Consider the following 56,381-nt stretch of genomic DNA (forward strand, 5'->3'; position numbering starts at 1 on the left):
CTCCTGGCCATGAAACACTCCTCCGGATCCTCCAGCAGTCTACTTGGAAGACGTGTCCGGAAGCCTCGGAGCACTTCAAAAGCGTGCCTTGACAAGATGCCGCCGGCCGTGTTCTGGCTTCGGATCGGGGTTGCGGGGGCCTGGGTTCCGTTGTGGCTCGGTCGTGCGTCGCGGCCACGGCTACGAGCGGTGGCGGCGGCCGCGGCCGCGGCCGCGGGCGGGATGGCGGCCGTGGCGCGTGGTCAGTCCAGGCGTTCGATGATCGTTGCGTTGGCCAGGCCGCCTGCCTCGCACATTGTCTGGAGGCCGTAGCGGCCGCCGGTCTGCTCCAGGACCGACAGCAGCGTTGTTGCCAGCCTTGCTCCGCTGCCCCCCAGGGGGTGGCCCAGGGCTATTGCGCCGCCGTTGATGTTCACCTTGGCCGGGTCTGCTCCGAGCTCGCGTTGCCAGGCCAGTACCACGCTGGCGAATGCCTCGTTGACCTCGAACGCGTCGATGTCCGCCACGTCGAGACCCGCGCGCGCCAGGACCTTGCGGGTGGCCGGGATGATGCCCGTCAACATCAACAGGGGGTCGTCGCCGGCCACCGCGAAGCTGTGGATCCGGGCTCGGGGCTTCAAGCCCAGCGCTGCCGCCGTCTCGCCGCTCGTGATGAGGAGTGCTGCCGCGCCGTCGTTGATCGGTGAGGAATTGCCCGCCGTGATGTGCCAGCCGAGGTTCGGGAAGCGCTGCTCCCAGACGTCCGCGCGGAACGCCGGCTTCAGGCCGGCGAGGATCTCCGGGGTGGTGCCGGGCCGGACGGTCTCGTCGGTCGTGACCTCTCGCAGCGTGCCGTCGGGGCCGGGGGCCTTGAGCGGGACGACTTCGCCCGCGAACTTTCCGTCCGCCCATGCCTTGGCCGCGCGCTGGTGGCTTTCCGCGGAGAACTCGTCCAGCTGGGCCCGGGTGAAGCCCCACTTCGCGGCGATCAGCTCCGCGCTGATGCCCTGGGGTACCAGGCCGTCCGGGTAGCGCGTGGCGATCTGCGGGCCGAACGGGTCGCGTCCGGCCATCTGGCTGCCCATCGGTACCCGGCTCATCGACTCCACGCCGGAAGCGATCACGACGTCGTACGCGCCGGCGATCACGCCCTGGGCCGCGAAGTGGAGGGCCTGCTGGCTGCTGCCGCACTGGCGGTCCACGGTCACCGCCGGCACCGATTCCGGCAGCCCGGCCGCCAGCGCCGCCCAGCGGGCCGTGTTCATGCTCTGCTCGCCGATCTGGCCGACCGCTCCGCTGATCACGTCGTCGATCCGGGCCGGGTCGACGCCGGTTCGCTCGACCAGTGAGCGCAGGGCGTGGGCGTGCAGGTCGACCGGGTGCACGCCGGCCAGGGTGCCGTTCGGCTTGCCCTTGCCGATCGGGGTCCGTACCGCGTCGACGATCACCGCGTCCGTCATGGCGTCTGCCTCCTCGCAGATGGGGATGGTCCCGGTATACGCCCGGTGAGTTGGATTCCACAACTCACCTGTTCGGCAGGTCACAGGGGGATTGACGTGCTAGGTTGGATTTTCAACCCCGTGGAGGTGGCATGGTGCGGCGTGGTCGCGAGTGCTCGGTCGCCGAGGCTCTCGAGGTCGTCGGCGAGCGGTGGAGCCTACTGGCCCTGCGGGAGATCATGCTGGGGGAGCGGCGGTTCAACCAGATCGCCGAGAACACCGGGGCCAGCCGGGACATCCTGGCCGCGCGGCTGCGCAAGCTCGTCGACGCCGGTGTCCTCGAGAAGGTCCAGTACGAGGACCACCCGCCGCGCCACGAGTACCACCCGACCGAGGCCGGCCGCGCGCTGCAGCCGATCCTGCTCGGCCTGATGGCCTGGGGCGACCGGTACGTCCACCAGGGCGAACCGCCGACGCTCTGGCGCCACGCCTGCGGCGAGGTCCTCGTCCCGGCCACCGTCTGCGCGCACTGCGGCGACCCGGTGAACGCGCCCGGCACCCACGCGATCCGGCTCGGCGCCGTCCGCTCCTGACCCTCCTTCCGAAAAGGCCTCCTCGGCTCTGGCGAGGAGGCCTTTTCCGCGTCCGGACGTTGACTTGAGACCCACGTCACTGTAACTCTTGGACGAATCAACGCAAGAACCTGACAGCGACGCGAGAAATCGGGGCAGCTGTCAGGAGCACCCGGTCTTCGCTCCTGCCCTCTCCCTCCTCCCCCCGGACCAGAGGAACCCCATGAGAACGAAGCGGCTTCTGTCGCGCGCGGCCACCTACGCCGCCCTGTCCCTGCTCCTCGCGGCGCCCGCCGTGGCCGCGAGCGCTGCTCCGGCCCCCTCCGCAGCCGCCCCGGTCGCCGTCCAGGCCGCCGCGGCGACCTACACCGCGAGCAGCCAGCTCGCCGGCTACCCCGTTTCGAACGTCGGCGACGGCAACCAGGCCACCTACTGGGAAAGCACGAACAACCAGTTCCCGCAGTGGGTCCAGGCCGACCTCGGTGCCGCCACCAACGTCGCCCAGCTCGTGCTCAAGCTGCCCGCGAACTGGGAAGCCCGCACCGAGACCTTCGCGGTGCAGGGCAGCACGAACGGCACCGGCTTCAGCGATCTGGTCCCGTCCGCGGGCTACCGCTTCGACCCGGCGACGGCCAACACCGTCACCGTCAACCTCACCGCGAACACCCGGTACGTCCGGCTGAACGTCACCGCCAACACCGGCTGGCCCGCCGCCCAGCTGGCGGAGTTCGAGGTGCACGGCCCCGCCGGCGGTGACACCCAGCCGCCGTCGGCGCCCGGCAACCTCGCCTACACCCAGCCGGCGAGCGGGCAGATCCGGCTCACCTGGTCGGCGTCGACCGACAACACCGGCGTCACGGGCTACGACGTCTACGCGAACAACCAGCTCCGCGGCAGCGTTGCCGGGAACGTCCTGACCTACACCGACAACCAGCCCGACTCCGCGACGGTCTCGTACTTCGTCCGCGCGAAGGACGCCGCGGGCAATCAGTCGGCGGACAGCGGCACCGTGACGCGCACCGGCACCCAGGCCGGTACGAACCTGGCGCTGGGCAAGCCGATCACGGCGTCTTCGACCGAGTGGACCTACGTCGCGGGCAACGCCAACGACGACTCCCTGACCACCTACTGGGAAGGCGGCGGCGGGACCTACCCGAACCTGCTGACCGTCGCCCTCGGCTCGAACGCCGACCTGAACCAGGTCGTGGTCAAGCTCAACCCCGACCCCGCGTGGGGCCCGCGAACCCAGACGATCGCCGTCGAAGGCCGCGAGCAGAGCGCGTCCGCGTTCACCACCCTCGTCCCCGCGCAGACCTACAGCTTCAGCCCGGCGACCGGCAACACCGTGACGATCCCGCTCGGCGGCCGCGCCGCCGACGTCCGCCTGCGCGTCACCGCCAACTCCGGTTCGGGCGGCGGGCAGGCCGCGGAGTTCCAGGTCTTCGGCGTCCCCGCACCCAACCCGGACCTGACGGTCTCTAGCGTGTCCTGGTCGCCCCAGAACCCGGTGGAGACCGACGCGATCACGACGTCGGCGACCGTCCGCAACGCCGGGACGGCGGCCTCCGGCGCCACCACCGTCAACTTCTACCTCGGCACGACCAAGGTCGGCACGGCGAACGCCGGCGCGCTCGCGGCCGGCGCCTCGGCGACGGTGCCGGCGAACATCGGCGCCCGGGACGCGGGCAGCTACCAGCTGACCGCGAAGGTCGACGAGGCCAACACCGTCATCGAGCAGAACGAAGCCAACAACTCCTACACCGCCTCGACCGCGCTGGTCGTCAGCCCGGTGCAGAGCTCCGACCTCGTCGCGGCGACGGCGTGGTCGCCGGGCAACCCGTCGGCCGGGAACACGGTCACCTTCACCACGACCCTGCGCAACCAGGGCACGGTCGCGTCCGCGGGCGGCGCCCACGGCGTCACGGTGACGATCACCGACCAGAACGGGACGGTCGTCAAGACGCTCAGCGGCAGCTACACCGGGACCATCGCCGCCGGCGCCACCGCGGCGCCGGTGACCGTCGGCACCTGGACCGCGGCCAACGGCCGGTACACCGTGAAGACGGTCGTCGCGAACGACACCAACGAGCTGCCCGTCAAGCAGGGCAACAACACCAGCACGCAGCAGCTGTTCGCCGGCCGGGGCGCGAACATGCCCTACGACATGTACGAGGCCGAAGACGGCGTCGTGGCCGGCGGGGCTTCGGTGATCGGACCGAACCGCACGATCGGCGACCTCGCCGGCGAGGCGTCGGGCCGCAAGGCCGTCACGCTGAACTCGACCGGCTCCTCGGTCGAGTTCACCACCCGCGCGGCGACCAACACCCTGGTCACCCGGTTCTCCATCCCGGACGCCGCGGGCGGCGGGGGCATCGACTCGACGTTGAACGTGTACGTGAACGGCACCTTCCTCAAGGCGATCGACCTGACCTCGCACTACGCGTGGCTCTACGGGGCCGAAACCGGCCCGGGCAACTCGCCGGGCGCCGGGCCGCGGCACATCTACGACGAGGCCAGCGCGCTGCTGGGCACCACCGTGCCCGCCGGCAGCCGGATCAAGCTGCAGAAGGACGCCGCGAACACCACGAACTACGCGATCGACTTCGTCAGCTTCGAACAGGCGACCGCGCAGGCGAACCCCGACCCGGCGCACTTCGCGGTGCCCGCCGGGTTCACCCAGCAGGACGTCCAGAACGCCCTCGACAAGGTCCGGCAGGACGCCACCCTGACCGGGGTCTACCTGCCGGCCGGGAACTACCCGCTGTCGAGCAAGCTCAACGTCTACGGCAAGGCCGTGACGCTCACCGGCGCCGGGTCGTGGTTCACGAAGTTCTCCGCGCCGGCGGGGCAGGAGAACACCGACATCGGCATCGACGTCCAGTCGAGCGCCAACGGCTCGACGTTCAGCGGGTTCGCGGTGTTCGGCAACTACACCTCCCGCATCGACGGCCCCGGCAAGGTGTTCAACCTGACGAACGTCGCAAACCTGACGATCGACAACATCTGGGTGGAGCACCAGGTGGTCATGGTGTGGGGCACGAACGTGGACAACACCACGATCAAGAACTCCCGGATCCGCGACACCTTCGCCGACGGCGTCAACCTGACCAACGGCAGCACCGGCAACCACGTCACCAACAACGAGGCCCGGTCCACCGGCGACGACAGCTTCGCGCTGTTCGCCGCCACGGACATCAACCAGGGCAACCAGTACGACAACGTGTTCGAGAACCTGACCGCGCTCACGCCGTGGCGCGCGGCCGGGCTCGCGGTGTACGGCGGGTACAACAACACCTTCCGCAACCTCTACATCGCGGACACGCTGACGTACTCGGCGATCACGATCAGCTCGCTCGACTTCGGCTACCCGTTCCTCGGGTTCGGGCCGCAGCCGACGACGGTCCAGAACGCCTCGCTCGTCCGGGACGGCGGCCACTTCTGGGGCCAGCAGACCTTCCCGGCGATCTGGCTGTTCTCCGCGTCCAAGGAGTTCCGCGGCATCCGGGTGTCCGATGTGGACATCCAGAGCCCGACCTACAGCGGCATCATGTTCCAGACCAAGTACGACGGCACCACGCCGGAGCACCCGGTCGAGGACACCGTGCTGACGAACGTGTCGATCACCGGCGCGCACCGCAGCGGGGACGCCTTCGACGCGAAGTCCGGGATCGGCATCTGGGTCAACGAGCTGCCGGAACCGAATCAGGGCCCGGCCGTCGGCTCGGCGACCTTCACCGGGCTCACGCTGAGCGACAACGACCAGGACATCCGCAACACGACGTCCACCTTCACCATCGTCCGCAACTGAAGCACGACCGGGGTGCCCGCCGGGAAGCCGTTTCCCGGCGGGCACCGCCGTGCCAGGATGGCGCTGGAGGTGGTCGGCGTGCGGATCCTGGTCACGGGCGGCACCGGTCGGCTCGGCTCGGCGGTCGTGGCGCGGCTGCGGGCGGCGGGGGAGGAGGTCCGCGTGCTCAGCCGGCGCCCGGGCCCGGACGTCGTCCGGGGCGACCTGCGGACCGGCCGCGGCATCGACAGTGCGGTGGCCGGGGTGGACGTGGTCGTCCACTGCGCCACCGACTACTTCGGGCGCGAAGCGGCCCTTGCCCGCACGCTGGTCGAGGCGGCGCGCTGGGCCGGTGCTCCGCACCTGGTCTACGTCTCGATCGTCGGCGTCGACCGCGTGCCGCTCGGCTACTACCGGGCCAAGCACGAAACCGAGGAGCTCATCGCCGCCTCCGGGCTGCCTGTCACCGTCCAGCGCGCCACCCAGTTCCACGGCCTGGTCCGCGGCCTGCTGGCGAGTGCGTCCCGGCTGCCGGTGGTGCCGGTGCCGCGGATCTCGTTCCAGCCGGTGGACGTATGGGACGTGGCGAGGCGGCTCGCGGACCTCGCCCTGGCCGAGCCGGCGGGCCGCGCGCCGGACTTCGGCGGGCCGGAGATCCTCCCGGCGGCGGAGCTGGCGGCGGCGGTCGTCGAGGCCGGCGGCCGGCCCCGGCGGATCGTGCCGGTGAAGGTGCCGGGGGAGACGTTCCGGGCCTACGCCGGCGGCGGCCACCTCGCGCCCGGCCACCGCGACGGCGAGATCACCTTCCGGCAGTACCTGGCCGAGCAAGCCGGTCACGGGACACCGGTCCATCGCGAAGATTCTTGACCACCCGACCGGATAGGTCATATGTTTGGCGGGCTTTGACGGCCGTTTTCCGCCCACGCCGAACGGATGACCCATGCCGGAACTGCCTCTCCCGCCGTCGCGGCGGACCTTCTTCAAGCGCGGTGGCGCGGTCGGCGCCGGTGTTGCGCTGGGCGGGCTGAACCCCTTTACAGCTCACGCGGACGTCGTTCGCCCGGCCGGTGCGGACCTGGTTCCCGAAGGGCGGGCCACGACCCTGTGGTACCCGGCGCCCGCGAGCGAGGACAAGATCATCCAGCAGGGGTTGCCGATCGGCAATGGTCGGATCGGTGCGCTGGTTGGCGGCGACCCGGCCGCCGACTTCCTCTACCTGGCCGACGCGTCGCTGTGGACCGGCGGCCCGAACGACGTCCTCCAGGACGACGGCCAGTTCCCCTACGACACCGGCAACTTCGGCACGCTCGGCCTGCTCGCGAAGCTGCGGATCGCCGTCCCGGCCCACACCGGCGTGACGGACTACCGGCGCACGCTCGACCTGAGCAACGGCCTGGTCGTGATCACCTACCGGCACCAGGGCGTGCGGTACCGCCGCGAGTACTTCGCGAGCCATCCCGACGACGTCGTGGTGGTCCGGCTCAGCGGCGGCCCGGTCACCGGGTCGGTGTCGCTGGAGCCCACCCGCGGCGAGCCGGCCGCCGGCGCGGGCGCGTTCACCGGCACGTTCGCCAACGGCCTGAAGTACGCGTGCACCGTGGCCGGCGGGCTCACCTTCAGTGGCAGCGACGTCGTCATCGTGTTCAGCGGGGGCACGAACTACGTGCCCGACGCGGCGCGGAAGTTCCTCGACGCATCCCTCGACCCCCTGGCCCTGGCGAAGCGCAAGGCGGCTGCGGCACTGGCGGCCGGCGGCGGTGCGCTGCGGGCCACGCACGTCGCCGATTACCGGCGGCTGTATGACCGGATGAGCGTGGACCTCGGCCAGTCGCCGCCGGCGAAACGGGCGCTCGACACGTGGTCGCGGCTGGTCGCCCGGCACGACGACCCCGCGACGCCCGACCCCGAGCTCGAGGCGAGCTACCTGCAGTTCGGCCGCTACCTGACGATCACCGGTTCGCGCGACGGCCTGCCGATGGGCCTGCAGGGCCTTTGGCAGAACAACAACTCGCCCGACTGGATGAGCGACTACCACACCGACATCAACGTCCAGATGAACTACTGGCTGGCCGACCGCGCGGCGCTGCCCGGGAGCTTCACTGCCCTGGCCGACTACTGCCTCGCGCAGCTTCCCGTGTGGACGGACAGCACGAAACGGCTGTTCAACGACCCGAGGAACCGCTTCCGCAACACGAGCGGAAAGGTCGACGGCTGGGCGGTCGCATTCTCCACCAACATCTACGGCGGCTCGGGCTGGTGGTGGCACCCCGGCGGCAACGCCTGGCTGTGCAACTCGCTGTGGGACCACTACGCCTTCACCCAGGACAAGGCGTACCTCGCGCGGATCTACCCGCTGCTCAAGGGGGCGTGCGAGTTCTGGGCGGCGCGGCTGGTCCCGATGACCGTCGATGGCCGCGAGGTGCTCGTCGACGACCACGACTGGTCGCCCGAGCACGGGCCGCAGGACACCCGCGGGATCACCTACGCGCAGGAGATCGTCTGGGACCTGTTCGAGCACTACCGCGAAGCGGTGGCGGTCCTCGGTCGCGACCGCGCGTACGGCGACCGGATCGCCGGGCTGCAGAAGCGACTGTACCTGCCGAAGGTGAGCCCGGTGACCGGCTGGCTCGAGGAGTGGATGTCGCCGGACAACCTCGGCGAGACCACCCATCGGCACCTGTCCCCGCTGATCGGTTTCTTCCCGGGCGACCGCATCGCGGCCGACACGGCGCCGCCCGAGCTGCTCGGCGGCGTGCGGGCGCTGCTGACCGCCCGCGGAATGGACAGCTACGGCTGGGCGACGGCGTGGCGATCGGCGTGCTGGGCGAGGCTCAAGGACGCCGACCGCGCGTACCGGCTGCTGCTGACGGTGCTGCGCCCGTCGGTGGCCAACGGCAACGGGACCGCGCCGAACTTCTTCGACATGTACAGCCAGGGCAGTTACACGATCTTCCAGATCGACGCGAACCTCGGGGCACCCACGGCGATGGTGGAGATGCTGGCCTACTCCCGGCCGGGGGTGCTGGAACTGCTGCCGGCGCTGCCCGCCGCGTGGGCCGCCTCGGGCCGCGTGACCGGCATCGGCGTCCGCGGCGGGTTCGAGCTGGACCTCGAATGGCGCGCGGGGAAGGTCACCCGGGCGGTGCTGCGCAGCGTCGGCGGGACGCGCACCGAGGTGCGGGCGGGCACCTGGCGGCGGGCGGTCACGCTCCGGCCCGGCGAGTCGGTCACGGTCCGGCCAAGTTGAGACAGGCCCTCCGGAAAGAGGTGTAGTGTTCAACTACTTTCTTTTGAACCGGAGGTAAGGCGTGAACGTCGTCCTGTGGATCGCGGCCGGGCTGCTCGCTGTGCTGTACCTGTTCGCCGGGGGCATGAAGCTCGCCACCCCGCGGGAGAAGCTCCTGGAAAACCCCAACATGGGCTGGGTGGCGGACTTCTCCGAGACGACGGTGAAGGGCATCGGCGCGGTCGAGATCCTCGGCGCGCTCGGGCTGATCCTGCCGTGGGCGCTGGACATCGCCCCGGTGCTGACCCCGCTGGCCGCCACCGGCCTGGCGGTCGTCCAGGTGGGGGCGATCGTCGTGCACGCGCGGCGGAAGGAGACGAAGGCGCTCCCGATGAACGTCGTGCTGCTCCTGCTGGCGGCTTTCGTGGCGGTGGGCCGCTTCGCCGGCTGACGCCCCTGGCGGTCGCGGACGGGCGCGGCCTCCGCGAAGATCGACGCGGACCCGACCGACCGGGAGGAGAGCGCACGATGATCCGCTGGGCCACGTTCGACTGCTTCGGCACGCTGGTGGACTGGCGGCACGGCATCGCCACCGGGATCGAGCTGCTGTTCCCCGGCCGCGGCGCCGAACTGCTGGAGGTCTACAACCGGTTCGAGCCGCAGGTGCAGGCCGAGACGCCGGTGCGGCGGTACCGGGAGGTGCTGGCCGAGTCGCTGCGCCGGACCGCGGCCGAAGCCGGCCTGGAGCTGGGGCCCGACGACGCGTCCGTGCTCGGGACCGGGCTGCCGTACTGGCCGGTCTTCCCCGACACGCGGGCGGCGCTCGCCCGGTTGCGGGAGGCGGGCTGGCGGCTCGCCCTGCTGACCAACTGCGACCGCGACCTCATCGGCGAGACCCAGCGGCGGCTCGCGGTCCCCGTCGACGCGATCGTGACCGCGGAGGACGCGGGCGAGTACAAGCCCGGCCACGGCCCCTTCCGGCGGTTCGCCGCGTCCTTCGACGCGACCGCCGCGAACTGGGTGCACGTCGCCCAGAGCCACTTCCACGACATGGTGCCGGCCCGGGCGCTGGGCGTCCCGCGCGTGTGGATCAACCGCCACGGCGACCCGCACGACCCGGCGGTGGCCGACGCGGTCCTGCCCGGCCTGGACGGCCTGCTCCCGGTCGTCGAGCGGGTCCACGCCGCGGCCCGCTGACCGCCGTCACACCTGCGGCAGCCGGACCCGGCGGGGCCGGAACAACGCCGCCCACCACGGCTTCCCCGGCCGCCGCTCCCGCGTCGCCCGCACCACCGGCGCCGGGAGCGGCCCGGCCCGGTAGTCCATCTCCACCTGCACCCAGTCGTGGATCCAGTCGCCTCGCATGGCGGCTCCTTTCCTCGTGGGCTCCACGATCGGCCTGAGGGGCCGGCGGCCGCATCGGGTGATCACGCACTCCACGGCCGGCGGATCCCTTACCCGCGGCGGTTCGTTATCGTGGCCGGGTGGCCGCGACGACGTTCCTGTTCGTGCCCGGTGACCGGCCCGACCGCTTCGGCAAGGCGGTGGCCAGTGGCGCGGACGCGGTGATCCTGGATCTGGAGGACGCGGTCGCCCCGGCGGCCAAGGACTCCGCGCGGGCCGCGGTGGGCGAGTGGCTGGAAAGCCACCGCGCGCTGGTCCGGATCAACGCGCCGGGCACCCCGTGGTTCGACGCGGACGCCGCACTGGTGGCGGCGCGGGGCGTCCCGGTGGTCGTGCCGAAGGCCGAAATCCCTGGGGCGCTCGCCGGGTTCCGCGAGGTGGTGGCCCTGGTCGAGACGGCTGCCGGGGTGGAGCGCGCCGGCGAGCTGGCGGCCGTGCCGTCGGTGACGCGGCTGGCCTTCGGCAGCGTCGACCTGGCCGCGGAGCTCGGCGTCTCCCCGGAAGACCTCGAGTCGTTCGCCTACGCGCGTTCGCGCCTGGTGATCGCCTCGGCGGCGGCCGGCCTCGCCCCACCGGTCGACGGCGTCACGACGGACCTGCGCGACGACGCCCGGCTCGAAGCCGACGTCCGCTACGCCCGCCGTCTGGGCTTCGGCGGCAAGCTCTGCATCCACCCGCGCCAGGTGGCCCCGGCCCGAGCCGCCTTCGCCCCGACGGAGGCCGAGCTCGACTGGGCCCGCCGCGTGGTGACGGCGGGGGCTGCGGTGTCCGTTGTGGACGGCCGGATGGTGGACAGGCCGGTGCTGGCCCGCGCCCGCCGCATCCTCGGGGAGGAGTGAAGCCGTGGACCACCGGATCGAGCTGCGGCAGCTGAGGCCGGGCGACGCCGAGTTCTGCTACCGGTTGCACCGCAGCGCCCTCGGCGAGTACGTCGACGCGATCTGGGGCTGGGACGAGCCGGTGCAGCGCAGCTACCACGAGAAGAACTTCGACGCGGCGCACACGCGGATCATCACCGCCGACGGCTACGACGCCGGGGCGCTGACCGTCCTCGACGCCGGCGCCGAAGTGGTCCTCGGCCTGATCGAGCTCGACCCGCGGTACCAGGGCCGCGGCATCGGCGGGCACCTCGTCCGGGAGCTGATGGCGCAAGCGGCGTCGCGCGGCCAGGACGTGGTGCTCGAGGTCCTCCACGTCAACACGCGCGCGAAGGCGTTCTACGAACGGCTCGGCTTCGTCGAGACGGGCCGTCCACGCGAGCACAAAATCGCCCTGCGCTACACGGCTCCCTGACGCCGCAACGCCTCCGCGTCGAAGCCGAACTCCGCCAGGACCGCGTCCGTGTGCTCGCCCAGCGCCGGCACCGGATCCATCCGGGGTGCCCGGCCGGGGACCGTGATCGGCGGCAGCGTCGCCCGGACCGGCCCGCCGGGGGTCGGCACCTCGGCGAACCGGTCGCGCGCGGTGAGCTGCGGGTGCGCCAGGACTTCGGGGAGCTCGCGGCGGCGGGCGTGGGCGATCCGGCCCGCGCTCAGGCGTGTCTCCAGTTCGGTGCCGGTCAGCGTCGCGAAGATCGCGTCGATCTCGCGTTCGAGCGCGGCCCGGTTCGCGACGCGCGCGCTGCCGGTGGCGAACCGCTCGTCGGTGACCCACTCCGGGCGGGCGACGGCGTGCTCGCAGAACGCCGCCCACTCGCGGTCGTTCTGCACGGCCAGCACCAGCTCCGTGCCGTCGCCCGCGGCGAAGGTGCCGTACGGCGCGATCGCGGCGTGGCTGGTGCCGGTGCGCGGGGGCGGCGTCCCGCCGTAACCGGCGTAGTAGAGCGGGAAGCCCATCCACTCGACCAGCGAGTCGAACAGGCTGACCTCCAGCTCCGTGCCGCGCCCGGTGCGCTCGCGGTCGTACAGGGCGGACAGGATGCCGGAGAAGGCGTACATGCCCGCGCCGATGTCCGCGGCGGGGATGCCGCTCTTGGCCGGCTCCGCCGCGGACCCGGTGACCGAGACCAGCCCGGCCTCCGACTGGATGAGCAGGTCGTACGCCTTCGCGTCCCGGTACGGCCCGCTCGAGCCGTAGCCCGACACCGAGCACGTGATCAGCCGTGGCCGCGTGGCGCGCAGGGCCGCGGCGCCGAGCCCGAGCCGGTCGGCGACGCCGGGGGCGAAGTTCTGCACGAACACGTCGGCGCGGTCCAGCAGCGCGGCCATCACGGCGGGCGCGGCGTCGCTCTTGAGGTCGAGCGTGACGCTCTCCTTCGACCGGTTGAGCCAGACGAAGTGGCTGGAGAGGCCGTGCACGGTTTCGTCGTAGGCGCGGGCGAAGTCGCCGCTGCCCGGCCGCTCGATCTTGAGCACCCGGGCCCCGAGGTCGGCCAGGTGGCGGGTGGCCAGCGGCGCCGCGACGGCCTGTTCGCACGACACGACGGTGACGCCGTCGAGGGGCAGGGAAGGCATGGCCGCATCCTGCCACGGGGCCGCGGAGTGACACGTGTCAGTAAGGCCGGGCCGGATCTGCTGGAGTTTCGGGCAAAACCGTTGACGGTCCCCGGGCGGAATTGCAGTCTGAATCGATCAGCTGACCCCCGCGACCGGCGAGCGAGGTGCCCGATGGGCAGGGTGCGGCAGGCCGACATCGCCCGTGTGGCCGGGGTTTCCCAGGCGACGGTTTCGGTGGTGCTGGGCGGCAACCGCACCGGGGTCCGGCTGGCCGAGTCGACGCGGCTGCGGGTGCTGGAGGCCGCCCGGCGGCTCGGGTACGCCGACCCGCTCGTGAAACGGCCCGCTTTCCACGACCTCTTCGGCATCTGCACGGCAGGCCCGGCGTTCGAGGCGCACCAGCCGGTCCTCGCCGGCGTCGAAGCGGAGGCGGCCGCGCTCGGCAAGGACCTCATCGTGTTCACCGGCTCGGGCCCGGCGACGGCCCGTCGCACCCGCCTCGCCGACGGCTGCCTGTTCCTCGGCGACCCCGTCCCCGGCGAGCTGCCGGCCCCCGGGTTCCCGATCGTCCACATCGGACGCCGTACGGACGCCCGCGTTCCCTTCGTCGACGTCGACTACGCGGCGGCCTCGGCGGACGTGCTCGCCCGCTTGTCGCGGGCGGGACACCGGCGGGTGTGCTACCTGCGCGACCCGGCCGACACCCCGGCGGCGCGCGAACGTGAACGCGGCATCCGCACCGGCACCGGCCTGGTGGTCCGCACCGACGGCACCGGCCTGGGCGCCGAGGTGATCCGCGGCTGGCTCGGCGAGGGCGTGACCGCACTGGTGGTGGAAGAAGCGGTGTTCGCCGCGACGCGGCAAGCTCTGCTCGCGGCGGCGGTGCAGGTCCCCGGCGACGTCTCGCTGGCGGTGCTGGGCCGCCCACCGGGCGGAACGGCGGGCCCGGAGGTCAGCGGCTTCGAGGTGCCGCGCCGGGCCGTCGGCCGCGAGGCGGTGCGGTTGCTGGCGTGCGTGGTCGACACGGGCGCAGGGGAGCACCGGCTGCTCACCTGCCCGCCGGTCGCGGGGGAGACGATCGCGCCGGTCGCCTGAAGGTCAGGAGAGCGTGCCGCCGTAGTCGGGGAGCTTGAAGGTCCGCTCGGCGTGACCGCCGTCGAGGTCGGTGGTGTTGTTGCCGATGTTCGCGACGATGGTGTAGCCGGCCTGTTCGATGGCGGCCCGGGCCTTGGTCTTGTTGGCCTGCACGGGATCGAAGTTGAACAAGGGACGCAGGTAGAGCCCGTCGAAGGCGTATCCGACCGCCTTGAGGTTGCCTTCGGTGGGCCACCTGAGCAGTTCGGTGCGGTCGCTGACGAAGAAGACCGCGGTCCCCTTGGCCTTGGCGAGGGTGGCGAGCGCCAGGACGGGCTTGACCGCCGGGGTGGTGAGACCGCCGGAGTAGTAGGTCTCCAGGCTGGTGTTGTCGATGTCGAGCACGATCGCGGGCCGCCCGCCCGGCACGCCGAGCCGCTGTTCGAGGTACTGAGCGGCGGGTGTGGTGATGGCGGTGACGTCGGCGATCCAGGTGGCGTAGGCGGGCGCGCTCGCGGCGGCGGTGGCCTGCCAGTCCGCGGCGGGGCGGGCATCGGCGGCGCCGGCGCTGCCGAGCATCAGCAGAACGGAGGAGGCGACGCCGGCGGCGACGAGGCGGGCCTTCGAGATTGACGACATGGTAGACAGTCCACCAGCCGTCCGCGACGGAACGTACCGGCAAGTAGCCGAATTCGTTTCATGTTCTGGTGTCGTTCTCAGTAGGCGCGCAGCCAGCGCATCCGGCCCTCCGGGCGAGAGGAATGGCCGGTGACCGAAGCCGCCGACCGTCCGCGGCTACCTCGCCGCGTCGGCCCGCCGGCGTCCACTGTGGACGTTCCTTGGTGCGTCGATCCGTGACGGTGACCAACCCGCGTTCTGATAGCAAATCTCACCTTTGTCGGCAAGAAAACATTCGGGTGAATATTTGCGACACCTCTCGTGGTGGCGGCGGTATGACACCGGACGGATCGCCGTGAACTGTTCGGCCGGCTTGCCGACGTGGTGCCCGGTCTACCTGTACCGGCAAATACTTCTGGACGGGCTGCCCGCCGGGCATCCAGCGCCGACCTTCCGGCCGCGCCGGCGCTGGCGCTGGTCGACCTCACGAACAGTCGGATCGCGTCCGGCGGGGCGGGCCCCGTTGCGCTGGAGCTGGCAGGATGTGGTGGCGGGGAGTCGTGCTTGTCGGACGCGCGTTCCCTTTCCGGCCCGAGGATTGGACGCAATGGGACGCTCGTCGGTGTTCACTTTCCAGTACATCGCCATCGACACGGAGGCTGGTGTCACGCCGGAGGAGTTCGAGACCTTCGTGCGTGGTGAAGGCGTTCACCTGCCGTTGTACCCGGGGTGGCGGTGGACGCTGCTGCGCGGGTTGCGTGGAGAGCGGACCGGGCAGTACCTGATGTTGTACGAGATCGAAAGCGCCGAGCAGCGCGACCGCTACGTCACGGCCCGGGGGGAGCAGACCGAGCCGGCCCGGCAGTTCTAGGCGCAGCACCCGGAGGCGGAGGCGGTGCTGGCGCGGTGGCGGCGGCTGGGCACATACGGTGAGCTGCCGACGTTGTTCACCGACTACCGGCTGCTGGCCGACAACCCGCGGAGCACGGTCACGCCCGGCCCCCGCTACCGCGACCGTCCGGGGGAGGAGCCCGTCGCCCGGGTGATCGGGATCCACAACCTGGCGTTGCGCGCCGGGGTGACCGAGGAGATGTTCGACCGGTTCATCGCCGAGAACCACCACCGGATCGACGACTACCCGGACTGGCGGTTCCACGTGCTCAAGGGCGAGCGGGGCAACCGCCTCGACCAGTACGTGATGATGATGGAGATCGCGAGCCTGGACGCGCTGGACGTCTTCTACCCCGAGCCCGACATCGCCACCGGCGAGGCTGCGGAGTTCGCGGCCGTCCACCGGGACACCAAGCAGATGTACGAGGAGTGGAAGCAGCTGGCCTCGTTCTCGGGCTCGCCGCAGATCTACACGGACTACCTCGCCGTCGCGGAGAACCCGGCGTAGTCCCGCACGACCGGGACGGGGCCCGGGATCGGCCGACGCTGTTCTGCCGGCGGAGTGGTCGTTCGGGGCAAGGTGGTACCGACGAGTCCTGGTTGTCCCTTCGCGCGAAGATCAGGATGAAGGCGTGGAACGGAACGAACTCGCGGACTTCCTCCGGCGCCGGCGGGCGCTGCTCCAGCCGGGGAACGTCGGGATTCCCGCCGGTGGCCGGCGGCGGACTCCGGGGCTTCGCCGGTTCGAGGTCGCCCAGCTCGCCGGCATGTCACCGGACTACTACGCCCGGCTCGAGCAGGCACGCGGGCCCCAGCCGTCGGTCGCGCTGCTCGCCGCGCTGGCTCGGGCGCTGCGGCTGACGGCCGACGAACGCGACCACCTCTTCCGGCTTGCCGGTCACCACGCGCCACCGCGGACGGGTGGGGACGAGCACGTCGGCCGGGGCCTCCTGCGGCTGCTGGACGGGCTGGCGGGGCTGCCGGCCCTGATCGCCTCCGATCTGAACGTCGTCCTCGCGCAGAATCCGATGGCGGATGCGCTGCTGGGCGAGCAGACGCAGTTCCGCGGTCTCGCCCGCAGCTGCACCTACCGGTGGTTCACCGGCCCGGACCTGCGCCGGCGTTATCCCGCCGAGGACCACGAGCACGAGAGCCGGGCACAGGTGGACGACCTGCGGGCGACCCTCGCGGCGCGTCCCGCCGATCGCGCGGCGGTGCGGCTGGTCGAGGCGTTGCGTGCGGAAAGCGCCGAGTTCGCCCGCCTGTGGGACCGGCACGACGTCGCGGTCCGGCGCAGCGACCGCAAGCGCATCCTGCACCCCTCGGTCGGCCTCCTCGAGCTCGACTTCGACGTCCTGGCCACCGCCCGGCAGGACCAGCGCCTGATCGTGTACTCACCCGCGCCGGGCACCGCCGCGGTTTCCCAGCTGGAGCTGCTGGCCGTGCTCGGCCAGGAACTGTTCACCCCCTGACCGGCCCATCCCTCCCGGGACAGCTCGACCACGTCGGCACCCGGTTTCCGGACGAAAGGAAGCCATGTCCCCTCTCCGGCCCACCGGCCTGTGGCGGCGCGCCGCCGTGCTCGCCTTCGCCGTTCTCCTCGCCGCGGGCGTCACGGCACCGGACGCCTTCGCGGCCTCGCCGCACCGTGCCGCCGGTACCCGCTTGGGTGACGTGCGTGTTCTCGCCCGCTTCGACCGCGCCGCGGGCCAGGTCGCCGAAAGCGTCGCCCTGGAACCCGGGGGAGGCGTGATCATCGGCATGATCCCCGCCCGGCAGGTGGTGCGGGTCGCGCCGGACGGGACGGTCCGGGTGCTCGCCACCATGCCGCTGCCGCCGGGTGGCGGCGGCACCACCCCGGTCATCGGGACCCCTGTGGTCACCGGGGTCGCGCGGTCGGACCGCGGCGCCGTGTACTTCCTCTACTCCTCCGGTCGGGGCGGGCTGACCGGAATCTGGCAGCTCCGCCGCGCCGGGGCGCCCCGGCGCGTGGTGCCGCTGCCCGCCGGCACGATGCCGAACGCCTTGGTCATCGACCGCGAGCGGGACCGCTTCCTGGTCACCGACTCCGCCGGCGGGCGCATCTGGCAGGCTCCGCTGAGTGGCGGTGCAGCTTCCGTCTGGTCGGCCGACCCGGCGCTGTCACCGGACGGTTTCTTCGGCGCCAACGGCCTGAAGGTCCACGACGGCGCCGTGTGGGCGAGCAACTCCGACCGCGGCACCGTCGTCCGCATCCCGGTGACCGCCGGCGGTGGCCCCGGCCGCGCCCAGGTCCGGGCGACGGGGCTGGCGGGCATCGACGACTTCGACTTCACCGGCCGGGGCACCGAGATCCTCGCCGCGATCAACCAGACGAGCAAGCTCGTGCGAGTCGGCTCGGACGGCAGCCAAGAAGTCCTGCTCGACGCGGACGACGGCATGCAGGGAACCACCGCCGTAGCCGTACGGGGCAACCGGGTCTACGTCACCAACGGCGCCAACCTGGCCGGGAACAACCCGGACCTCCTCCTCGCGCGGCTGCGACGCTGACTGCCGCCGGTCGAGCCGGAAGGGTCGAGGAGCGCGGAGATCCCAGGCCGGAGACCGGTTTCCAGTGGTTCTTACCAATCAGTTACGGAGACATGCCGGCGGTGTCTGCCGGCATGTGACGCCGCTGAAGTCTGTCTCTGCCGCCGTCCCGATCCCTTGTGGCGCAAGGAAAGGACGAGTCAATGACCATCTTCCCGGTCCGTCGCCTGCTGGCGGAGCTCGCCGGTACGGCCATCCTGTGCCTGTTCGGCATCGGCGCCGCGGTGTCCGTCGCGGCGGCCCGTGCGGGTGGGCCCGGTCTGCTGATCGTCGCGTTGGCGCACGGGCTCGCACTGGCCATCGCGATCTACGCCTTCGGTTCGGTGTCGGGCGGGCACTTCAACCCGACGGTCACCGTCGCGCTGGCCGCGCGTGGCCGGTTTTCCTGGCGGGAGGTCCCCGCCTACGTGGTCGCGCAGCTCGCCGGCGGTGTGCTCGGTGCCGCACTGGTCTATGCCACTTACGCCGACACGGCCATCGCCGCCGGGCCGGGGGCCACGACCTTCGGGACCGGTGCCGGCTACGTCCAGGCGCTGGTGGCCGAGGCGATCGGCGCTTTCATCCTGGTCACGGCGGTGTTCGCGCTGGCTGTCGCGCCGAACGCGCCCAGGGGCGTGGCCGGGATCGGGATCGGGCTCGCGCTGGCCACCCAGATCATGGTTTTCGGTCCGCTCACCGGCGCCTCGGTGAACCCGGCCCGCACGTTCGGCCCGGACGCGGTGCTGGTCCTCGCCGGCCAGGGTGCCGCGTGGTCGCAGCTTTTCGCCTACCTCGCCGGCCCGCTCGCCGGCGGCCTGGCCGCCGCGTTCCTGTGCGATTACTTCATCACCCGCCGGCCGGCGGTCGAGGCCGAGGTGTGAACGTGAGCGACGACGACCCGTGCCGCACCTGTGCTCTGCGAACCGCTTCCACCCCGCCCGGGATCGTGCGGCGCAGCTCGTCGAGCATCGGGTCTCCGTCGGGCCCCGGGGCCAGCACGTTGACGCGGATGCCGAGCGGCCCGAAGTCGTGCGCGGCGGTGCGGGTCAGGCCGATCACCGCGTGCTCGCTCGCCTGGTACGCGCCCATGCCCGGGCTGCCGCGCAGGCCGCCGATGCTGCAGGCCATCACTGCTCACGGTCACCTCCCGGCCTCCGCTCCCGACCGGACACGGGCGCGTCGGGCCCTGTCCGGTGAGCTGCTGCTGCCCGATCCTCGCGGACCCGTGGACCTGCTGGGCACCGATCTGGCCTCCGGCAACTACGCTCCGTTGCCGGAGGCGGTGATCTCTGCCGTCGTTGCCGACTGGCCGGCCGGGCACCCGGTCGTGCTCGGCCGGCGGTCCATCGGCTGACGCGGGCCAGCTCGGTGCCGAGCAGTAGCAACTGGAGGGTGATATCTGTATTTCGATGGCGTCGGCGTGGTGCGGCTAGAAATTGTCGAGAAAGTCGTCGCGCGGCGCTCGGTTGACGGCGGCCGACTAGCCGGTGGCAGCTGGCGTGGTTACCCGTCCAGTAAATCGGCCGGGGCCGAATGGTGGGTCGCGACGCACGTGGGGACCTTGTCTACGGGTCGTTGGACCGGTCAGTTCACCGGCCCACGCCTACTTGGCCGACCCGCCTGATACGCCCGGGCTTGGCACAGAGAGGAGCGTGGTGCGGTCGATGCGCGCCGTCGCGGGTCGACGCCTCCGTCGAGGACCGCGACCGTCTCAGCAGGCGCGCAGCCAGCGCATCCGGCCATCCGGGTGATAGGAATGGCCGGTGACCGAACCGAACCTGATCGAAGCCGCCGCGGCCGAGGCCGTCACGCTGACCAGTGAGCTCATCCGCATCGACACCACCAACACCGGTGACCCCGACACGCTGGTCGGCGAGCGGACGGCCGCCGAGTACGTCGCGGAAAAGCTGACCGATGCCGGGTACGAGATCACCTACGTCGAGTCGGGCGGGAAGAACCGGCACAACGTCTTCGTCCGGCTCGAAGGGGCCGACCGGTCCCGGGGGGCGCTGCTGATCCACGGGCACCTCGACGCCGTGCCCGCCGATCCGTCCGAGTGGTCGGTGCACCCCTTCTCCGGCGCCGTCCAGGACGACTACGTCTGGGGGCGCGGCGCGGTCGACATGAAAGATATGTGCGGGATGGCGCTCGCGCTGGCCCGGCACTACAAGCTGAACAACGTCGTGCCGCCGCGTGACCTCGTCTTCGCCTTCCTGGCCGACGAGGAGGCCGGCGGCCAGTACGGCGCCCAGTGGCTCGTCGAAAACCGGCCCGAGCTGTTCGAGGGCGTCACCGAGGCGATCAGCGAGGTCGGCGGGTTCTCCATCACGCTCAAGGACGACGTCCGCGCGTACCTCATCGAGACCGCCGAAAAGGGCATCCGCTGGATGAAGCTGCGCGTGCGCGGCACCGCCGGGCACGGCTCGATGATCCACCGCGACAACGCCGTCACCAAGCTCGCCGAAGCGGTGGCGAAGCTCGGCAACCACCGGTTCCCGCTCGTGCTCACCGACTCCGTCAAGGAGTTCCTCGCCGGCGTCACCGAGATCACCGGCTGGGACTTCCCCGAGGACGACCTCGAGGGCTCGGTCGCCAAGCTGGGCAACATCTCCCGGATGATCGGCGCGACCCTGCGCGACACCGCCAACCCGACGATGCTCACCGCCGGGTACAAGTCGAACGTCATCCCGTCGGTCGCCGAGGCCGCGGTCGACTGCCGCATCCTGCCGGGCCGCCTCGAAGCGTTCGACCGCGAGCTCGACGAGCTGCTCGGCCCGGACATCGAGAAGGAGTGGATGGAGCTCCCGCCGGTCGAGACGACCTTCGACGGCGCCCTCGTGGACGCGATGACCGCCGCGGTCCTGGCCGAGGACCCGGGCGCGAAGACGCTGCCGTACATGCTCTCCGGCGGCACCGACGCCAAGTCGTTCCAGCAGCTCGGCATCCGCAACTTCGGGTTCGCGCCGCTCAAGCTGCCGGCCGACCTCGACTTCTCGGCGCTGTTCCACGGCGTCGACGAGCGGGTCCCGGTCGAGGCGCTGAAGTTCGGCACCCGGGTGCTCGACCGGTTCCTGCGCACGTCCTGATGACCGGGTTCGCGCTCGCCGACGGCACGCCCCTGCAGGTCATCCGCCGGGGCGACCCGGCCGCGCCGGTGGCCGTGGTCTTCGTCCACGGCTACGCGCTCGACCAGCGCAGCTGGGGCCGGATCGCCCCGCTGGTGCCGGACGCGGTGGACGGGCCGGTGGCCGTGCTGACCTACGACCAGCGCGGCCACGGCGGATCGGGGCGGGCGCGGCGCGGCACCGCGACGATGGCGCAGCTCGGCGACGACCTCGCCGAGCTGCTCGAGCGCGAGGTCCCGGCCGGCCGGGTGGTGCTGGTCGGGCACGACATGGGCGGCCTGGCCATCATGTCGCTGTCCCAGCGGCACCCGGAGCTGTTCGCCGCGCGGGTGGCCGGGCTGGTGCTGCTGGCGACGTCGTCGGGCACGCTGGCGACCGAGGTGTCGGCGGCGTGGCCGAACGCGCTGGGGAAGCTGGCCCGCGACCTGGAAAGCGTGCTCGGCTCGAAGCTCTTCGGCGTCGTGCGCGAGCACACCAGCCGGGCGGTCAGCGCCGGCCTGCGCTGGTGGCTGTTCGGCGACGACCCGGACCCGGACCTGGTCGAGCTGACCGTGAAGATGATCCGCGGCAACTGGCCGCACACCGTCTCCCTGTTCCGCCCGGCCCTGGACGCCTACGCGCGCGAAGCGGCCTTGACGCAGGTCAGCGGCCTGCCGGTGACGGCGATCGTGGGGGAGCGGGACCGGATCGTGCGCGCGTCCGACGTCGAGCAGTGGGTCCGCGGGCTCGACGCCGGGACGGCGGTGGTGCTGCCCGGCGTCGGGCACGTCGTCCCGCTGGAGGCCGCGGCCCAGGTACTGCCCCGGGTCGTCGCGCTGGTCAACGCCAGTCACCGGAGCTGATCTCAGGCTCGGGTGCCGGCGGCGAGGAACATCGGCACGGCGACGAACAGCCGGTCGTCGCGGGCCCGGGTGGCCTGCTCGGCCAGCCAGGCACCGTCGCCGCCGAGGTTGGCGAGCACCGGCAGGGCCGTCGCGTCCGTCCACAAGAGCGTGTGGACCTCCACGGTGACGTCCGTGAATCCGTTGTCCAGCAACAGGTTCCGGTACCGGCGCGCGATCCTCGGGTGAGGCATGCCGTCCGCGCGCGTGTGGACGATCGAGCGGGTGCGGGCGGGGTCGTCGGAGTCGATCACGATGGTGTCCCAGTCCTGGCCGGTGAGCACCGCGCGGCCGCCCGGCGCCAGGACGCGGCGGGCCTCGGCGACGGCGAGCGCAGGTTCGGGCAGGACGTGCAGGACCTTGTCGGCGCGGTAGCCGGTGACCGAGCCGTCGCCGAGGGGCAGCGCGGCGGCGTCGGCGACGTGGAATTCGCCGGCGGGCCAGCGCTCGCTGGCGACCTCGACCATCGCGGGATCGGCGTCGACGCCGATGGCCCGCACGCCGCGGGCGGCCAGCTCGCCGACGGCCCGCCCGCTGCCGCAGCCGACGTCGACCACGACGTCACCCACGTGCTGCGCTTCTGGGAGGCGGAAGGGCTGCTGACCCCGGCCCGCGTGGGGGCCCGGCGCCGCTACAGCGACGCGGACCTGCTGACCGCCCGGTCCGCGGCGGACCGCGCGGCGATGGCGGCCCGGCAGCGGGATCGGCTGCGCGCCCGGATCGCCCGGGCGCAGGCCGCGCTCGACCTGCTGGAGGGCGACTGCCCGCACGACGACCTCATGGCGTGCCCGAACTTCCGGGGCCTGCTGGCCGAACGCCTGCGGGGGTGAGCGGCGGCGGTCCTGCGCAAGGGGGTTCTCGCAGTGCCGGTATCGCCAGGGTCTCCCCGGCGGCCGGGACGCCTGCCAGCCTGGTCGAGCCGGCTCCCGGGCTTCCGCTGTGGACGCGCGAGAGGCCGGCGCAGGTTTCCACGACGGACGGGGCGAAGAACCAATGGCGGCCGATCAGTTCACCACACACGCGGATCTTTTCGATCTGAGCGGGAAGTGCGCACTTGTCACCGGTGGCACCAGGGGCATCGGGCTGATGATCGCGCGCGGGCTGCTGCAGGCGGGCGCCCGCCTGATCATCAGCTCACGCAAGGCGGACGCGTGCGCGGAGGCGCAGCAGCTGCTGTCCGAATTCGGCGATGTCCAAGCATTCCCGGCCGACCTGTCCAGTCACGACGAGTGCCTGCGCCTCGCCGATCTCGTCATGGCCGGCTCGGATCGCCTCGACATCCTCGTCAACAACGCGGGCGCGATGTGGCGCGAGCCGCTGGAGACGTTCCCGGACGAGGCGTGGGACGCGGTGGTCGATCTCAACCTCAAGTCGCCGTTCTGGCTGGTGCAGGCGCTGCTGCCGGCCCTGCGCCGGGCGGGCACCGCCGATGATCCTGCGCGGATCGTCAACATCGGCAGCATCGCCGCCATCCACGTCGCCGAGTCGCCCAACTACTCCTACGCCAGCACCAAAGCCGGACTCCACCAGCTCACCCGGGTGCTCGCCAGGGAACTGGGCCCCCAGCACGTCACGGTGAACGCGGTGGCCCCGGGACCGTTCCCGTCGCAGATGATGGCGGCCACGCTCGAGGCCGTCGGCGAAACGATCGCCGCGAAGGCCCCGCTGCGCCGGCTCGGCCGCGACGACGACATGGCGGGCATCGCCGTTTTCCTCGCCAGCCGGGCCGGGGCTTATCTGACGGGCACCGTCATCCCGGTCGACGGCGGCATCGCCACCACCGCGACCGGTACGTAGGCGCCGGTGCGAGGCCGGGACTACGGTGGCGGGGTGGCCATGATCGATCTGCGCACCGAGATCAAGGAGTTCCTGAGTTCGCGGCGCGCGCGGATCGCGCCCGAGCGGGCCGGACTGCCCGCTTACGGCGGCAACCGCCGGGTCAAAGGCCTGCGTCGCGGCGAGGTGGCTCTCCTGGCCGGGGTCTCGGTCGACTACTACGTGCGTCTGGAGCGCGGCAGCCTCGCCGGCGCCTCCGACGGGGTGCTCGACGCGCTGGCCTCCGCCCTGCAGCTCGACGAGGCCGAGCGCGACCACCTGTTCCACCTTGCGCGGCAGTCCAGGGTGCCCGGCGGTCCACGCCGCCGGCCACCCGCCGCGACGGTGCGTCCGGCGCTTCGGCGCGTGCTCGACGCCATCACCGATGCGCCGGCGTGGATCTGCAACAGCCGGTACGACGTGCTGGCCGTGAACCACCTGGCCCGCGCGCTGTACTCACCGGTGCTGGCCGGCTCGCGACGGCCGGCGAACACCGCGCGGTTCGTGTACCTGGAGCCCGAAGCGGCGGAAAAGTTCTTCGTCGACTACGACCGCATCGTCTGCGACTTGGCCGCGAAGCTGCGCATGGAAGCCGGCCGCAATCCGCACGACGAGGAGCTGTCCGCCCTGGTCGGTGAACTGTCGGCCGGCAGTGAGCTGTTCCGGCGGCAGTGGGCGTCCGGGGACGTCCGGCTTCACCGGTCCGGACACAAGCGGTTGCACCATCCGGTGGTGGGCCGGCTCGACCTGGACGTCGAGTCGATGGAGCTGCCCGCCGAACCCGGCCTGCTCCTGAACGTCTACACCGCGCCCGCCGGCACGGCGACCGCGGACGGCCTGGCCTTGCTGGCGTCGTGGGCAGCCGACCAGGAGAGGCCGACCACCGAGGCCCACCCATTCGGCCGACAAGAACCGCGTTCTTGACAACTTCTCTGTTCGGTCGGGATGCTGGGCGCATGTTTCCCGTGGCGGTGATCGAGGACGCGGCGGCGGCCGAGGTGTCGCTGGACCCGGTCCGGGCCCGGCTGCTGGCCGAACTGGCCGAGCCGGCGTCGGCGACGATGCTCTCCTCCCGCGTCGGCCTGCCGCGCCAGAAGGTCAACTACCACCTGCGCGCGCTGGAGAAGCACGGCTTGGTGGAGCTGGTCGAAGAGCGGCGCAAGGGCAACGTCACCGAGCGGATGATGCGGGCCACGGCCGCCTCGTACGTCATCTCGCCGACGGCGCTGGCCGCGGTCCAGCCGGACCCGGCCCGCTCGCCCGACCGGCTCTCGGCGCGGTGGCTGCTCGCCGTCGCCGGACGGCTGGTGCGTGACGTCGGCCTGCTGATCACCGGCGCCGCGAAGGCCCAGCAACGCGTCGCGACCTTCGCCCTTGACGGCGAGGTGCGGTTCGCCTCCGCCGCCGACCGGGCCGCGTTCGCCGAGGAGCTCACCACCGCCGTCACGACGCTGGTGGCCAAGTACCACGACGAGACGGCCGAGAAGGGCCGCCGCCACCGGGTGGTCGTCGCCGTGCACCCGAGCGTTCCCGAGGAGTCCTGAGATGGGACCCGAGTTCGAACTGGTCGACACCGCCGAGGTCGGCGCCACGCCCGAGCAGGTGTGGGACGCCATCGCGACCGGCCCCGGCATCGACTCGTGGTTCATGGGCCGCAACGAGGTCGACGGCGGCACCGGCGGCACGGTCCGCGGCGCCTTCGGCGGGTACGAGCCGGAGTACCGGATCCGCGAGTGGGAGCCGCCCGGGAAGCTCGCCTACGGCAGCGGCACCGCGCCGGACGGACGGCGGATCGCCTACGAGTTCCTGGTCGAGGGCCGCGACGGCGGCAGCTCGGTGATCCGGTGCGTCACCAGCGGTTTCCTGCCCGGTGACGACTGGGAGGACGAGTTCGAGGCGATGACCGCGGGCGGCGCGCTGTTCTTCCGCACGCTGGTCGAGTACGTCACGCACTTCGCGGGCCGCACGGCGGTGCCGGTGACGGCGTTCGGGCCGCCGGTGGGGGACTGGGAGCAGGCGTGGGCGCGGCTGGGCACGGCCCTCGGCCTGCCGGCGCGGCCCGCCGAGGGCGACCGCGTCCGGATCGAGCCGGGCGGCCACGAGGGCGTCGTCTACGTCGTGAACGACCAAGCCGTGGGCGTGCGCACCGAGGACGCGATGTTCCGCTTCCTGCGCGGCTTCCACGGGCCGATGGTCGCCGCCCACCACGTCTTCACGCCGGGCACCGACCCCGGGACCGAGGAGAAGGCCTGGGGCGAGTGGCTGAACCGGGTGTTCGGCTAGGTCGGCAGGCCGCCGGGCAGGCTCTGCGCCGTTCTCTTGCGGCGCAGCCAGACCCGGCGCGTCCCGTCGGCGTAGAGCCGCACGGTGCGCAGTTCCCAGCCCGCGAACTCCGCGTGGATGGAGAGCTGGATCGCCGCCGCACGCCGGGACACGCCCGGGGGGAGGTGCAGACGGCGATACTCCCAATCCCCTTCGACCACCGCCTCGCTGACCGCTGTCATGGCTGGATCACCTGGGTCCCTTCTCCGGCGGCCGAGCCGACGATCACCCGGCCGCTCTTCTCGTCGACCCCCACCGAGTCCGGCTGGCGCACGGTGGGGAACCGGTACTTCTCCACGGGCTCGCCGCCGCGGACGTCGAACCCGGCCACTTCGTTGCGTTCGGTGAGCGTCACCCACGCCAGGCTGCGCGTGGCGTCGTAAGCGATCCCGTACACCCCGCCCGGCACCGGGTACCGCTGCCGCAGGATCAGCGGGCCCGCCGAGAACGCCAGCAGCGCCCCCGCCCGCGCGTCGGTCACCAGCACCCGCCCGTAGGAGTCGGCCACGGCGTTCGCGGCGCCGTCCCCGGCGCGCAGGCCCTCGTCGACCTTCCCGCCGGCGACGTCCACCGAGAACACCGCCGTCCGCAGCCGGTCCAGCACCACGACCCCGTGCCCGGTGTCGACCACGTCGTCGGCGCTGTAGAGCTGCCCGCCGATCGTCCGCGCCGGACCCGCTGCCGGCAGCACCTGGATGTCCTTCGCCGCCCCCATCGCGACCAGCCGGCCGGCACCGTAGGCGATGCTCGACGCCGGCTGCCCGCCCGTCTTCGTCTCGGTCAGCTTCCGGTCCGGCAACGTCAGCTGCTGCACCACACCCTGCTCGGGCTCGGCGATCTCGACCCGCCCGGGCGTCACCGTCAGCCGGGACACCTTGCCGTATAACGGCATATTCACCGGGGGTAATGCGAGCGCGTCCAGGTCGTACAGCCGCAGCGCAGGCGGCGAGGAAACCGCAACGACGAGGGTCGAGGTCTTCGGATCGACCGCGACCGCCGACACCGGACCGGCGCCGAGCACCTGACCGGCGGGCTTCACGGTCACCGCGGGGGAGCCGGCCGGGCGCGCGGCGGTCGGGTTCGCCACGATCTGCAGTTCGTCGGTCGCCGGCTTGGCCGACGAGCAGCCCGAGAGCACGAGGGCACCGGCGAGCGGGAGCGCGATCCACGACACGGCGGCGAGCCGACGCACGTTGCGGCCTCCAGTTGTCCCTCGGCGGGCGGTCTTCACCAGCATGCTCCTTGATCCCCGTGCCGTCACGTGCGTGTCACCGAACAGACATCTGGCGCTCATCGCGGCCAGCGTTCGGGGTAGCCGACCTCGATCGCGCTGACGTCGTCGAGCGCGGACCGGATGGCGGGCGGCAGGGTGATGTCCTCCGCCGCCAGCGAGCCGGTGAGCTGGCCGGTGTCGCGCGCCCCGACGACCGGGGCGACGACGCCGGGCCGGTCGCGGACCCAGGCCAGCGCGACGGCCAGCGGGGAGGTGCCCAGGCCGTCAGCCGCGGTGGCGACGGCCTGCACGATCCGGGCGGCGCGGTCGGTGCGGTGGTGCTCGACGTAGCCGGCGTACGCGCTGTTGGCGCCGCGGGAGTCGGCGGGTGTGCCGGTGCGGTACTTACCGGTCAGGACGCCGCGGCCGAGCGGGGCCCAGGGCAGCAGCCCGATGCCGTGGTGGGCGGCCGCGGGCACGACCTCGCGGTCGACCCCGCGCTCCAGCAGCGAGTACTCGACCTGGGTGGAGACGAGGGGCGCGACGGCGGACGCGCCCGTGGCGGCGGTGGCCAGCTGCCAGCCCGCGTAGTTCGAGACGCCGACGTAGCGGACCTTTCCGCTGGTCACGGCGTACTCGAGGGCGGAGAGCGTCTCGGCGATCGGGACGCAGTCGTCCCAGGCGTGCAGCTGCCAGAGGTCGATGTGGTCGGTGCCGAGCCGCTTGAGCGAGCCGTCGAGCGCGGTCAGCAGCGCGCCGCGGGAGGCGCCGCCGCCGAACGGGCCGTCGTCGCGCCGGGCGACCGCCTTCGTGGCCAGGACGACGTCGTCGCGGGGCACGAGGTCGCCGAGCAGCGAGCCGAGCATCCGCTCGCTCTCGCCTTCGCCGTAGATGTCGGCCGTGTCCACCAGGGTGCCGCCGGCGTCGACGAAGGCGACCAGCTGGCTGGCGGCCTCCTCCGCGTCCGTGTCGCCACCCCAGGTCATGGTGCCGAGCGCCATACGGGAGACGCGCAGTCCCGAGCGGCCGAGCAGTCGCTTTTCCACGACCGCCGAGCCTAGTGGCCTGCCCCGTCCGGAGGAGACCAAGGTGAGTCGTGTCGCGATCAAGGCCCCCGTTAGGGTCTGGCCCCGTGCGACTCGGACTGAATCTCGGCTACTGGGGGACGGGGAACGACCCCGCGAACCTCGCCTTGGCGAAACAGGCGGAGGAGCTGGGGTACGCGGTCGTGTGGGCGGCGGAGGCCTACGGCTCGGACGCGGTGACCGTGCTGACCTGGATCGCGGCGCGGACGTCCCGGATCGACGTCGGGGCCGCCGTGCTGCAGATCCCGGCCCGCACGCCGGCGATGACGGCGATGACCGCCGCGACCCTCGACACGCTCTCGGGCGGCCGGTTCCGGCTCGGCCTCGGCGTGTCCGGCCCGCAGGTGTCCGAGGGCTGGCACGGCGTGCGGTTCGCGTCGCCGGTGGGCCGCACCCGGGAGTACGCGGGAATCGTGCGGGCGGCGCTGCGGCGGGAGCGCGTGCGGTTCGAGGGGGAGCACTTCACGCTGCCGCTGCCGGACGGCCCGGGCAAGGCCCTGCGGCTGACCGTCCGGCCCGCGCGCATGCACATCCCGCTCTACCTGGCCGCGATCGGCCCGAAGAACCTGGAGCTGGCCGGGGAGATCGCCGACGGCTGGCTGCCGGTGTTCTTCTCGCCGGCCCACGCGGGGGAGCAGCTGGCCCACGTCCGCGCCGGTGCCGAGCGGGCCGGCCGCACGCTGGACGGCTTCGACGTCGTCCCGTCGGTGCCGCTGGTACCCGGCGAAGACTGGCGGGTCTGCGCGGACGCCGTCCGCGGCTACGCGGCCCTCTACCTGGGCGGGATGGGGAGCAGGGAGAAGAACTTCTACAAGCGGCTGGCGTGCCGGATGGGATTCGCGGCGGAGGCCGCCGAAGTGCAGGAGAAGTACCTGGCGGGCGACCGGGCGGGGGCGATGGCGGCGGTGCCGCCGGAGTTCCTCGACGCGACGTCGCTGCTGGGTCCGAAGGAACGGATCGCGGAGAAGATGAAGGAATACGCCGAAGCCGGCGTGACGACCCTGTCGGTGTCGCCGTACACGCCGGAGCCGGCCGATGCCCTGCGCACGGCCGTCGAGGCGCTCGAGCTGGCGGGGGTGGCCTGACGTGGGGTGGTTCGAAGCACTGGTGCTCGGCCTGGTCCAGGGCCTGACCGAGTTCCTGCCGATCTCGTCGAGCGCGCACCTGCGGATCGTCGCGGCGCTGGCGGGCTGGGACGACCCGGGCGCGGCGTTCACCGCGGTCACCCAGATCGGCACCGAGCTGGCGGTGATCATCTACTTCGGGCCGAAGATCGGGAAGATCCTGCGTGCCTGGTTCTTTTCGCTGTACAAGGCGGAGTGGCGGCGTGACCCGGACGCCCGGCTGGGCTGGCTGATCATCGTCGGCTCGCTGCCGATCGTGGTGCTCGGGCTGCTGCTGCAGGACCAGATCGACAGCGCGTTCCGCGACCTGCGGATCACCGCGACCGTGCTGATCGTGTTCGGCGTGATCCTGCTGGTCGCCGACCGGATCGGGAAGCAGAACCGGACGCTGGACGACCTGACCGTGCCGCACGGCCTCGGCTTCGGGTTCGCGCAGGCGCTGGCCCTGATCCCGGGCGTGTCCCGCTCGGGCGGCACCACGAGCGCGGGCCTGCTGCTGGGCTACACCCGGGCGGAGGCGGCGGAGTACTCGTTCCTGCTGGCGCTGCCGGCGGTGTTCGGCTCGGGCGTGTACAAGCTCAAGGACATCGGCTCGGGCGGCGTGCCGGCCCAGTGGGGCCCGACGATCCTGGCCACGCTGGTCGCCTTCGGCGTCGGGTACCTCGTGATCGCCTGGCTGATGGCCTACATCAAGAAGCGCAGTTTCGTGCCGTTCGTGGTGTACCGGCTGGTGCTCGGCGTGCTGCTGTACGTGCTGATCTTCAGCGGTGTGCTGGACCCGAACGCGGGCCCGGTCGGGCACTGATCTCCCCGCGTGGGGACCGCTTGATCGGTCCCCACGTAGGGTGGGGCCCGTGAGTACGGTCATTCTGCTCCGGCACGGCAAGTCCACGGCCAACGGTTCCGGCGTCCTGGCCGGGCGCTCCCCGAAGGTCAACCTCGACGACACCGGCCGGGCCCAGGCGGAGAAGCTCGTCGAACGCCTCGACGGCGTGCCGCTGTCCGGGCTCGTCGTCTCGCCGATGCTGCGGTGCAAGCAGACGGTCGGCCCGCTGGCCGCCGCGCGCGGGCTCGAGAAGGTCGTCGAGCCCGGCCTGTCCGAAGTGGACTACGGCGACTGGACCGGCAAGGAGCTCAAGCACCTCGCCAAGGAACCGCTCTGGCGGGTCGTGCAGGCGCACGCCTCCGCCGCGGTGTTCCCCGGTGGCGAAGGGCTCGCGGCGATGCAGGCGCGGTCGGTGGCCGCCGTCCGCGCCCACGACCGGCGGATCGCGGCCGAGCACGGCGACCACGCCGTCTGGCTGCTGTGCAGCCACGGCGACGTGATCAAGTCGATCCTCGCCGACGCCCTCGGCCAGCACCTGGACGCCTTCCAGCGGATCGTCGTCGACCCGGCGTCCGTCTCGGTCGTGCGCTACACCGAGACGCGGCCGTTCGTGCTGCGGGTCAACGACCACGGTGGCGATCTCCGCGGGATCGTGCCTCCGGAGCCCAAGCCCAAGCGCGGGAAGAAGGCCGGTGAAAAGGGTGTGAGCAGCGACGCCGTCGTGGGTGGTAGCACCGGCCGGTGACCCCGGCCACCTCCGGAAAGCGCTGACATCCGCACAGGTGGACCACGTAGGGTGGCGGGACCGAGTGTGTCTGTCCCCGACCAGGAGCCTGCCCCGATGATTTCGCCGGACAACCCGTTCGCCGCACCCAGCGAGCTGCCCTACGCCCTGCCGCCCTTCGACCGGATCTCCGGCGAGCACTACCGGCCCGCCCTCGAAGCGGGGCTGGCCGAGCACGCGGCGGAGATCGAGGAGATCGCGGCGCAGGAGGCCGAGCCGACGTTCGAGAACACCATCGTGGCCCTCGAGCGCGCCGGCGAGCTGCTGGGCCGGGTGGCGAGCGTGTTCTACAACCTGGCCGGCTCCAACAGCACCGACGAGATCCAGGCCATCCAGGCCGAGTTCGCGCCGAAGCTGGCCGCTCACCACGACGCGCTCCACCTGAACCCGCAGCTGTTCGCCCGGATCGACGCGCTCCACGCGCGGCGGGACGAGCTCGGCCTGGACGAGGAGTCGCTGCGGCTGCTGGAACGGCGGCACACCGACTTCAGCCGGGCCGGCGCCGGGCTCGGGGAGGCCGAGCAGGCCCGGCTGCGCGAGCTCAACGAGCAGCTGTCCACCCTGCAGACGAAGTTCCAGCAGAACCTGCTCAGGGACACCAACGAGCTGGCCGTCGTCATCGCCGGCCGCGCCGAGCTGGCCGGTTTCGGCGAAGGCGCGATCGCGACCGCGGCCGAAGCGGCCACCGCGCGGGGCGAGGACGGCAAGTACGTGCTCACCTTGAGCCTGCCGACCAGCCAGGCGTCCCCGCTGGAGACTTTGCGCGACCGCGACGTGCGCGCGCGGATCCACGCCGCGTCGATGGCGCGGGGCAACCGCGGCAACGGCTACGACAACAACGCCGTCGTCGCCGAGATCGTGCGGCTGCGCGCGGAACGGGCCGCCCTGCTCGGCTATCCGCACCACGCCGCGTACATCATCGCGGACGAGACGGCGAAGACCGCCGAGGCCGCCGCCGGGCTGCTGGAGCGGCTGGCGCCCGCCGCGGTCGCGAACGCCCGCGCCGAAGCCGCCGAGCTGCAGCAGCTGCTGGAAGCCGACGTGCCGGGCGCGAAGCTGCGGCCGTCGGACTGGCCGTACTACGCCGCCCAGGTCCGCCGCGAGCGCTTCGACGTCGACACCGAGGCGCTGCGCCCGTACTTCGAGGCCGACCGGGTGTACCTCGACGGCGTCTTCTTCGCCGCGACGAAGCTCTACGGCCTGACCTTCACCGAGCGGGACGACCTGCCGAAGTACCACCCGGAGGTCCGGACCTTCGAGGTCTTCGACGCCGACGGCACCCCGCTGGGCCTCTACCTGCTCGACCTCTACACCCGCGACGCCAAGCGCGGCGGCGCCTGGATGAACACCTTCGTCGACCAGTCCGAGCTGCTCGGCCGCAAGACGGTCGTGGTCAACGTGCTCAACGTGAACAAGCCGCCGGCGGGGGAGCCCACCCTGCTGACGTTCGACGAGGTCGTCACGGCGTTCCACGAGTTCGGCCACGCCCTGCACGCGCTCGTCTCGGCGGTCCGCTACCCGACGTTCTCCGGCACCAACGTGCCCCGCGACTTCGTCGAATACCCCTCCCAGGTCAACGAGATGTGGATGCTGTGGCCGGAAGTCCTGGCCAACTACGCGAAGCACCACGAGACGGGGGAGGCGCTGCCGCAGGAGCAGGTCGAGAAGCTGCTCGCCGCCCAGCAGTACGGCGAAGGGTTCGCCACGACCGAGTACCTCGCGGCGTCCCTGCTCGACCAGGCCTGGCACAGCCTCGGCGTCGACGACCGCGTGACGGAGGTGCAGCCCTTCGAGCGGGAGGCACTCGTGAAGGCCGGCGTGGCCGTGGACGCCATCCCGCCGCGCTACCGCACCACGTACTTCGCCCACATCTTCAGCGGCGGCTACAGCGCCGGGTACTACTCCTACATCTGGAGCGAAGTCCTCGACGCCGACACCGTCCAGTGGTTCCGGGACAACGGGGGACTGACCCGCGAGAACGGCGACCACTTCCGCCGCACCCTCCTCGGCCGAGGAGGCAGCATCGACCCCATGGACGCCTTCCGGGCCTTCCGCGGCCGCGACCCCGAGATCGACCCCCTGCTGGCCCGCCGCGGCCTCAACGGAGTCTGATCTTCCAACTGTATAACGACCTATACGGCCGGGCAACTTTCTTGAAAGCTGCCCGGCCGTCGCTTCCCGCACCAAAAGAAGCATCGACGGAAGGGTGAACTTCCGGCCTCGCGGTCGGGCAGGTTCGCCCTCCCCGGTCACCGCACCCGAGTGACCCCGGTGGCCGGCGTCGCCGGGTTAGCTTTGCCGGGCAAGGGGATTCTGCTTCTCGGGGAGGGAAACCATGAAGACCGAACTGCGGCGGCTGGGCGTCTTGCTGACGCTCGTGCTCGCGATCGGCGGCCTGCTCGCCGCGCCGGCCTCGGCCGGCACCCAGTCCACGGAGGCCACCTGCACCGGGTGGGACTACTGCTGGTTCACCTGGGGTCGCATCACCGCCGGTGACTGCACGATGGACCAGGCGAAGTGGACGCTGTACCGGAACGGCAGTGCGAAGTTCGAGGCCGTGATCACCAGCAGCGACAGCGACGACGCGTGGCTGATGTGGCCGGTGGCGACGGACGGCAACGGCTTCGTCCTGGGTGCGGTCACGCACGGGGGTGACCCGAAGTTCGTGCGGGGCACGGTGGAGAACCAGTGGACGTGGTGGTTCGACGCCGGGTCGTTCGACCCGCAGTTCTTCGACCGGATCAACGGCATGCGGCTCACCAGCCACTGCTGACCCGGGGCAGTTCTCGCCCCCGGTGTCCCCGGGGGCGAGAACTGTGTCAGCCGGCGGCCACGATGTGGTCGACGAAGCCGTAGGCGAGGGCTTCATCGGCGTCGAACCAGCGGTCGCGGTCGGCGTCGGCGGTGATGCGTTCGACGGTCTGGCCGGTCTGGCGGGCGGTGATTTCGGCGATGCGGCGTTTCATCCGGCCGAAGACTTCGGCCTGGATGGCGATGTCGGTGGCGGCGCCGCTGATGCCGGCGGAGGGCTGGTGCATGACGATCCGGGTGTTGGGCAGCAGGTAGCGCTTGCCGGGGGTGCCGGAGGAGAGCAGGAACTGGCCCATGGAGGCGACGAAGCCGAGGCCGTAGGTGGCGACGTCGGGTTTGACGAGCTGCATGGTGTCGTAGATGGCCATGCCGGCGCTGACGGAGCCGCCGGGGGAGTTGATGTAGAAGGTGATGTCCTTCGCGGGGTCGTCGGCGGCGAGCAGGAGCAGCTGGGCGACGAGCCGGTTGGCGACCTCGTCGTTGACCTCGGAGCCGAGGAAGACGATGCGGTCGCGCAGGAGCTGCTGGTAGACCGTGTCGTCGGGGGACTGGTTCGGTGCCTGCATGTCGGGTACGGCGAGAAGGGTCATGGGGGCGACGGTAGGGGTGATGATCGCGTTCGGGGCGGGTGTTTCGCTGTGGGCGTGCGGTGTTCGCTGCGGGCGATGCGAAAGGGGCCGCCGTCACGGGTGTGACGGCGGCCCCTTCGGGTGCGTGGGCTCAGATGAGGCCGAGCTTCTGCACGGTGTCGCGTTCTTCGACGAGCTCGGCGACCGAGGCGTCGATGCGGGTGCGGGAGAAGTCGTCGATTTCGAGGCCCTGGACGATTTCGTACTTGCCGTCCTTGGCGGTGACGGGGAAGGACGAGATGAGGCCCTCGGGGACGCCGTAGGAGCCGTCGGAGGCGACGGCGGCGGAGGTCCAGTCGCCGGCCGGGGTGCCGTTGACCCAGGTGTAGACGTGGTCGATGGCGGCGGAGGCGGCCGAGGCGGCGGAGGAGAGGCCGCGGGCTTCGATGATGGCTGCGCCGCGCTTGGCGACGGTGGGGATGAAGTCGTTTTCGAGCCAGGCCTGGTCGAGGGCGTCGGCGATGCTCTTGCCGCCGAATTCGGCGTGCTGGACCGAGGGGTACTGGGTGGCGGAGTGGTTGCCCCAGATGGCGACCTTCTTGAGTTCGGTCACCGGGACGCCGAGCTTCTTGGCGAGCTGGGCGAGGGCGCGGTTGTGGTCGAGGCGGGTCATCGCGGTGAAGCGCTCGGCGGGTACGTCGGGGGCGTGCGAGCGGGCGATGAGGGCGTTGGTGTTGGCGGGGTTGCCGACGACGAGGACCTTGATGTCGTCGGCGGCGCCGGCGTTGATGGCTTCGCCCTGGGGCTTGAAGATGCCGCCGTTGGCTTCGAGGAGGTCGCCGCGCTCCATGCCCTTGCTGCGGGGGCGGGCGCCGACGAGGAGGGCGATGTTGGTGCCTTCGAAGGCCTGTTTGGGGTCGTCGAAGATGTCGGTGCCGGCGAGGAGGGGGAACGCGCCGTCTTCGAGTTCCATCGCGGTGCCCTCGGCCGCCTTGACCGCCTGCGGGATCTCGAGCAGCCGCAGCTTCACCGGGACGTCCTGGCCGAGGAGCTGACCGGACGCGATGCGGAAGAGCAGCGCGTAGCCGATCTGGCCGGCGGCGCCGGTGACGGTCACGTTGACTGGGGCTTGGGTCATTGCGGTTCTCCAGCTTGAGACGACTTTGGCTAGTGGTTGGGAGCCTATCCCTCCCGGGCGTTGCCGGTCGGGTGCGTCCAGTCACTGTTGCGAGGATCGCTTTTCGGGCGGTCATGGGGCGGTTTGCCCGGAGTGTACCTTTAGTCGGGATCGGGTAAGTTTCCTGGTCGGGACGGTGTGGTGTCGATCGTGTCGGCGCCCGGTGGCGGGGTGAAACGATCAAGGCCGGACGTCGCGGGGTGATCGCGGACGGCGGGCAGCGGTCCGGGGGCGCGAAATCGTTTTCCGGTGGAAGTTATCCGTCTTTCGCGAGAATGCGGGTCCGAAATTATCGGCTTACCGCGTGGCGGGACGGCTACTGCGCGTTGCTCCATTCAGCGGGGTTTGCTTCCATGATCCTTTCGCTACCATGGTCCGGCCCCCGTCCCCAATTCGGCTGTATTGGGAAGGATTCCGATGCTGTCTGCGGTCGTTGCTGCCGTAATGGCGCTGTCCTCTGTGGTCGCCCCGCATTCGTGGAACACCCCGCCGCCGCCCGACAAAATTGTCATCGACGTCGTCAACGCCATCGGCACCGGCTGTCCGCCCAACACTTCGGCGGTGGCGGTTTCGCAGGACAACACGGCGTTCACCGTGACTTACAGCGCCTACACGGCGTTGGTCGGGGTCGGCGCCGGGCCGCTGGACGCGCGGAAGAACTGCCAGATCGGCCTGCGGGTGCACGTGCCGCAGGGCTTCACCTACGGAATCGCGGAGGCCGACTACCGCGGCTTCGCGCACCTGGAAAAGGGTGCGACCGGCCTGGAAAGAGCGAACTACTATTTCCAGGGTAATTCGCCGACCGCTTACGTCCAGCATCCGCTGACCGGGCCGTTGGAAGACGACTGGCATTTCACCGATTCGACGGAGGTCGGCGCGATCGCCTTCAAGCCGTGTGGTGAGGAACGCAATCTGAACATCAACACGGAATTGCGGGCCGCGGCCGGGACGTCGGATCCGAAGAAGACGACGAGCTACGTCACGATGGACTCGACCGACGGCAGCATCACCACGGTGTACCACTTCGCGTGGCTGGCCTGTCCGTGATCGGCTCCGGGTGACCGGAGGTCCAGAGGGGCGGCGCGGCGGGAGAGCTGCGCCGCCCCGGCCGGTCAGGGCTTCGCCGGGGCCCGGGGATCGGTGGCTTCGACGCCGAAGACGCGGCCGAGGGAGACGAGGGCCTCGTCGAGGTGGCTGAGGCTGGAGAGGACCGCGCGGGTTTCGGCCTGCTCGACGCGGTCGGAGACGGGGGTGCCGTCGTCGCGTACGAGCGTGCCGGGGGTGGGGCCGCCGGGGGCGGCCAGTGCCTTGCGGAGGACGTCGATGTTGGCCAGGAGACGTCCGGTGAACCGGCGGAGCCGGTCGGCGTCGGTGCCGGCGAGCTGGCCGGGCTGGGCGCGGGCGGCGACGTGGCGGGCCCGGAAGGCGATGGTTTCCAGGGTGGTGAGCACGTGCCAGCCGTAGTCGCGGCGGGCGCTGCGGAGGTTCACCGGGTGGGTCAGGGGTTCGACAGTGGTGCGGACCTGGTCGACGCTGCGGTCGAGGTCGCGGGAGAGCTCGATGACGTTGACGTTCTCCTCGCCGGCCAGGAGGCCGCGGGTGTGTTCGAGGAACTCTTCGAGGTCGTCGAGGACTTCGCCGATGTCGTCGAGCATGACCGAGCGGGTGCGGACCGGGACGATGACGACGGCGGCGAGGATGCCGGCGGCGGCGCCGACGGCGGTTTCGGCGACGCGGATCCAGAGCACCGCGAGGCTGAAGGTGCCGAGCAGGCTGTAGAGCAGGCCGAGCATGCTGGTGACGAAGAAGGCCATCACGACCTGGGAGACGCGGGCGGTGTAGACCATCCCGAACACGCACACCAGGATGAGGGCGAGGGTGGCCGCGGTGTTGCCGCCGACTCCCACGGCGAGCAGGACGCCGCCGACGATGCCGATCAGGGTGCCGCCGAGGCGGCGGACGCCTTTGACGAAGGTGGCGCCGGCGCTGGAGGCGCCGATGAACACGACGAAGACGGTGAGCACGGCCCAGTACCAGCGCTGGTGGGAGACGAGTTCGCCGCCGAGCACGGCCAGGCCGCCGCCGACGACGGCTTGGATGGCGCTGCGGGTGCGGTTGTCGTAGGCGAGCCGGGGTTCCGGTTCCGGGTCCTCGTCTTCGAGGGGGTCTGCGGTGGTTTCCGGTGCGGCGGCGCGCTGGGCCCGGTCGTCGGCCAGCGCGAGCTCGGCGAGTGCCTTGCGGACGCCGTCGCCGGGGGCGGCGTGTTCGTCGATGCGGCTGCCTTCGACGAGCATGCGGCTGTATTCGCCGGTTTGGCTGATCAGCGGGAGCTCGCGCGGGTCGCGTTCCATGAGGGCGCGGAAGCGGGCGAGCCGGGCGATGAGGTCGTCGCGGACGTCCGGGCCGAGTTCGTCGGAGCAGGTGCGCTGGACGGTGATGGCCAGCCACTGCAGGGCGAGTTCGACTTCGATGGCGCGGCGGCGCAGCCGGTCGGCGGCGCGGGCGTCGACGACGTCGGGGGCGGCGTCTTCGATGAGCAGCACGCATTCGTGCAGCCGGGCCAGTGCCGAGCGCAGCTGCTTGCGGGTGCGCTCGCTGCCGTTGACGGCGAGGTAGGCCTCGGTGGCGCGGACGACGGCGCCGAGGCGGGCGCGGAAGGCGCGGCGGACGCGCAGGAACTCGGCTTCGGGGTTGTGCCGCAGCAGGACGAACCGGACGACGGCGTTGGCGAGCACGCCGACGCCGAGGGCCATCAGCAGCTGCGGGACCTGCTTGAGATGGGCCTGCAGGAACATCGGGAAGAAGAACAGGAAGAAGCCGATCGAGCCGAGCGCGGTGCCGCGGGCGCCGAAGCGCTGGGCGTAGACGGCGACGAAGATCAGCAGGACGAACACGATGCTGTCCAGCGGCGGCAGCGCGGAGCCGAGGCTGGCCACGGTGATCGACGCGGCTCCGGTGAGGAAGGCCAGGACGAGGGTGACGGCCTGGGCGCCCGGGGTGGGGTCGTTGACGGTGAAGGCGGTCATCATCGCCGCGATGGCGCCGATGAGCATGACGGTGAGCGGGACGTGCGTGGGCAGCAGGGCGGCGACGGCCAGGACGATGCCGAGCACGGCGGAGCCGGCCAGCCGCAGCCGGACCAGGCCGGGGTCGGCCGCCGCGAACCGGTCGAGGACGGCGGTGCGGAGGTGGTTCATCGGGCGAGGAGCTCCCATTGGGCGAGGGTGGCGCGGCGGCCGCGGGTGGCGGTGATCCGCAGCCGGTAGCGGGCGTGCGCGGCCGGCGTGGCGAGGACGAACGGCCGGGTCTGGCGGCGCCAGCGGAACAGCTCGTCGTGGCGTTCGTCCAGGGTGGACCAGGCGGTGCCGTCGTCGGAGCCTTCGAGCACCCACGCGCTCGGGTCGCCGCGGCCGGCGCCGGAGGTGAGCGTGTACATGGTGACTTCGCGGGGTTCGCCGGTGACGGTGAACTCGATCGCCGGGGTGGCGCTGCGGAAGCTGACTTCGGTGCGGGTGGTGTCGTCGAAGAGCGCGCCGGTCTTCGTGCCGTCGGAGCTGGTCGCGGTGCCGGTGAGGTCGGTCGCGGGTGCGGGGTGTTCGGCGGGTGGGGGCGGGGTGCCCCAGCCGGTGGGTTCGGTTGTCAGGTCGAAGACGAGTTCGGCGCCGCCGGCGAGGGTGGCGTGGGCGATCGAGGTGTTCTCGTGCGGTTCGCCGTCGACGGTGAGCCCGCGGACGTAGACGGTTTCGGCGGTGTTGCCGGGGGCGTGGATGACGAGCTTGCGGCCCTCGCCCAGGTGCACGGTGGCCTTCTCGAACAGCGGCGAGCCGATCGCGTAGCGGGGGCTGCCGACGGCGAGGGGGTAGAAGCCGAGTGCGCTGAAGACGTACCAGGCCGACATCTCGCCGTTGTCCTCGTCGCCGGGGTAGCCCTGGCCGATCTCGCTGCCCAGGTAGAGCCGGCGCAGCACTTCCCGCACGACGGCCTGGGTCTTCGCGGGGGCGCCGGCGAGGTTGTAGACGTAGGGGATGTGGTGCGAGGGCTGGTTGGAGTGGCCGTACTGGCCCATCCGGACGTCGCGGGCCTCGGTCATCTCGTGGATCAGGCCGCCGTACGCGCCGGGCCGCCGTCCGGTCTCGGGGGTGGCGAAGAAGGTGTCGAGTTTGGCTTCCAGCGCCGCGGTGCCGCCGTGCAGGGCGGCGAGGCCGGGGCCGTCGTGCGGTGCGGTGAAGGCGGTGTTCCAGGCGTTGGTTTCGACGAAGTCGCCGCCCCAGGCGGCCGGGTCGTAGCCCTCGGGGGCGAACTTGCGGCGGCCGTCGCGGTGGCGGCCCTGGAAGAACCCGATCGCCGGGTCGAAGTGGTGGACGTAGTGCTTCGCGCGCTCGCGGAAATAGGCGGCGTAGTCGCCGTACATCCGGGCTCGTGGCCCGTCGCTCTCCCGTGAGAGCGCCTCGGCGAAGTTGGCCAGGCCGAAGTCGTTGATGCAGCCTTCGAGGGCCCAGGACAGTCCTTCGTGGACCGACACCGGGGTGAAGTGCAGGAAGATCGACTGGTCGAGGCCCTTGCGGCCGACCGAGCGGCGCGGCGGGGTGACGGTGGCGTTCTTCACCCCGGCGTCGAAGGCGGCCTCGGCGTCGAAGTTCTTCACGCCCTTGAGGTAGGCGTCGGCGAAGGCGACGTCCGAGCTGGTGCCGGTCATCAGGTCGGCGTAGCCGGGGGAGGACCAGCGGGCGATCCACCCGCCCTCGCGGTACTGCTGGACGAACCCGTCGATCATCCGGCCGCAGCGGTCCGGGGCGAGCAGCGCGTAGGCGGGCCAGGTGGTGCGGTAGGTGTCCCAGAAGCCGTTGTTGACGTACAGCTCGCCGTCGACGACCTTCGCGCCGGTCCGCCGCCGGGTGCTCGGCCACCACCGGCGCACGACCGGGCTGGCGTGCCGGATTCCCTTCGGGGTGGTTTCGTGCGCGATGTTCGGGTAGAGGAACAGCCGGTAGAGGTTGGAGTACAGCGTCGTGCGCTGGTCCTCGGTGGCCCCTTCGACCTCGACGCGGCCGAGCTCCTCCTGCCACTGCCGCCGGGCCTGCGCCCGGACCTGATCGAACGTCGTCCCGGCCGGGATCTCCTGCTCGAGGTTCAGCTTGGCCTGCGCGAGGCTGATCAGCGACGTCGCGATCCGCAGCGTGACGTCGGGCCCGTCGAACTCGAAGTACCCCGACACCCGCCGCCACGGCGGACGCCGGACCCGGGCGCCGCGGGTGGCCGGGGCATCGGTCACGGCGTAGACGAACATCCGGCGCGCTCCGGCCGAGAGCCGGCTGCGGACCGCGGTGTAGCCGGTGATCACACCGGTGTCGGGGTTCAGGCGCAGCCGGCCGCGGTTGCCGGCGTTGTCGAACAGCAGCCAGCCGTGCTTGGTGGGGAAGGTGAACCGCATGATCGCCGCGTGCGAGGCCGGCGCGAGGTCGGCGGTCATCCCGTTGGCGAACCGGACGCCGTAGTGGTGCGGCGAATCGGTCTCCTCGTCGTGGGAGAAGGGCAGCGCGCGCTTGCGCGGGTCGGGCTGGACCGGGCCGGTGCCGGGCATGACGTGGAAGGTGTGCCGGTCGCCCATCCACGGGCTCGGCTGGTGCGACAGCGCGAACGCCTGCAGCGCGGGCCGGTTCCGTTCGTCGTTGTGGCGGTGGTAGGAGTAGAGCCAGTTGGTCACGCGGGCGTCGGTGACCGGGGTCCAGAAGTTGAACCCGTGCGGCACCGCCGTGGCCGGGAAGTTGTTGCCGCGGGAGAACTCGCCGCTGGAGTGGGTGCCGCGGGTCGTGCGGACGCAGTCGACGGGCTCGCGGGGCGGCTCGGGGCGTTCGGCGATCCGGACGTCGTCGAGCCAGCCGGCGATCTTCCCGGGCGCGTCGGTGCGCAGCACGATCCGGGCGATCCGGCGCCCGGCGAACGCCCCCAGCGGGCGGCGGACGGGGTTCCACTGGTCCACCCACAGCGTCTTGTCGTCCACCGGGGCGAACCCGGCGGCGGTGCCGTCGGCGAACTCGACGTCGAGGCTGACCCGGGTGGCGTGGTAGGCGGGGATGTCGCCGTCGGCCTCCGGGAAGACCACATAGGACAGCTCGGTGCGCCCGGTCACCGGGAGGTCGAGTTCGAACAGGACGGCGTGGGGCCGCTCGGTGTAGCGCAGGGCACGCACGCCGGTGAAGCCGGCGCCGGTCCGGGCCGTGGGCGAGTGCTCCGGGCCGCTGCCGACGCGCAGGCCGGGGTCCGCCGGCTGCGGGTCACCGGATTCGAAGGAGGAGAAGAACACGGCGTCGGACATGCGCCCACCGTAACCGCCGCCGAACGGCGCAGCGTGCTGAACACTGCCTGCCCAGGCGACGGCGGCTCGGCCGGGCCGCCGGATCACCGCCCGAAACGCCGTGAGGGCCGTTCCGGGAGACCGAAGTCCCTCGAAACGGCCCTCACGGGACCTACCGTCGAGCTACATCTTCGTGCACTGCCCGGCGACCGGGCCGCGGACGGTGTTGGGCAGGTCGTGGTCCGTCGGTGCCGGGGTGTTGACCGCGCACGCCAGCGGGCCCGCGACGGTGCTCGAGGTGAGCACCGGCCCGTGGTTGCCGGTCAGCGCCACCGGGCCGCCGATGTCGGTCAGCTCGATCGACACCACGCCGGTCACTCCGGTGATCGCCACCGGACCGCCCACCTTCGTGCGGTTGAGCACCACCTGGGCCGCGCCGGTGGCCGACAGCGGGCCCTTGACCGAACCGCCGCGGACGATCAGCGACGCGCCGGGCGCCACGGTGACCGGGCCGGACACCGTCGCGTCCTGCAGGCACACCGTCCCGCTCGTCACCGTCAGCGGGCCGTTGGACGCGCCCGTGATGGTGCGGGTGCACGCCGCATCCGGCCTGCCCAGCAGCTCGAACTCGGCCAGCTGCGCCGGGGCGCCGGTGCTGGTCGCGGTGACCTCGAGCTTGTAGTAGGCGTAGTGCGCCGGGTCGGCCACCTTGAACGCGCGGGTCTGCTGCCGCCAGCTGAACGCCTGGTTCTCCTGCCGGTCGGCCACCGCCCACGTCTTGCCGTCGTAGGAGCCCTTCAGCACCCAGCTCTTCGGGTCGCCCGCACCGGTCTGGGACGTCAGCGTGTAGTGCGTGACGGCCTCGTCGGTCGAGTTCAGCTGGTACTGGAGGGCGCCGGTGACGGCGGCCTGCGTGCGGGAGGTGTTGTCGATCAGCGCGCCGGCGTCGGAGCCGTCCGAAGTGGACAGCGTGCCCTTGCCGGCACCGGTCTCGTCGTGCAGCGGCGTCGGGACCGCGTCACCCGTGGTGATCGACTTCGGCGCGTCGCCCGGGCCGGTACCCCAGTTCGACGGGTTCGGGCCCATGGCGAACTCGATCGTCCCGCCGCGGGCGATCAGGTCCTGCGGCAGCGACGTCGAGGAGTACGCCTTGCCGTTGACCTTCACCCCCTGGACGTAGACGTTCTTCGCGCTGTTCTTCGGCGCGTTGATCACCAGGTCCTTGCCGCCGGCCAGGTGGATCGTGGCCTTCTTGAACAGCGGCGACCCGATCGCGTAGTTCGGGCTGCCCATCTGCAGCGGGTAGAAGCCCAGCGCGCTGAAGATGTACCAGGCGGACATCTCGCCGTTGTCCTCGTCACCCGCGTAGCCCTGCCCGATCTCGCTGCCGTTGTACAGCCGCGACAGCGCCTCCCGGACCTTCGCCTGCGTCTTCGCCGGCTGACCGGCGTAGTCGTACATGTAGAGCAGGTGGTGGGCCGGCTGGTTGGAGTGGCCGTACTGGCCCATCCGCACGTCGCGGGCCTCCCGCATCTCGTGGATCACACCCCCGTAGGTGCCGGGGAAGGTGGCGGTCTCCTGGTCGGCGAAGAACTGGTCCAGCTTGGTCGCCAGCCCGGCCTTGCCGCCGTAGAGGTTCGCCAGGCCCTGACCGTCCTGCGGCACGGTGAACGCCATGCCCCAGCCGTCGGTCTCGGTGTAGTCCCCGCCCCACGACCGCGGGTCGTACTGGTCCTTCGTCTTGGTGAACTTCCCGTTCGCGTCCTTGCCCTGGAAGAACCCGACACTCGGGTCGAACAGGTTCACGTACTGCTGGGCGCGGCTGGTGAAGTACTCGTAGTTCTCCTGGTACTCGGCCTTGCGCGGGTCGTTCGGCGCCGCTTCCTCGGCCAGCTTCTTCGACAGGTTCGCGATGCCGAAGTCGTTGACGTACCCCTCGATCGCCCACGAGAAGCCCTCGTTGGCGGTGTTGGGCGTGTAGCCGAGGAAGATGCCCTGGTCCAGGCCCTTGCGGCCGACCGCCGAGTTCGGCGGCGTCACCGTGGCGTTCTTGATCGCCGCGTCGTAGGCGGACTTGACGTCGAAGTTCTTCACGCCCTTGAGGTAGGCGTCGGCGAAGGCGACGTCCGAGCTCGTGCCGGTCATCAGGTCCGCGTAGCCGGGGGAGGACCAGCGCGCGATCCACCCGCCGTCGCGGTACTGCTGGACGAACCCGTCGACCATCTTCCCGGCCATGTCCGGCGTGAGCAGCGAGTACGCCGGCCACGTCGTGCGGTAGGTGTCCCAGAAGCCGTTGTTGACGTACATCTGCCCGTCGGCGACCTTCGACCCGGTCCGGGTCGCGGTGTCCGCGCCGGCCTTCGGCGACACCGGGCTCGCGTACTTGTACGCCGGCTTCTGCGCCGTGCCGGTGTTCTCGAACTGGGAGTTCGGGTACAGGAACAGCCGGTACAGGCTCGAGTAGAGCGTCGTGAGCTGGTCCTTCGACGCGCCCTCGACCTCGATCACCTTCAGCTGGTCGTCCCACGCCTTCTGCGCCGCGTCCCGCACCGAATCGAACGTCGCGGCCGGGGCGATCTCCTGCGCCAGGTTCTGCTTCGCCTGCTCGACGCTGATCAGCGACGTCGCGATCCGCATCTGCACCGTCTTGTCGGCGCCGGCGTCGAACCGCAGGTACCCGGTGACGTTGTCACGGCCCTGCCCGGTCAGCTTGCCGCCCGCGGTGACCGGCTTGTCGAAACTCGCGTAGACGAACATCCGGCCCGCACCCGCGTAGTTGCCGGTGTCGGTGTAGCCCGACAGCGTGCCGGTCGCGGGGTCGAGGGTCAGCCCGCCCGCGTTGGTGGCGTTGTCGAAGATCAGGCTGGAGTCGCTGCCCGGGAAGGCGAACCGGAACATCGCCGCGTGGTCGGTCGGGGCGATCTCGGTCTTGATCCCGTTCTGGAACTGCACCCCGTAGTAGTGCGCCCGCGCGGTCTCGTCGCTGTGCTTGAACGGCAGCGCCCGCGCGTCGCGGTCGGCGTCCGGCACGCCGGCGGCCGCGGACGGCATCACCTGGAACACCTGCCGGTCACCCATCCACGGGCTCGGCTCGTGGCTGACGCTGAACGCCTGCAGCTGCGGGAGGTTCTGCGCGTTGTTCTGCGTGCTGTAGTTGTACAGCCACCGCGGCGAACCGCCCTGGTCGGCGCCGGCGTCGGTGACCGGGGTCCAGAAGTTGAACCCGTGCGGCACCGCCGTGGCCGGGAAGTTGTTGCCCCGGGAGAACGTGCCGTTCGCCATCGTGCCCCGCGTGGTGACCACGTTGTCGCTCGGGCGGCTGCTCGCCGGCGGTGTCGGCGTCGCCGACACCTTGACGTCGTCGAGCCAGCCCTGCAGCGTGCCCGGGCCGTTCGGGTTGTCGTAGCCGACCAGGATCCGGTCGATCGTCTTGCCCTTCGCGACCTGCCCGATCGCCGAGCGCACCAGGTTCCACTGGTTGGCGTAGAGCACCTTCGAGGCGCCCTGGCCCTCCGGGGTCAGCGGGAAGCCGTACTGGTCGGTCGCGCCCAGGTCACGCAGGTAGGTGCCGTCGGTGAAGGCCAGGTCGATCGCGACGTTCGTGCTCGGGTACTTCAGGTCCCCGGTGATGAACTGCGGCTGGACCTTGTACGACAGCTCGGTCGAAGCCACGACCGGGATGTCGACGTCGAAGATCTTGTTGTAGGACCAGCCGTGCCCGGTCGCGGTCTGGCTGCCCGAGTAGCGCAGCGCCTTGAGCCCGGTGAAGCCGGCCCGGTTCTTGTTCGTGTACCCGCTGGTCGGGCCGGAGTCGACGAAGCTGCGCATGCTCGGCAGCGGCGGCGGCGCGGGCTCGTCGTTGGCCAGCAGCAGCTCCGACATCTGCAGGATCGGGCCGCCGTTGTTGCCGGTGACGTCGAGCCGGTAGTACCGGTACGCCGCGGTCGGCGCGGCCAGCTTGTAGCTGTTGGTCTGGAACCGCTCGGCGAACGACTGGCCGGACTGCTTGTCCAGGTCGGTCCACGAGCTCGCGTCGTTCGAGCCCTGCAGCGTCCAGTCCTTCGGGTCGCGCTCGGCGGAGTCGTTGGCCGAGGAGATCGCGTAGTGCGTGATCGCGGTCGGCTCCGACAGCGTGATCTGCGCCCACGCCGTGGGGTCCCAGGACAGCCACTTCGTGTCCGTGGTGCCGTCGACGAGGTTCGCCACCACCTCGCCGCCGCTGGTGTTCTCGCTGCTGGCGCTGGTTTCGGTCACCTTGCCGCGGATGTCACCGGGGATCGCGGTGCCGTTCGCGCCGTTGACGCCGGACGTGCGCGGCTTGCCCGCCGCGTCGGTGTCGACGGCGTCGGTCCACGTCGGCTGGACGTCACCGGCCTCGAAGGAGGACGAGAAGTCCGCGGGCAGGGTGTCTTCGGCGGCGGACGAGGCCGCGGGGAGGGTGACCAGGCCGGCGGCGACCACGGCGGCGGTCACCAGGAAAGCGACCGGCGGTCTGGCGCTTCGGGGCATCGTTGCTCCAAGCTCGGAGGGCGGATTCAGCAGCGCCGCGCAGGCGGGGACCGGCGGCGCCACCGAAGGGAAACGCGCGGGTGACATCGATGTCAAGACTGCCCGGCAAACCTGGCCAAAAACAGACAACGCCGAAAACGGGGGCCCGATGAGACCACTGAAGATCTTCGCCGCCATCGCCGCGCTCACGCTCGCCACCACCACGTTCACCCCGGCCGCCGCCACCGCCGCGACCGGTTCGCCCGTCCGGCCGGTGACCACCTGCGCCGACCTGGTCCACGGGTTCGCCCTCCCGGGCGCCACCACCCACGTCACCTCGGCGGCCGTCGTCGCCGCGACCGGCACCGACCCCGAGTACTGCGGCGTCGCCGGCTACGTCGAACCCGCCGTCCGCTTCGAGCTGCGGCTGCCCACCAGGACCTACGCCGGGCGCTACCTGCAGTACGGCTGCGGCGGCTTCTGCGGCCTGGTCAACCCGCCCGAGTTCGCCGACTGCGGCCTGCCCCACGGCGGCGACGTCGCGGTCGCGGCCACCGACGACGGGCACGTCGGCAAGACCCCCGCCGTCGTCGACGACGGCAGCTGGGGCGCGCACGACCAAGCCGCCCGCAACGACCTCGAATACCGCGCACCCCACGTCGTCTCCCGCGCCGCCAAAGCGATCATCCAGGCGTTCTACGGCGCACCGCCACGCAAGTCCTACTTCACCGGCTGCTCCGACGGCGGCCGCGAAGCCCTCCAGCTCGCCCAGCGCTACCCCGCGGACTTCGACGGCATCGTCGCCGGCGCCCCGGCCCACGACTGGGGCCCGCTGCTCGGCGTCTTCCAGACCTGGCTCGCCCGGGTGAACACCGCCGCCGACGGCAGCCCGATCCTGACCGCGGCGAAACTGCCCGCCCTGCACACCGCCGTCCTCGCCGCCTGCGACCGCCTCGACGGGCTCGCCGACGGCCAGCTCGACGACCCGCGCGCCTGCCGCTTCGACCCGGCCACGCTCACCTGCACCGGCCCGGACACCCCGGCCTGCCTCACCCCGGCCCAGGTCACCGCGACCCGCAAGCTCTACTCGCCACCCACCGACCCCCACGGCACGCTGCTCTACCCCGGCGGCGAACAGCCCGGCTCCGAGCTGTCGTGGGCCGGCTGGATCATCCCGTCCCCGGATACCGGCGGATCCGCCTTCGCCCGCAACCTGTCCGACAACTACCTGCGCTACCTCGGCTACCCGATCGGCGCCCCGGCCACCACCACCGACACCTTCACCTTCACCCGCCACGACTTCGACCGGCTCACCCCGGTCGGCATCCGCTACAACGCCATGAGCACCGACCTCTCGGCGTTCCAGCGGCGCGGCGGCAAGCTCGTGCTCTGGCACGGCTGGGCCGACGAAGCCATCCCGCCCACCGGTACGCTCGACTACTACCAGCGCCTCACCCACGGCCGGCCGCAGGACTTCGCGCGGCTGTTCATGGTCCCGTCGCTCTACCACTGCGGCGGCGGCACGACGCTCACCGAGTTCGACCCGCTGCGCGAACTGGTCGCCTGGGTCGAACGCGGCACCGCACCCACGCGCGTGACCGCCACCGGCCGGGACACCGCCGGGAACCTCACCCGCACCCGGCCGGTGTTCGCCTACCCGCAGCGCGCGGTCTACGACGGCACCGGCAGCGTCGACGACGCCGCCAATTTCCGGCCCGCACCACCGGTGACGCCGCCGCACGACGTCGTCCACTGGGCCGGCGACCCGCTCTACACCATCCCGGGGCCGGTAGCTCCGTAAACCGGGTCTCGCGGGTCCGGCGTCGTCGCTAAGGTCACGATCATGACGACGCCGGAACCCGCCGACCGCGTACTCGCCCGCGCCTCCCTCGCCGAAGGCAACCCCACCGGGTGGTTCGACCAGCTCTACACCGCCGCCGCCCGCGGCGAAGCCGAGGTCCCGTGGACCCGCGGCAAACCGGGCATCGACCTGACCGCCTGGGCCGCCGAGCACCCGGGCGAAGGCCGCCGGGCGCTGGTGGTGGGCAGCGCGCTGGGCGACGACTCGGAACTGCTTTCCGCCCACGGCTGGGCGGTGACCGGCTTCGACGTCGCCCCGACCGCGGTGGCGGCGGCCCGCGAGCGGTTCCCGCACTCCACAGTGGACTACGTGGTCGCCGACCTGCTGAACCCGCCGCCGGCCTGGGAGCGCGCGTTCGACCTGGTCGTGGAGATCATGAACATCCAGGCGATGCCCCGCGACTTCCGGCCCGCGGCGGTGAAGTCGCTGGCCTCGTTCCTCGCCCCGGGCGGCACGGCGATCGTGTGCGAAGTGGCGGAGGAGAACATGGACATGGCGAACTGGCAGAGCCCGCCGTGGCCGTTCAGCCGCCCGGAGATCGAATCCGTCGCCCAGGACGGCGTCCGCCTGCTCAGCCTGGAAACCGTCCGGGACGGCGCCCGCTACTGGGCCACCTTCACCCGCTAGCCCGGTGGCGGCCGGGCGTCGTCCCGACCACCGTCGTGAAAGCCGCGATGAAGTGGCTCGGGTTCGCCCACCCGCACGCGCGGGCCACGCGGGCCGTGTCGTACCCGTCGGCGAGCAGGACCAGCGCGTGGTGGATGCGCAGCTGCGTACGCCACTCGTAGAACGTCATGCCCAGCTCGGCGCGGAACAACCGGCTCAGCGTGCGGGCACTCGCGCCGATCCGCTGCCCGAGCTCCGCCAGCGGCGTGTTGTCCCCGGGCGTCTCGTACATCACCCGCGCTAGGGCACGCAGCCGGTCGTCGCGGGGCTCCGGCAGCTGCAGCGGCTGCTCGGGCGCCTCGCGCAGCTCGTCGACCAGCACCCGGCGCAGGCGCGCGCTCGCGCCGCGGTCGTACTCGCGCGGGCCGGTCAGGGCCAGCAGCACCTCGCGGGCGAGGTCCGAGGCGGTGAACACGGCCGGGCGGTCCGGCACGAGCCGGGCCAGCGCCGCCGGCAGGAACACGATCCGCATGTCGGTGTGGCCGTGCGCGCGGTGCCGGTGGACGCAGCCGGCCGGGGTCCAGGCCACCCGGTTGGCGGGCACGATCGACGTCCCCCGCTCGGTGTGCACCGACAGCACACCGCGGGCCGCGTAGACCAGGTGTCCCCGGTCGTGGGCGTCCGCGGCGCTGGCCCCGCCCGGCGGCCAGAGGTGCGCTCCGCCGGAGGGCCAGATCCGCGACGCAGGTTGGCGGCCATCGGGCATGACGTGGCAGTGTACCGGTGGTCGGCCACCGGCCACGCCGGTGAGAGTGGGACGCATGAAGACGATGCGTGCAGCGGTTTGCGTCCGGGCCGGCGGCCCGGAGGTGCTGGAAATCCGGGAACTGCCGGTCCCCGCCGTCCGGGACGGCTGGAGCCTGGTGCAGGTCAAGGCCGCCGGGCTGAACCGGTCGGAGCTGCGGACCCGGCAGGGGCACTCCCCGGACGTGCGGTTCCCGCGGGTTCTCGGCATCGAATGCACCGGCGTCGTGGCCGCCTCCACCGACCCCCGCCTGCCCGAAGGCACGACCGTCGCGGCGGTGATGGGGGAGATGGGCCGCGCGTTCGACGGCGGCTACGCGGAATACGCCCTGCTCCCGAACCCCCTGCTGATGCCGGTCACCACCACCCTGCCGTGGCCGACCCTGGCCGCGCTGCCCGAGACGTACCTGACCGCCCAGGGCGCGCTCGACGCACTCGGGATCGCCCCGGGCCGCACCGGACGGCTGCTGATCCGCGGCGGCACGTCCTCGGTCGGGCTGGCCGCCGCCGCCATCGCGGCCGGCCACGGCGTGGAGGTCGCCGCTACCACCCGGCAGCCGGGCAAAGCCGCCGCGCTGACCGGCCACGTGCTCATCGACGACGGCGGCCCGCTGACCGGTCTGCCGCAGCTGTGGCCCGAAGGCCCGGACTGGGTTCTCGACCTCGTCGGCGCCCGCACGGCGGTGGAGTCCCTGCGCCTGGTCCGCCGCGGCGGGACGGTCTGCGTGGCCGGCTCCCTCAGCGGCTGGCTCGTCCCGGACTTCGAACCGATCGCGAAGATCCCGTCCGGCACCAAGCTGACCGCCTTCCACAGCAACGACCACACCGGCGCGACCGACGTGCTGCAGCGGATCATCGGCGAGGTCGAGGCCGGCACCTACCGGCCGCACGTCGACCGGGTCTTCCCCCTCGACGGCATCGCCGACGCCCACCGGTACATGGAGGACGACCGCGCCGCCGGAAAACTCGTCGTCGTGCCATGATCCAGTGGCCTAGGCTCGGGCATCATGCCCACCCAGACACTGCAGATCCCCACCGCCGACGGCCAGGCCGACGCGTTCGCCGCGTTCCCCGCCGACGGCGAGCGCCACCCCGGAGTGCTGATGTACCCGGACGGCTTCGGCATCCGGCCCGTGCTGCGCGAGATGGCGCAAGAACTCGCCGGTCACGGCTACTACGTGCTCGTCCCCAACCCCTTCTACCGGCACGGCCCGACACCGGTGCTCGACCTGCCCGAGTACATCGGCGAAGAAGCCCGGCCCGCGATCTTCGCCCGGCTGATGCCCATGATCGAGGCACACACCACCGACCGGATCCTCCGCGACGCCGACGCCTACCTGGAGTTCCTCACCGCCCGGCCCGAGGTCGGTCCCGGCCCGGTCGCGACGACCGGCTACTGCATCGGCGGTCTCCTGGCCACCCACACCGCCGCCGCCCACCCCGGCCGGGTGGCCGCCCTCGCCGCATTCCACGCCCCGGTCGGCGCCGCCGGGCCCGACACCCTGCACCGGCTCACCGCCCGCGGCCACTTCGGCCACGCCGAAACCGATCTGACGCCCGAAGCACTCGGCGAGCTCAACACAACCTTGGACGCCGCCGGAGTCGACTACACCTCCGAGATCTACCCCGGAACCGTCCACGGCTTCACGATGGCCGACACCGACGCCTTCGACGCCGCCGCCCGGCAGCGGCACTGGGAAAGCCTGCTCGCCCTCCTCGGCCGGGCCTTCTAGCAGTTCTCGAGGAACCGGGACAGGACGCGGGTGCCGAAGTGCAGGCCCGCCACCGGCACCCGCTCGTCCACCCCGTGCGCCATCGCCCGGTAAGGGAACCCCTTCGGCAGCCACAACGGCGCGAAGCCGTAACAGTCGATCCCCAGCTGCGTGAACGCCTTCGCGTCCGTCCCGCCGCCCAGGCAGTACGGCACCACCACGGCTTCCGGGTCCTCCGCCTGCAGGGCGAGCGCCATCGCGGTGAACCACGGAGAATCCACCGGCGCCTGCACCGGCGGCTGGTGCGCGACGAACTCCCGCGTCACGCCCTCGCCGAGCAGCTCGTCCAGCACCGCGAACAGCTCCTGCTCGGTGCCGGGCAGCACCCGCACGTCGACCTGCGCGGTCGCCGTCGACGGGATGACGTTCACCTTGTAGCCCGCGTCCAGCATCGTCGGGGTCGTGCTGTTGCGGACCGTCGGCACCACCAGCGAACCCGCCGGGCCCAGCGCCGCCACCGCCGCGTCCACACCGTCCGAAGAGGACAGCTCGACCGGCACGCCCAGCGCCGCGCCGGTCCGCTCCAGGAACGCCCGCACCGCCGGGGTCAGCGACACCGGCCAGCGGTGCGCGGCGATCCGGTGCAGCGCGCTCACCAGCCGCGTCACGGCGTTCTCGGCGTTCGGGCGCGACCCGTGCCCGGCCCGCCCGCGCGCGGTCAGGCGCAGGTGCGCGGTCCCGCGTTCGGCCGTCCCGACCGGGTACAGGTGCACGTCACGGCCGTCGGCGGCGGGCACGTGGTAGGTGTAGCCGCCCGACTCGCTGATCGCCGCGACACACCCTTCGAACAGCTCCGGGTGCTCGGCCACCAGCCAGTGCGCGCCCCAGTCCCCGCGGTCCTCCTCGTCGGCGACGAACGCCAGCACCAGCTCACGCCGCGGCCGCACCCCGCCGGCCAGCGCCGCGAGCACCATCGCCACGAAGTCCTTCATGTCGGTCGCGCCGCGGCCCCACAGGTACCCGTCGCGCACCTCGCCGGCGAACGGCGGCACCGACCAGTCCGCGGCATCCGCCGGGACGACGTCCAGGTGCCCCTGCACCAGCAGCGCCGGCAGCGACGGATCGGTGCCCGGCACCCGCGCGATCACGCTCGCCCGCCCGGGCGCCGCCTCGAAGATCCGCGACGGGACACCGAGACCGTCCAGGAACGCGGCGACGTACTCGGCGGCCGGCCGCTCCGGCTCGGCGTCGTTGCCGCCGCGGTTGGTCGTGTCGAACCGGATCAGGTCCGCGCACAGCTCGACGACGTCAGCCATAGATGCCCTGCACCGCCCCCGCCGCGATCGCCGTGACGACCTTGAACGCCTTCATCGCCTCGGTCATGTCCACCGCGTCGAAGCCGACGCGGCGCGTCCCGATCTGCTCCACCGTCGGGATCACCGCCGTCGCCTGCGCCAGGTGGCTCGCGTCGAACTCCACCTCGATCCGGTGCGGGCCGGCCTGCCGCTCCTCCCGGCCCGCCCGCCCCATCGCGTCGGCCGCCGCGCCGGTCAGCAGCTCCGCCGTGCGCGAGGGCGGCAGGCAGATCGCCGCGTACCGGCTCACGCACTCCTTCACCTGGACCAGCTCCGCCTCCGGAGCGTAATCACGGGCGTCGTCACACGTTTTGTCGTCACCCGAAACGAGCAGGACAGGCACGCCGTACTCCGCGGCCATGCCCGCGTTCAGCCGCCCCTCGCTCGCCGGGACGTCGTCCAGCCACACCCCGGTGATCTGGTTCTCCAGGTAGGTGTGGGAAAGCACCCCGTCGAAGCCCGCACCGGCGTGGTAGCCCAGGAACACAACCCCTTCCACGCCCGAGTCGATGCCCTGCATCATCGACAACGGCTTGTGCCGCCCGGTCAGCATCCGCGCCCGCGGGTCCAGCTCCTCCAGCAGCAGGTTCCGCTGCGACGAATGCGCCTCGTTGACCAGCACATCGGTGGCCCCGGCCGCGTACAGGCCGGCCAGCACGGCGTTGACGTCCCCGGTGAACAGCCGCCGGAAACGGTCCCACTGCGGCGAACCGGGCACGACGTCGTCGGTCCAGGTGACGCCGGTGGCGCCCTCCATGTCCGCCGAGATCAGGATGCGCATGTGGGGCACTCTAGCCAGCCCGCCCGGCCCCCGGACGCGGAATGCCTCCTTCCGCATTGTCACTCAGCGTGACGGCGAATGGATCGATAACGATCGGGCACCTGCCGAGGCGGCAACATATTGCGCGGTTGTCCCCGCATGTGGTTACTTCTCGTCTTCGGGGAGGCTCACAAGCGAATGATGGGGTGGTTTTCGGTGCAGTTCCCACGCAGGTGCGGGCGGTTCGCCCGCGGGGGCGCGGTCGTCGCGGCCGCGACACTGGCGGCGATCCCGCTGGCCGTTCCCGCGCAGGCCCAGCAGCCCAAGGTGCTCCGCGTCGCGCTCACCACCGGCATCGACCACCTCAACCCCTTCACCGCCCTACTGTCGGCGTCCACGCAGATCGGCCGGTTCACCTTCGAGTTCCTGACCGTTCCGGACGCGGCGAAGGCCGAGGCTTCGCCCGCGCTCGCCGAGTCGTGGACCCCGTCGCCGGACAAGCTCACCTGGACGTTCAAGATCCGCAGCGGCGTCAAGTGGAGCGACGGGCAGCCGGTGACCGCCAAGGACGCGGCCTACACGTTCAACCGCATGCTCACCGACGAGAACGCCCGCACCGCCAACGGCAACTACGTGGCCAACTTCGAGACGGTCACCGCCCCCGACGACACCACGCTCGTCATCAAGACCAAGACCGTGCAGGTCAACATGAACCTGCTCGACGTGCCCATCGTGCCCCAGCACATCTGGGAACCGGTCACCGACCTCAAGGCCGCCTCGACCGACACCCTCGCCGTCGCCGGCGTCTCCGACGGGCCGTACGAGCTCACCGAGTACAAGCCCAACGAGTACGTCAAGTTCAAGGCCAACAAGGACTACTGGCGCGGCGCCCCGAAGGTCGACGAACTGCAGCTGCTGCAGTTCAAGGACAGCGAAGCCGCGGTCAACGCGCTCAAGCAGGGCGAAGTCGACGTCATCAACCGGCTCAACCCCAACCAGTTCGACGCGCTGCAGGGCCAGCAGGGCATCACCACCAACGCCGCCCCCGGCCGCCGCTACGACGAGCTGGCGATCAACTTCGGCGTCACCGACAACGCCAACCACCCGATCGGGGACGGCAACCCGGTCCTCAAGGACCTCACCCTGCGCAAGGCCATCGCACAGGCCGTGGACACCAAGACCATCGTCGACAAGGTCCTCAAGGGCCTCGGCCAGGTCGGCGGCGGCGTCGTGCCCGCCGTCTACGCCGCCTACCACTGGGACCCCAGCGACGCCGAACGCATCAAGTTCGACCTCGCCGCCGCCAACACCACCCTCGACCAGGCCGGATACCAGAAGGGCCCGGACGGCGTCCGCACCGCCCCCGGCGGCGCGAAGCTGGAACTGCGCCTGACCGGGCACGCCAACCGCAGCTACGACCAGGCCGTCGCCCAGTACGTCACCGGCTGGCTCAAGGACATCGGCATCACCGTCAAGCAGGACCTCGTCTCCGACGACGAGCTGTCCGACCGCACCGAGGCCGGCAAGTACGACCTCGCCATCGGCGGCTACGGCACCAACCCCGACCCGGACTACGCGCTGTCGCTGCACACCTGCGGCGCGCGCCCCAGCCCGGACGGCAAGGGCGGCAGCACCGACACGTTCTTCTGCGACGCCCAGTACGACGACCTCTACAAGAAGCAGCTCACCGAAACCGACGACGCGAAGCGCGCCGAGTACGTCAAGCAGGCCCAGGCCCGGCTCTACAGCCAGGTCCCGACGATCGTCCTGGACTACCAGAACGCCCTCGAGGCCTACCGCTCCGACAAGTTCTCCGGCTTCACCACCCAGCCGCAGCCCAAGGGCGCGATCCTCGAGCAGACCGGCTACTGGGGCGTCTACGGCGCCACCCCGGCCGGCACCACCAACGCAGCGGACTCCGGCAGCGGCAACACCGTGCTGTGGATCGTCCTCGGCGCGGTCGTCGTGGTGGTCCTCGTCGGCGGCGGCATCATGCTCGGCCGCCGCGGCAAGACGGCCGAGGACCGCGAGTAAGAGATGACCACCCCCGACCAGGCCGCGGTGCTCGTCGACCCCGACGAGCACCGCGGCGGCACCGGCACGGCCCGGTTCGTGCTCACCAAGCTCCTCGAAGCGCTGATCAGCGTCGTGCTGGTGATCGTGCTGTTCTTCTTCCTCTTCCGGATGCTGCCCGGTGACCCGGTCGCCACGATGACCCGCGACCACCCCACCAGCCCGCAGCAGATCGCCGAGCTGCGCGAGAAGATGGGCGTCGACAAGCCCGTGCTCGTCCAGTTCGGCAACTACTTCTGGGACCTGCTGCACGGCGACCTGGGCGAATCCCGGCTGCTCAACAACGGCCGCCCGGTCGCCGACATGATCGGCGAACGGCTCTGGCCGACCATCCTGCTCGTCGGCAGCGCCACCCTGCTCGCCGTCGTCCTCGGGCTCTGGCTGGGCATCCGGGCCGCCTGGCGCCGCGACAGCTTCTTCGACCGCGGCCAGACCGGGCTCGCGCTGACCCTCTGGTCGGTCCCGCAGTTCTGGCTCGGCCTGATGCTGCTCGTGGCGACCAACGGCCTGTTCCCCAGCCGCGGCATGCACTCCCCGGACGCCGCGCCCGACGTCTTCTCCCAGACCCTCGACGTCCTGCACCACCTGGTGCTGCCGTGCGTGACGCTGCTGGCGGTGTTCTACGCCCAATACATGCTGATCATGCGGTCGTCGCTGCTGGGGGAGATGAACGCCGACTACCTCACCACCGCCCGCGCCAAGGGCCTGCGCGACGACCTCGTC

At 71.6% G+C, this 56,381-nt stretch carries 51 protein-coding genes (1 of these 51 running past the window's edge); 34 read left to right on the plus strand and 17 right to left on the minus strand.

Going from position 1 to position 56,381, the window contains the following annotated elements; translation table 11 throughout:
- Positions 1-242 precede the first annotated feature (242 nt).
- The gene (locus AB0M93_RS39020) at positions 243-1,439 is read right to left on the minus strand and encodes a thiolase family protein (protein WP_364283970.1); all 1,197 of its coding nucleotides are present in this window, start codon (positions 1,437-1,439) and stop codon (positions 243-245) included.
- A 131-nt stretch (positions 1,440-1,570) separates the two neighbouring features.
- On the opposite strand from AB0M93_RS39020, the gene AB0M93_RS39025 reads away from it, so the two are divergent.
- The 6 genes from AB0M93_RS39025 to AB0M93_RS39050 all read left to right on the plus strand — a co-directional run bounded on the left by AB0M93_RS39025 (position 1,571) and on the right by AB0M93_RS39050 (position 10,200).
- On the plus strand, positions 1,571-2,011 hold the full coding sequence (locus AB0M93_RS39025; RefSeq protein ID WP_364283973.1) for a helix-turn-helix domain-containing protein: 441 nt from the start codon (positions 1,571-1,573) through the stop codon (positions 2,009-2,011).
- A 202-nt stretch (positions 2,012-2,213) separates the two neighbouring features.
- On the plus strand, positions 2,214-5,798 hold the full coding sequence (locus tag AB0M93_RS39030; RefSeq protein WP_364283976.1) for a discoidin domain-containing protein: 3,585 nt from the start codon (positions 2,214-2,216) through the stop codon (positions 5,796-5,798).
- 57 nt (positions 5,799-5,855) lie between these two features.
- A complete protein-coding gene (locus AB0M93_RS39035) occupies positions 5,856-6,644 on the plus strand; it encodes an NmrA family NAD(P)-binding protein (protein ID WP_364283979.1) in 789 nt (262 codons plus the stop codon).
- A gap of 73 nt (positions 6,645-6,717) precedes the next feature.
- Complete coding sequence (locus tag AB0M93_RS39040; protein ID WP_364283982.1) at positions 6,718-9,024, plus strand: glycoside hydrolase N-terminal domain-containing protein; 2,307 nt, start codon at positions 6,718-6,720, stop codon at positions 9,022-9,024.
- 61 nt (positions 9,025-9,085) lie between these two features.
- Positions 9,086-9,454, plus strand: a complete 369-nt coding sequence (locus AB0M93_RS39045) for a DoxX family protein (protein ID WP_364283985.1) — start codon at positions 9,086-9,088, stop codon at positions 9,452-9,454.
- Positions 9,455-9,531: 77 nt separating this feature from the next.
- Positions 9,532-10,200 carry an HAD family hydrolase gene (locus AB0M93_RS39050; protein ID WP_364283988.1) on the plus strand — a complete coding sequence of 223 codons (669 nt, stop codon included), beginning with the start codon at positions 9,532-9,534 and terminating at the stop codon, positions 10,198-10,200.
- 6 nt (positions 10,201-10,206) lie between these two features.
- Here AB0M93_RS39050 and AB0M93_RS39055 read toward each other — a convergent pair whose 3' ends face one another.
- Positions 10,207-10,368 (minus strand): hypothetical protein, encoded by a 162-nt coding sequence (locus AB0M93_RS39055; RefSeq protein ID WP_364283991.1) that lies wholly within the window; start codon positions 10,366-10,368, stop codon positions 10,207-10,209.
- A 119-nt stretch (positions 10,369-10,487) separates the two neighbouring features.
- Between AB0M93_RS39055 and AB0M93_RS39060 the strand changes: the two genes are divergently transcribed.
- Together AB0M93_RS39060 and AB0M93_RS39065 are read left to right on the plus strand one after the other, a co-directional pair.
- Positions 10,488-11,246: a CoA ester lyase gene (locus AB0M93_RS39060; RefSeq protein ID WP_364283993.1), complete on the plus strand. Its 759-nt coding sequence runs from the start codon at positions 10,488-10,490 to the stop codon at positions 11,244-11,246.
- Positions 11,247-11,250: 4 nt separating this feature from the next.
- Entirely contained in the window at positions 11,251-11,700 is a 450-nt protein-coding gene (locus AB0M93_RS39065) for a GNAT family N-acetyltransferase (protein WP_364283996.1), read from the plus strand.
- Here the strand turns inward: AB0M93_RS39065 and AB0M93_RS39070 are convergent.
- On the minus strand, positions 11,685-12,860 hold the full coding sequence (locus AB0M93_RS39070) for a CaiB/BaiF CoA-transferase family protein (RefSeq protein ID WP_364283999.1): 1,176 nt from the start codon (positions 12,858-12,860) through the stop codon (positions 11,685-11,687). The two genes, AB0M93_RS39065 and AB0M93_RS39070, sit on opposite strands and share 16 nt — an antisense overlap.
- 153 nt (positions 12,861-13,013) lie before the next feature.
- On the opposite strand from AB0M93_RS39070, the gene AB0M93_RS39075 reads away from it, so the two are divergent.
- Positions 13,014-13,937, plus strand: coding sequence for a LacI family DNA-binding transcriptional regulator (locus AB0M93_RS39075; protein ID WP_364284002.1), 924 nt, complete (start codon positions 13,014-13,016; stop codon positions 13,935-13,937).
- Between the two features lie 3 nt (positions 13,938-13,940).
- Here the strand turns inward: AB0M93_RS39075 and AB0M93_RS39080 are convergent, their stop codons facing one another.
- Positions 13,941-14,555, minus strand: a complete 615-nt coding sequence (locus tag AB0M93_RS39080) for an HAD family acid phosphatase (protein WP_364284005.1) — start codon at positions 14,553-14,555, stop codon at positions 13,941-13,943.
- A gap of 586 nt (positions 14,556-15,141) precedes the next feature.
- Between AB0M93_RS39080 and AB0M93_RS39085 the strand changes: the two genes are divergently transcribed.
- From AB0M93_RS39085 to AB0M93_RS39105, 5 genes are all read left to right on the plus strand, one after another.
- Complete coding sequence (locus AB0M93_RS39085) at positions 15,142-15,405, plus strand: hypothetical protein (RefSeq protein WP_364284007.1); 264 nt, start codon at positions 15,142-15,144, stop codon at positions 15,403-15,405.
- Between the two features lie 24 nt (positions 15,406-15,429).
- On the plus strand, positions 15,430-15,933 hold the full coding sequence (locus AB0M93_RS39090; RefSeq protein ID WP_364284010.1) for a hypothetical protein: 504 nt from the start codon (positions 15,430-15,432) through the stop codon (positions 15,931-15,933).
- Between the two features lie 124 nt (positions 15,934-16,057).
- Complete coding sequence (locus AB0M93_RS39095) at positions 16,058-16,897, plus strand: helix-turn-helix domain-containing protein (RefSeq protein ID WP_364284013.1); 840 nt, start codon at positions 16,058-16,060, stop codon at positions 16,895-16,897.
- Positions 16,898-16,961: 64 nt separating this feature from the next.
- Entirely contained in the window at positions 16,962-17,954 is a 993-nt protein-coding gene (locus AB0M93_RS39100) for a hypothetical protein (protein WP_364284016.1), read from the plus strand.
- A gap of 182 nt (positions 17,955-18,136) precedes the next feature.
- Positions 18,137-18,853 (plus strand): MIP/aquaporin family protein, encoded by a 717-nt coding sequence (locus AB0M93_RS39105; protein ID WP_364284019.1) that lies wholly within the window; start codon positions 18,137-18,139, stop codon positions 18,851-18,853.
- Here AB0M93_RS39105 and AB0M93_RS39110 read toward each other — a convergent pair.
- The gene (locus AB0M93_RS39110) at positions 18,819-19,100 is read right to left on the minus strand and encodes an SDR family NAD(P)-dependent oxidoreductase (RefSeq protein ID WP_364284022.1); all 282 of its coding nucleotides are present in this window, start codon (positions 19,098-19,100) and stop codon (positions 18,819-18,821) included. The two genes, AB0M93_RS39105 and AB0M93_RS39110, sit on opposite strands and share 35 nt — an antisense overlap.
- A 97-nt stretch (positions 19,101-19,197) precedes the next feature.
- On the opposite strand from AB0M93_RS39110, the gene AB0M93_RS39115 reads away from it, so the two are divergent.
- From AB0M93_RS39115 to AB0M93_RS39125, 3 genes are all read left to right on the plus strand, one after another.
- A complete protein-coding gene (locus AB0M93_RS39115) occupies positions 19,198-19,326 on the plus strand; it encodes a hypothetical protein (protein ID WP_364284024.1) in 129 nt (42 codons plus the stop codon).
- A 409-nt stretch (positions 19,327-19,735) separates the two neighbouring features.
- Entirely contained in the window at positions 19,736-21,058 is a 1,323-nt protein-coding gene (locus AB0M93_RS39120; protein WP_364284027.1) for a M20/M25/M40 family metallo-hydrolase, read from the plus strand.
- Entirely contained in the window at positions 21,058-21,939 is an 882-nt protein-coding gene (locus AB0M93_RS39125; RefSeq protein ID WP_364284030.1) for an alpha/beta hydrolase, read from the plus strand. Before AB0M93_RS39120 ends, AB0M93_RS39125 begins: the two co-directional genes overlap by 1 nt.
- A gap of 2 nt (positions 21,940-21,941) precedes the next feature.
- Here AB0M93_RS39125 and AB0M93_RS39130 read toward each other — a convergent pair whose 3' ends face one another.
- Positions 21,942-22,547 (minus strand): methyltransferase domain-containing protein, encoded by a 606-nt coding sequence (locus tag AB0M93_RS39130; protein WP_364284033.1) that lies wholly within the window; start codon positions 22,545-22,547, stop codon positions 21,942-21,944.
- Between AB0M93_RS39130 and AB0M93_RS39135 the strand changes: the two genes are divergently transcribed.
- The 5 genes from AB0M93_RS39135 to AB0M93_RS39155 all read left to right on the plus strand — a co-directional run bounded on the left by AB0M93_RS39135 (position 22,548) and on the right by AB0M93_RS39155 (position 26,076).
- Positions 22,548-22,808 (plus strand): MerR family transcriptional regulator, encoded by a 261-nt coding sequence (locus tag AB0M93_RS39135; protein ID WP_364284035.1) that lies wholly within the window; start codon positions 22,548-22,550, stop codon positions 22,806-22,808.
- A gap of 163 nt (positions 22,809-22,971) precedes the next feature.
- Positions 22,972-23,775 (plus strand): SDR family oxidoreductase, encoded by an 804-nt coding sequence (locus tag AB0M93_RS39140; RefSeq protein WP_364284038.1) that lies wholly within the window; start codon positions 22,972-22,974, stop codon positions 23,773-23,775.
- A 33-nt stretch (positions 23,776-23,808) separates the two neighbouring features.
- Positions 23,809-24,717: a helix-turn-helix transcriptional regulator gene (locus AB0M93_RS39145; protein ID WP_364284041.1), complete on the plus strand. Its 909-nt coding sequence runs from the start codon at positions 23,809-23,811 to the stop codon at positions 24,715-24,717.
- A 32-nt stretch (positions 24,718-24,749) separates the two neighbouring features.
- The gene (locus AB0M93_RS39150) at positions 24,750-25,337 is read left to right on the plus strand and encodes a helix-turn-helix domain-containing protein (protein ID WP_364284043.1); all 588 of its coding nucleotides are present in this window, start codon (positions 24,750-24,752) and stop codon (positions 25,335-25,337) included.
- Position 25,338: 1 nt separating this feature from the next.
- Complete coding sequence (locus AB0M93_RS39155) at positions 25,339-26,076, plus strand: SRPBCC domain-containing protein (protein ID WP_364284045.1); 738 nt, start codon at positions 25,339-25,341, stop codon at positions 26,074-26,076.
- Here the strand turns inward: AB0M93_RS39155 and AB0M93_RS39160 are convergent.
- The 3 genes from AB0M93_RS39160 to AB0M93_RS39170 all read right to left on the minus strand — a co-directional run bounded on the left by AB0M93_RS39160 (position 26,073) and on the right by AB0M93_RS39170 (position 28,374).
- On the minus strand, positions 26,073-26,297 hold the full coding sequence (locus AB0M93_RS39160) for a DUF5703 family protein (RefSeq protein ID WP_364284048.1): 225 nt from the start codon (positions 26,295-26,297) through the stop codon (positions 26,073-26,075). The two genes, AB0M93_RS39155 and AB0M93_RS39160, sit on opposite strands and share 4 nt — an antisense overlap.
- Entirely contained in the window at positions 26,294-27,307 is a 1,014-nt protein-coding gene (locus AB0M93_RS39165) for a hypothetical protein (RefSeq protein WP_364284051.1), read from the minus strand. The genes AB0M93_RS39160 and AB0M93_RS39165 overlap by 4 nt, the downstream gene beginning before the upstream one ends.
- 98 nt (positions 27,308-27,405) lie before the next feature.
- Positions 27,406-28,374 (minus strand): aldo/keto reductase, encoded by a 969-nt coding sequence (locus tag AB0M93_RS39170; RefSeq protein ID WP_364284054.1) that lies wholly within the window; start codon positions 28,372-28,374, stop codon positions 27,406-27,408.
- An 86-nt stretch (positions 28,375-28,460) separates the two neighbouring features.
- Here AB0M93_RS39170 and AB0M93_RS39175 point away from each other — a divergent pair, with 86 nt between their 5' ends.
- The 5 genes from AB0M93_RS39175 to AB0M93_RS39195 all read left to right on the plus strand — a co-directional run bounded on the left by AB0M93_RS39175 (position 28,461) and on the right by AB0M93_RS39195 (position 33,920).
- Positions 28,461-29,498, plus strand: coding sequence for an LLM class F420-dependent oxidoreductase (locus AB0M93_RS39175; RefSeq protein WP_364284056.1), 1,038 nt, complete (start codon positions 28,461-28,463; stop codon positions 29,496-29,498).
- 1 nt (position 29,499) lies between these two features.
- On the plus strand, positions 29,500-30,342 hold the full coding sequence (locus tag AB0M93_RS39180; protein WP_364284059.1) for an undecaprenyl-diphosphate phosphatase: 843 nt from the start codon (positions 29,500-29,502) through the stop codon (positions 30,340-30,342).
- Positions 30,343-30,391: 49 nt separating this feature from the next.
- Positions 30,392-31,108: a histidine phosphatase family protein gene (locus AB0M93_RS39185; RefSeq protein ID WP_364284062.1), complete on the plus strand. Its 717-nt coding sequence runs from the start codon at positions 30,392-30,394 to the stop codon at positions 31,106-31,108.
- 96 nt (positions 31,109-31,204) lie between these two features.
- The gene (locus AB0M93_RS39190; protein WP_364284064.1) at positions 31,205-33,259 is read left to right on the plus strand and encodes a M3 family metallopeptidase; all 2,055 of its coding nucleotides are present in this window, start codon (positions 31,205-31,207) and stop codon (positions 33,257-33,259) included.
- 223 nt (positions 33,260-33,482) lie between these two features.
- Positions 33,483-33,920, plus strand: a complete 438-nt coding sequence (locus AB0M93_RS39195) for a DUF6294 family protein (RefSeq protein ID WP_364284067.1) — start codon at positions 33,483-33,485, stop codon at positions 33,918-33,920.
- Positions 33,921-33,966: 46 nt separating this feature from the next.
- On the opposite strand, the gene AB0M93_RS39200 is transcribed toward AB0M93_RS39195, so the two are convergent.
- Together AB0M93_RS39200 and AB0M93_RS39205 are read right to left on the minus strand one after the other, a co-directional pair.
- Entirely contained in the window at positions 33,967-34,548 is a 582-nt protein-coding gene (locus AB0M93_RS39200; RefSeq protein ID WP_364284070.1) for an ATP-dependent Clp protease proteolytic subunit, read from the minus strand.
- A gap of 130 nt (positions 34,549-34,678) precedes the next feature.
- A complete protein-coding gene (locus AB0M93_RS39205) occupies positions 34,679-35,665 on the minus strand; it encodes a malate dehydrogenase (RefSeq protein WP_364284073.1) in 987 nt (328 codons plus the stop codon).
- A gap of 456 nt (positions 35,666-36,121) precedes the next feature.
- Here AB0M93_RS39205 and AB0M93_RS39210 point away from each other — a divergent pair, with 456 nt between their 5' ends.
- Positions 36,122-36,751 carry a DUF4360 domain-containing protein gene (locus AB0M93_RS39210; RefSeq protein ID WP_364284075.1) on the plus strand — a complete coding sequence of 210 codons (630 nt, stop codon included), beginning with the start codon at positions 36,122-36,124 and terminating at the stop codon, positions 36,749-36,751.
- A gap of 65 nt (positions 36,752-36,816) precedes the next feature.
- Here AB0M93_RS39210 and AB0M93_RS39215 read toward each other — a convergent pair whose 3' ends face one another.
- The 3 genes from AB0M93_RS39215 to AB0M93_RS39225 all read right to left on the minus strand — a co-directional run bounded on the left by AB0M93_RS39215 (position 36,817) and on the right by AB0M93_RS39225 (position 46,508).
- Positions 36,817-38,901 carry an FUSC family protein gene (locus AB0M93_RS39215; RefSeq protein WP_364284078.1) on the minus strand — a complete coding sequence of 695 codons (2,085 nt, stop codon included), beginning with the start codon at positions 38,899-38,901 and terminating at the stop codon, positions 36,817-36,819.
- A complete protein-coding gene (locus AB0M93_RS39220; protein WP_364284081.1) occupies positions 38,898-42,020 on the minus strand; it encodes a GH92 family glycosyl hydrolase in 3,123 nt (1,040 codons plus the stop codon). The genes AB0M93_RS39215 and AB0M93_RS39220 overlap by 4 nt, the downstream gene beginning before the upstream one ends.
- A 162-nt stretch (positions 42,021-42,182) precedes the next feature.
- Complete coding sequence (locus AB0M93_RS39225) at positions 42,183-46,508, minus strand: GH92 family glycosyl hydrolase (protein ID WP_364284084.1); 4,326 nt, start codon at positions 46,506-46,508, stop codon at positions 42,183-42,185.
- Positions 46,509-46,656: 148 nt separating this feature from the next.
- Here AB0M93_RS39225 and AB0M93_RS39230 point away from each other — a divergent pair, with 148 nt between their 5' ends.
- Both AB0M93_RS39230 and AB0M93_RS39235 read left to right on the plus strand, forming a co-directional pair.
- Positions 46,657-48,288 (plus strand): tannase/feruloyl esterase family alpha/beta hydrolase, encoded by a 1,632-nt coding sequence (locus AB0M93_RS39230; RefSeq protein ID WP_364284087.1) that lies wholly within the window; start codon positions 46,657-46,659, stop codon positions 48,286-48,288.
- 42 nt (positions 48,289-48,330) lie between these two features.
- Complete coding sequence (locus AB0M93_RS39235; protein ID WP_364284090.1) at positions 48,331-48,975, plus strand: class I SAM-dependent methyltransferase; 645 nt, start codon at positions 48,331-48,333, stop codon at positions 48,973-48,975.
- Here AB0M93_RS39235 and AB0M93_RS39240 read toward each other — a convergent pair.
- Positions 48,965-49,720, minus strand: a complete 756-nt coding sequence (locus tag AB0M93_RS39240) for a helix-turn-helix transcriptional regulator (RefSeq protein WP_364284093.1) — start codon at positions 49,718-49,720, stop codon at positions 48,965-48,967. The two genes, AB0M93_RS39235 and AB0M93_RS39240, sit on opposite strands and share 11 nt — an antisense overlap.
- A 55-nt stretch (positions 49,721-49,775) precedes the next feature.
- On the opposite strand from AB0M93_RS39240, the gene AB0M93_RS39245 reads away from it, so the two are divergent.
- Positions 49,776-50,741, plus strand: coding sequence for a zinc-binding dehydrogenase (locus AB0M93_RS39245; RefSeq protein WP_364284096.1), 966 nt, complete (start codon positions 49,776-49,778; stop codon positions 50,739-50,741).
- A gap of 24 nt (positions 50,742-50,765) precedes the next feature.
- On the plus strand, positions 50,766-51,491 hold the full coding sequence (locus AB0M93_RS39250; RefSeq protein ID WP_364284098.1) for a dienelactone hydrolase family protein: 726 nt from the start codon (positions 50,766-50,768) through the stop codon (positions 51,489-51,491).
- Here AB0M93_RS39250 and AB0M93_RS39255 read toward each other — a convergent pair.
- Together AB0M93_RS39255 and AB0M93_RS39260 are read right to left on the minus strand one after the other, a co-directional pair.
- The gene (locus AB0M93_RS39255) at positions 51,488-52,786 is read right to left on the minus strand and encodes a M20/M25/M40 family metallo-hydrolase (protein WP_364284101.1); all 1,299 of its coding nucleotides are present in this window, start codon (positions 52,784-52,786) and stop codon (positions 51,488-51,490) included. The genes AB0M93_RS39250 and AB0M93_RS39255 overlap by 4 nt on opposite strands.
- Positions 52,779-53,606: a M55 family metallopeptidase gene (locus tag AB0M93_RS39260; protein WP_364284104.1), complete on the minus strand. Its 828-nt coding sequence runs from the start codon at positions 53,604-53,606 to the stop codon at positions 52,779-52,781. Before AB0M93_RS39260 ends, AB0M93_RS39255 begins: the two co-directional genes overlap by 8 nt.
- A gap of 180 nt (positions 53,607-53,786) precedes the next feature.
- Between AB0M93_RS39260 and AB0M93_RS39265 the strand changes: the two genes are divergently transcribed.
- Positions 53,787-55,619 carry an ABC transporter substrate-binding protein gene (locus AB0M93_RS39265; RefSeq protein ID WP_364284106.1) on the plus strand — a complete coding sequence of 611 codons (1,833 nt, stop codon included), beginning with the start codon at positions 53,787-53,789 and terminating at the stop codon, positions 55,617-55,619.
- Positions 55,620-55,622: 3 nt separating this feature from the next.
- Positions 55,623-56,381, plus strand: the 5' portion of a protein-coding gene (locus AB0M93_RS39270) for an ABC transporter permease (protein ID WP_364284109.1). Its footprint extends 267 nt past the window's final position; only the first 759 of its 1,026 coding nucleotides appear in the window; the start codon lies at positions 55,623-55,625; its stop codon lies beyond the right edge, outside the window.

Source organism: Amycolatopsis sp. NPDC051102, assembly GCF_040682815.1.
Classification (GTDB): Bacteria; Actinomycetota; Actinomycetes; order Mycobacteriales; family Pseudonocardiaceae; genus Amycolatopsis.

Coding starts and splice junctions, on each gene's coding strand:
- AB0M93_RS39195 (WP_364284067.1), top strand. CDS start 33,483: ATGAAGACCGAACTGCGGCGGCTGGGCGTCTTGCTGACGCTCGTGCTC.
- AB0M93_RS39125 (WP_364284030.1), top strand. CDS start 21,058: ATGACCGGGTTCGCGCTCGCCGACGGCACGCCCCTGCAGGTCATCCGC.
- AB0M93_RS39220 (WP_364284081.1), bottom strand. CDS start 42,020: ATGTCCGACGCCGTGTTCTTCTCCTCCTTCGAATCCGGTGACCCGCAG.
- AB0M93_RS39140 (WP_364284038.1), top strand. CDS start 22,972: ATGGCGGCCGATCAGTTCACCACACACGCGGATCTTTTCGATCTGAGC.
- AB0M93_RS39250 (WP_364284098.1), top strand. CDS start 50,766: ATGCCCACCCAGACACTGCAGATCCCCACCGCCGACGGCCAGGCCGAC.
- AB0M93_RS39200 (WP_364284070.1), bottom strand. CDS start 34,548: ATGACCCTTCTCGCCGTACCCGACATGCAGGCACCGAACCAGTCCCCC.
- AB0M93_RS39035 (WP_364283979.1), top strand. CDS start 5,856: ATGGCGCTGGAGGTGGTCGGCGTGCGGATCCTGGTCACGGGCGGCACC.
- AB0M93_RS39235 (WP_364284090.1), top strand. CDS start 48,331: ATGACGACGCCGGAACCCGCCGACCGCGTACTCGCCCGCGCCTCCCTC.
- AB0M93_RS39215 (WP_364284078.1), bottom strand. CDS start 38,901: ATGAACCACCTCCGCACCGCCGTCCTCGACCGGTTCGCGGCGGCCGAC.
- AB0M93_RS39240 (WP_364284093.1), bottom strand. CDS start 49,720: ATGCCCGATGGCCGCCAACCTGCGTCGCGGATCTGGCCCTCCGGCGGA.
- AB0M93_RS39100 (WP_364284016.1), top strand. CDS start 16,962: ATGTCCCCTCTCCGGCCCACCGGCCTGTGGCGGCGCGCCGCCGTGCTC.
- AB0M93_RS39070 (WP_364283999.1), bottom strand. CDS start 12,860: ATGCCTTCCCTGCCCCTCGACGGCGTCACCGTCGTGTCGTGCGAACAG.
- AB0M93_RS39260 (WP_364284104.1), bottom strand. CDS start 53,606: ATGCGCATCCTGATCTCGGCGGACATGGAGGGCGCCACCGGCGTCACC.
- AB0M93_RS39040 (WP_364283982.1), top strand. CDS start 6,718: ATGCCGGAACTGCCTCTCCCGCCGTCGCGGCGGACCTTCTTCAAGCGC.
- AB0M93_RS39210 (WP_364284075.1), top strand. CDS start 36,122: ATGCTGTCTGCGGTCGTTGCTGCCGTAATGGCGCTGTCCTCTGTGGTC.
- AB0M93_RS39245 (WP_364284096.1), top strand. CDS start 49,776: ATGAAGACGATGCGTGCAGCGGTTTGCGTCCGGGCCGGCGGCCCGGAG.
- AB0M93_RS39160 (WP_364284048.1), bottom strand. CDS start 26,297: ATGACAGCGGTCAGCGAGGCGGTGGTCGAAGGGGATTGGGAGTATCGC.
- AB0M93_RS39230 (WP_364284087.1), top strand. CDS start 46,657: ATGAGACCACTGAAGATCTTCGCCGCCATCGCCGCGCTCACGCTCGCC.
- AB0M93_RS39225 (WP_364284084.1), bottom strand. CDS start 46,508: ATGCCCCGAAGCGCCAGACCGCCGGTCGCTTTCCTGGTGACCGCCGCC.
- AB0M93_RS39150 (WP_364284043.1), top strand. CDS start 24,750: ATGTTTCCCGTGGCGGTGATCGAGGACGCGGCGGCGGCCGAGGTGTCG.
- AB0M93_RS39255 (WP_364284101.1), bottom strand. CDS start 52,786: ATGGCTGACGTCGTCGAGCTGTGCGCGGACCTGATCCGGTTCGACACG.
- AB0M93_RS39055 (WP_364283991.1), bottom strand. CDS start 10,368: ATGCGAGGCGACTGGATCCACGACTGGGTGCAGGTGGAGATGGACTAC.
- AB0M93_RS39205 (WP_364284073.1), bottom strand. CDS start 35,665: ATGACCCAAGCCCCAGTCAACGTGACCGTCACCGGCGCCGCCGGCCAG.
- AB0M93_RS39080 (WP_364284005.1), bottom strand. CDS start 14,555: ATGTCGTCAATCTCGAAGGCCCGCCTCGTCGCCGCCGGCGTCGCCTCC.
- AB0M93_RS39105 (WP_364284019.1), top strand. CDS start 18,137: ATGACCATCTTCCCGGTCCGTCGCCTGCTGGCGGAGCTCGCCGGTACG.
- AB0M93_RS39075 (WP_364284002.1), top strand. CDS start 13,014: ATGGGCAGGGTGCGGCAGGCCGACATCGCCCGTGTGGCCGGGGTTTCC.
- AB0M93_RS39025 (WP_364283973.1), top strand. CDS start 1,571: ATGGTGCGGCGTGGTCGCGAGTGCTCGGTCGCCGAGGCTCTCGAGGTC.
- AB0M93_RS39155 (WP_364284045.1), top strand. CDS start 25,339: ATGGGACCCGAGTTCGAACTGGTCGACACCGCCGAGGTCGGCGCCACG.
- AB0M93_RS39030 (WP_364283976.1), top strand. CDS start 2,214: ATGAGAACGAAGCGGCTTCTGTCGCGCGCGGCCACCTACGCCGCCCTG.
- AB0M93_RS39050 (WP_364283988.1), top strand. CDS start 9,532: ATGATCCGCTGGGCCACGTTCGACTGCTTCGGCACGCTGGTGGACTGG.
- AB0M93_RS39190 (WP_364284064.1), top strand. CDS start 31,205: ATGATTTCGCCGGACAACCCGTTCGCCGCACCCAGCGAGCTGCCCTAC.
- AB0M93_RS39020 (WP_364283970.1), bottom strand. CDS start 1,439: ATGACGGACGCGGTGATCGTCGACGCGGTACGGACCCCGATCGGCAAG.
- AB0M93_RS39110 (WP_364284022.1), bottom strand. CDS start 19,100: ATGGCCTGCAGCATCGGCGGCCTGCGCGGCAGCCCGGGCATGGGCGCG.
- AB0M93_RS39085 (WP_364284007.1), top strand. CDS start 15,142: ATGGGACGCTCGTCGGTGTTCACTTTCCAGTACATCGCCATCGACACG.
- AB0M93_RS39265 (WP_364284106.1), top strand. CDS start 53,787: ATGGGGTGGTTTTCGGTGCAGTTCCCACGCAGGTGCGGGCGGTTCGCC.